The sequence below is a fragment of the Herpetosiphon sp. genome, from assembly GCF_003512625.1.
Lineage (GTDB): Bacteria > Chloroflexota > Chloroflexia > Chloroflexales > Herpetosiphonaceae > Herpetosiphon > Herpetosiphon aurantiacus.
Genome location: NZ_DOPT01000094.1, coordinates 1 through 57,671 on the forward strand (window position 1 = coordinate 1; position 57,671 = coordinate 57,671).

A 57,671-nucleotide genomic window follows, 5' to 3' on the forward strand; every position below is an offset into this window, starting at 1 on the left:
CAGTCCCAGCGATATACAATTCGCCTAATGCGCCGACTGGTAATGGCTGTTGTTGCGCATCCAACACATAGCATTGGGTATTCGCCAATGGTCGGCCAATTGGAAGCTGGGTTGAATTCAGCAGCAGTTCGGTGGTAATTTGGGCACATGTTGACCAAACACAGGTCTCGGTTGGGCCATACATATTCCAAACTTGGGCAACCCGCTCAAGTAGCGCTCCAGCCAAATCGCGTGGTAATGGCTCGCCGCCGCAGAGTGCCCGTAGATTGCTACCCTGCCAACCAGCCGCCAGCAACATCCGCCACGTCGCGGGGGTTGCCTGCATCGTGGTTATGTCATGTTGATTAATTAAGTTGATCAATTGTTCAGCATCGCCAGCAGCCTCGCGGCTAGCCAGCACAACCGTTGCCCCACAGAGCAACGGGCCATACAACTCAAGCACCGCGATATCGAACGACAAGGTAGTAACAGCCAACAACCGATCGCTGGAGGCAATCCCTGGCTTATGCTGAATTGATTGAACAAAATTGACCACTGCTTGATGCTCAAGCAACACACCCTTGGGCTTGCCAGTTGAGCCGGAGGTATAGATGGCATAGGCCAAATCGTGGGTTTGAGCGCTCGGCAACGGCGCAGTGGTTGGCATACGTGCCAAGCTATCAGCCACCTCATCGAGCGCAACCACCGCCCATGGGCCATGCTGAAGGCTTGAGGCTAGCGCTTGCGTTGAGGTCGCAGTCAGCAATACCCGAATATTGGAATCCTCGGCCATATAGCTTAGCCGCTCCAAGGGAAAACTAGGATCAAGTGGAACATAAGCTCCGCCCGCCTTGAGCACCCCCAATAAGGCCACCAACATCAAAGCCGAACGTTCGAGATGAATCCCCACCAAGCTATTTGGGCCAACTCCCAAGCCACATAAATAGTGGGCAATTTGATTCGATTGCTGCTCAAGCTCGGCATAACTCAAGCGTTGGTCAGCAGTGATAATCGCGATGTTTTGCGGTGTGCGCTGTGCTTGTTGCTGAAACAGCTCGTGCAAGCAATATGGACTAAGCGGTTGTTCGGTCGCATTCCAAGCCGCTAGCTGTTGGTGTTGCATGCCGAGGGTTGGCAATTGGGCCAAGGTTGTTTGCCGCGTGAGCGCCATTAGGGTTTGGCAAAAGCCCGTCAATACTGCTTCAATCAGGGCTGAATCAAAGCGCTCATTCGCATAACTGAGGCTACAAACCAGTTGCTCAGCCGGAGCAACCACCAGTGTCAGGGGGTAATTGGTTTGTTCAGTCGCTTGAATCTCGCTAATCTGTAAACTCGTTTGCTGATCGTCAGCCTGCTTGCTCGGGTAATTCTCAAACACCAAAATACTTTCGAATAGTGGTGTTGGCTGAGCGATAGTACTCCAGCTTTGAATATCAACAAGGCTGCTGGCGGCATATTGTTGGGCTTCAAGCTGTTGCTGTTGAAGCGTTTGGAGCCACGCGCCGACTGATTGCTCAGGATTCAGCGGCACAACGCAGGGCAAGGTATTGATAAACATTCCGACCATGTGTTCAGCCGCTGGCAAATTGGCGGGTCGGCCAGCAACCGTTAATCCAAACAACACTTGCAGTTGGCTACTATAGCGACCCAAGACATAGCCCCAAGCTGCTTGAGCCAAGGTGCTCAGGGTCACATGCTGGTCGCGGGCAAATTGGCTCAAGGCTTGGGTTTCAGCTGAAGTGAGCTGCATCTGAACTTTGGCCCAAGTTTGGCTTGCCTGATGTAAGCCAGTGTAATCGCAGGGCAAGGCAGTTGGTTGTTCTTGAGTCGCCAAATAATCGCGCCAAAATTGCTGGGCTTGACGTTGATCTTGGGCTTGCAACCAGCCAAGGTATTCGCGATAGGCTGGGGCTGGCGCTAAATTGGGTTGGCTACCAGCGATCAGGTTTTGATAGCATTCCACTACTTCACCCAATACCAGCGGCACCGACCAACCATCAAGCAACAAGTGATGATGCGTCCAAATACAGTGATAATGCTGTTCAGCCAGTTTGATCAGACTGATCCGCATTAATGGTGCTTGCTGAAGATCAAAGCCACGTTGACGGTCAGCTTGGGCAACGTCGTTAAGTTGATTTGATTCAATTTGTTCAACAGACCAATCGTGATAGCAAAGTTGAAAATTAGCCTGTGCCGCCACCACCTGACAGGGATGCTTCAGGCCATCGTTATAAAAGGCTGTCCGAAACACGGCATGGCGCTCGACGACCTGCTGCCAAGCCTGTTCAAACAAGCCTGGATCAATCGTGCCATCGAGCCGACATGCGACTTGCTCGATATAAAATTGCTGTTCGGGCGCAAGCAAGCTATGAAACAGCATGCCCTCTTGTAATGGCGTAAGCCGGTAGATATCCGCAATTGGTTGCTTAACCCGCAGAGCCAAACCATCTAATTCGCGCTGATTGAGTTGGGCATAAGGCACATCGCTCGGAGTTAAGCGTGGTTGCTGCATAGTGCGACAATGCTCAACTAAGGCTTCAAGCGTGCTGGCAAAGCTGCTGGCCCATTGTTCGAGCATCGTAGCCGCCGCCCAATCGCGGCAATATTCCCAATTCAAGGTCAGTACACCATTGTTGATATAGCCATTGATCTCGATGATACTACTGCGTGGCGTGGCGGGGTCTTGCTCGTCGCCAAGGTCAATTTCGGCAAGCCGCTTGAATGGTGCTGTGAGCGTGCCTTGATCGAGTTGCCCAAGGTAGTTGAAGGTAACAGCCAACGGTTGATTCAGCGTTAATGCTTGGCGAACCGTCGGATCGGGATGTTGATAGCGCAGCCCGCCATAGCTCAAGCCCTGATCTGGCACCGCGCGTAATTGCTCTTTCACCGCGATTATGCTTTCGGCAAGGGTTGGGTTGGCGGGCAAGCTCACATGTTGGGGATAGATGCTGGTGAGCCAGCCCACAGTGCGTGTCAAATCCAAATCAGCTTGATCGCCAAAGCGGCCATGGCTTTCGCGCTCAAGGCTTAGCCCTTGCTCGCCGCTCCATTCGCAATAGCTCAATACCAACGCCGCGAGCAATAGATCATCGATCGTCGTGCGATAGGCTTGATGCAGCTCACCGAGCAGGTTTGCGGTTAATTGTGGGCTAAGCGTATGTTGATAACGCAGGGTTTGCCCAACTACGTTATTGAGTTGTTGGTTTTGGCTAGCAACCAACGGCTTTAATTGTTGGATTGTCTGCTGCCAATAGCCAAGTTGGCTGAAAAACTGCTGACTGGTTTGCTGTTGCAGATACTCAGTCCATTCGGCGACGCTAGTGCTAGCAGGGAGAGGTTGCTGCTCATTTAATAGATAAGCGAGATCTTCAAGTAAAATTCGCCACGAAACCCCGTCGATAATCCAGTGATGAGCGATCAACAAGAGCCAAGCTTGCTCATTCTGCTGCAAATAGCTGGCATGCCACAGCGGCGCTTGGTGCAAGTGCAATTGTTGTTGGCGCTGGGCGGCGTAGGCGGTTATTTGGGCAGCAGCTGGCTGAGCAGGATCAAGCTTGAGCACATGCAAGGTTGGTTCAGCTGCATGCAGTTTTTGCTGAAACTGAGCATCACATGCGAGCCGTAAACTTGGATGCAATTGGGTTAATTGATTCAGGCTGGCTTGCAGCCGTTCAGGATCAAGCGCTGTGGTTAATTCAATCAACACACTTTGGTTGTAGTGGTGCGGATTCGGCGCTGCTAGCTCGCGAAACCAGTGTTGAACTGGCAAAAGCTGCTGTGGTGCGCGAGCTGGTTGTTGAATTGTGCTCGTCGCCTCAAGCGTGGGCAACACCTGCGCCAAAGCAGCGATTGTTTGATGTTGAAATAACAAGCGTGGCGTTAATCCCAAGCCCGCAGCGCGGCAGCGGCTGACCACTTGCATCGCCAAAATCGAATCGCCGCCCAAACCGAAGAAATTGGCATGGCGACCAACTGGCTGCCCAAGCACCTGCTGCCAAATTGCGGCCAGCGCTTGCTCAGTTGCACCTTCAGGCGCGATCTGTTCAGTTGCGCTGAGTTGGGTCGGTTTTAAGCCGAGTAAGGCCTTGCGATCAACTTTGCCATTGGGAGTTAATGGCAATTGCTCAAGCTCAACAATGCCGCTGGGCAGCATATATTCGGGGACACGAGTTTGGAGCCATTGCAGCAAGGCTGGTTGGTCAAGCGCTTGGGTGGTCACCACATAGGCGACTAACTGCGGATGGGGCGTGGTATGCACCAAAGCCACCGCATGCTGAATGCTGGAATATTGGGTTAGCGCGGTTTCAATCTCGCCTAGCTCAATCCGAAAGCCACGTAGCTTGATTTGCTGATCGCCACGCCCCAGAAATTCCAACTGACCAGTGCTCGTCCAGCGGGCGCGATCGCCAGTGCGATACATGCGTGCCCCAGCCAAACGCCCCCAAGGATCAGGGACAAAGCGCTCGCTGGTGAGGTCGGGGCGGCCAAGATAGGCGCTGGCCAAACGTTCGCCCGCCAAATACAGCTCGCCGATTGCCCCGTTTGGCACGGGCTGCAACCATTGATCAAGCACATACATCGCGGTGGCGGCAAATGGGCGGCCAATTGGCACGCTGCGCTCAGCAATCAACGGTTGATCAGCACTGAAATAGCAGCTATCAATCACCGCCTCGGTCACACCATATGAATTGATCAAGCGGGTGCTCGGCTCAAACACGGTTTGAAAACGCTGATACTCTTCGCCATACCACATATCCGAGCCAGCGATGACCAAGGGCATTGCCAGTTTTTGCTTGGTTAATGCCAAGTAATGACAAAGCTCGCGTAGCACTGCTGGCACAAATTCGCCACAATCAACCTGTTCACTGACAATCAGTTGATATAAATCGGCGGGCGAGAGCAAATAATCGCGAGGGCAAAGCACTAAGCGTCCGCCTGAACCGAGTGCCCGTACAAAATCGCCAGTGCAGACATCAAACGAAAACGCCGCCATTTGCAAATGCACCCGAATCTTGTCGCTCAACTGATAGGCCTGTTCCCAAGCGCGGTAGGTTTGAGCCAGCGGGCCGTGGGCAATCACGGTTCCTTTGGGCAAGCCAGTCGAGCCAGAGGTATAAATCACATAGGCTGGTTGTTGCGGGTGAATTGCTACGCCAAGCGCGGTCGCAGGATAATCACCCAGCGCATCGCTTAGTTGTTCCCAAATGACGAGCGGTTGCTCAAGCGGCAAACAATCGGCCAACCCAGCCTGGGTTAACACCAAACGCAGTTTGGCATCGCTGCACATAAAAGCCAAGCGCTCAAGCGGGTAACTTGGATCAAGCGGTAAATAAGCCGCGCCCGCCTTGAGCACACCCAACCAAGCAACTGGCATGGCTAGCGAGCGCTCAAAACAGAGGCCAACAAAATCGCCACAGCCAATGCCTTGCTCAATCAAATAGTGCGCCAAGCGATTGGCCGCCTGATCAAGTTGGGCATAGCTCAAATGCTGGCCTTGCCAGGTTACGGCCAAAGCATTTGGTTGAACCAGGGCATGCTGCTGAACCAAATGGTGAATCGGTTGGGCTGCGCTAATCGGCGCTTGAAAGCCCCAATCGGCCAAGCGCGAAATCGGCAGACTATACAAGGGATGCTCAGGCGCAGCACAAACATAGCTCAAGGTCTGTTCAAAATCTTCAATCCAGCGCTCGATTGTGCTTGGTGCGAACAGATCGGTGGCAAACTCGACCTGTCCAGTAAAGCCACTCGCCAAATCTTGCATCGTCCACGACAGATCAAACATCGCCGTGCCTTCGCCAAGTTCATCAAGCAAGCATGGCTCAAAACTAAGATTGGGAAGTTGCAAGCTGCTCGTTGGCGCAGTTTGCAAATCAAACATCACTTGAAAAATTGGGTTATAGCCTAAAGTGCGCTCCGGTTGCAAGGCCTCGACCACCTGAGCAAATGGTGCATCCTGATTGGCAAAGGCGGCCAAACTGACCGCTTGGGTTTGGCGTAACAGCGCTGAAAATGGCAGATTGCGATCAGGCTTGATCCGCATCACCAAACTGTTGACGAAAAACCCAATCAAATGTTCAGTTTCTAGGCGGTTGCGATTGGCAATCGGTGTGCCAATTGGCAGATCGTGGCTGCCAGTCATGCGAGCGAGCCAAAAAGCGAAACCTGCCAGCAAGGTCATATAGGGCGTGCAACCATAGCGCTGACCAACGTGGCGAATTTGCTGGCTAAGGCAAGCTGAAAGCGCAAAATGGCAGGTTTTGCCGCGCCACGATTGGCTAGAAGGGCGCGGATAATCGCTGGGTAGCTCCAACAAGGCTGGTGCGCCAAGCAAAGTATCGTGCCAAAATTGCACCTGTTTTTGCCAAAGCGGCGCTTGCGCCGGATCACGCTGCCAAGCAGCAAAATCGCCATATTGAATTGGCAGGGCTGGAAATTGCGGTCGGGTGGCTTGGGCAAAGGCTTGGTAACTGGTGGTTAATTCATGAATCAAGCAGCCCATTGACCAACCATCAGCAATTGTGTGGTGCATCACCACCAGCAGCATGGCTTGCTCAGCGCCAAGTTGCACCACCACCACGCGCAATAATGGCCCGTTGCTCAAATCGAAGCCAGCCAAAGCTTGCTCGCGTAGATACTGCAAGGCCTGTTGGCGCGGCGCGGCAGCGCTCGAATAATCGGCAATTTCTAATGGCAATTCGCTCAAGTTTGGCGTTGGATGAACCTGTTGAATTGGCTGGCCCGCAACGGTTGGAAAGCTAGTACGCAAAATTTCATGGCGTTCGAGGCTCAGCTGGAGCGCTCGCGCCAATAATTCGGGCTTGAACGCGCCCTGAATTTCAAAACAGCCCGACAAATTGTAGGCAGTGCTTTGGCCTTCGAGTTGGTCAAGAAACCACAGCCGTTCTTGGCCAAAGGAAAGCGGTAAAGGCGTAGTTCGTGGGCTTGGCTGAATCGCTGCATTCGAATTGGCCGTCGCCTGATAGTGCTCGAACCAAGCAATTAATTGCGGTTTTTGCTCACTCAGCGCAGCCCGTAATTCGGGTGTTAATGCCCCTTTAGGTGCGTTTACCCGCAGATTTGCCCCATCGAGCCACAATTTTATGTCGAGTGCATTTAATTGTTCGAGCAATGCTTGAACCGCGCTCATAACTCAATCTCCTCACGCTCGCCACCGCCAACTGCTTGGGCTTGTAACGTTTGGCTAAGCTGCTGCTGCCGAATATGCTCGGCCAAGCCTTGAAGGGTTGGCGCTTCAAAAAGCAGCTGTAGCGGTAGATCAAGTTGAAGTTGCTGACGAATTCGGCCAAGCACTTGGGTTGCTAACAACGAATGGCCGCCCAAATCGAAGAAATTATCATGAATGCTAAGTTCGTTTACGCCGAGTAAATCGTGCCAAATTGCCGCAAGTTGCTGTTCAAGTTGGCTGCGTGGAGCCTCGAAATTGGCTGAACGTGGACGATGCGTCGTGATTGGCGCAGCAACTGTCGGTTGTGGATAGAGCCAGCGCTGACGACGTGCAGCAACATCACCCACAACTACTTGCGGGTTGAGTACGCCGCGTTGTTGGACAATCGCACTTAGCGCAGCCCAGCCTTGTTCAAAGCTCAAGCGTTGAGGATCGGCTTCATCGGCGCTTTGCCAACCATCCCAGTTGATGCAATACCACGGTACAGCGCTTGATTGATTGAGTTGATGCACGATGGCATGTTGGGCAATGTTGGCGCTGGCATAGCAGGCAAAGCCCAGCCCACCCAAATCACTGGCCAACGACGACATCACCACCGCCCAATCGAGTTTCCAAGGCCGCACCATCATGGCAAGGTTTTGGGTTCCCTGGAGCTTGGCCGCCATCAGCGCATCCCAAGTTGCTTGGGTGGTGTCAGTACAAGCAATTTGGGCGGCACTGCCCGCTGCGTGAATCAGGCCATGACATTGGCCCCAATGGGTTTCGACCAGCGCCAAGGCTTCGGCTAATTGTTTAGGCTGTGCCACATCGGCCTGAATAATTAAGGCCTCACCACCACGTTCGGTAATCTGCTGTTGCAAATCATAGGCAGCGGGCGACTCAGGCACGAGCGAACGGCTCAAAATTGCGATCTTGGCCTGATATTGTTGGGCTAGTTGGAGCGCAATTTGACGACCCAGTCCGCCGTTGCCACCCGTAATCAAATAGCAACCACCAACGAGGAAGCCCTGCTGATTGGTTGGTAAGCTTGCAACCCTGGCCTGCGGCACAAACCGATTGAAACCACGCAATGCCACCACTGGCTCGCTGGCACTTTGTAGCTCTTGGGCCAACATACTCGGCCACGCTTGATGGGTAAAATCAAGGTCAAGCCAATGGCTGCTGATTTCGGGATATTCTTGGGCCAAAACCATCGCCACCCCGCGCAATGCAGCATCATGCGGGTTGAGATCTTCATGCGGAGCAATCGCCAAACTCTGGCTGCTTACAACATGCAAATGTACCTGGGCTAGCCCCAACTCGCGCACCCGCTTGGCGATCGTCAACAGATCAGCGGCGGCTGACCATGCTGAGAGGCTGCTGAAGTTGCTGAAATAGATGATTTGGCTGGTCGTAGAATTAAGTTGTTTGCTCTGTTGGGCAAACGTATCTTGATTGCAAATATAGAGCTGCTGATCGGCGGCAAATTGTTCGAGCAGCCGTTCGATAGTGCTTGGTTGGCTGCCCCACACCAGCCAGGTGCTGGCTTGGATTGGGGTGGTTGCCAAGCTTTGAGCCTGCCAGGTTGGGGTATTGATGCTTATTTGATTGCTTGCGCGGGGTGCGTGGGCCTGTTCTGCCTCAATCCAATGGCGTTGGTGATCGAACGCATAGGTTGGCAACCAAACTTTATGACATGATGTTTGATGTAGAGCCTGCCACAGCACCGTCATGCCTGCTTGCCACAATTGACCTAAACTTTGCAACATCACGGCTAAATCGGCTTGCTTAACCTGTGGATGCGGCAAACTGGTGAGAATCAACGGCGTTTGAGCAGCCTGGCTGGCACGGGCAAAGGTTGCCAGCGTATGCCCAGGCCCAAGCTCCTGCACAATCCAAGCATCATCGGCCAACAACTGGGCCAAACAAGCAGCACACTGCACTGGATTAACAATCTGTTCAAGCCAATAGTCAACACTGGTAGCTTGGACCGCCGTCAGCCATGTACCACTCACATTCGAGAGGATCGGGATGGTTGGCGCTTGAAGTTGCACATCGGCAAAGTGCTGGCGAAACGCTGCCAACATCGGCTGCATTGCTCGCGAATGAAAGGCATGCGAGGTGTGCAGTATGCGTGATTCGATGCCACGCTCGTTCAATTGCTGCTGAAAGGCTTGGATCGCCACATGCTCACCAGCGACCACCAACAGCTGATTGGTATTGATCGCCGCCAAATCAAGTTCAGCAGGCAAGATTGGCTGAATCTGATCGCGGCTGGCGTTAATGCTGAGCATCGCTCCGCTAGGCAATTGGTTCATCAACTGGCCACGCACCACCACCAAGCGCACAGCAGTCGGTAAATCCAGCACATTGGCAACACAAGCGGCCACATATTCGCCAATGCTATGGCCAAACAAGGCTTGTGGTTGAATGCCCCACGCCAACCATTGTTGCGCCAAGGCATATTCCAGCATAAACAAACATGGCTGCGCGACGTTCGTCGCCGTCAGATCGCCCGAATGATCGAACATCATTTGCCGCAGATCGTAGCCGAGTAAGGGTTGAGCATAGCGATTCACCAGATCAATTGCTTGGCGAAAAGCGGGTGCTTGCTGATAGAGTTCAGCGGCCATCCCAGCACATTGGCTGCCCTGCCCCGAAAAGAGCCAAGCAACCTTGGGCGGTTGGCTGGCAAACTCACGGATTGGGCTGGTCAACAAGGCTTGGCTGGCTTGTTCATGGCTTTTGGCAACCACAAAACTGCGTTGAGCAAAGGCTTGCCGTGCAGTTTGCAGGGTATAGGCTACATCAGCCAACGATTGCGCTGGGTTAGTTTGCAGATGCGCCGCCAGCCGCTCGGTTTGCTGCTCTAGCGACCAAACGCTGGCCGCCGAAATTGGCAGCAATTGCCATGATTCAGCCTGAGCTTGCTTGGCGATTGGTTCGGCTGCCGCCAGCACCACATGGGCATTCGTACCGCCAATGCCAAATGAACTGACTCCAGCATAAAGATTTGCATCCCAAGCGCTCGCAGTCGGGTTCAAATAAAATGGTGATTGTTGCAAATTGCTATGTGGAATGGTGGCATAGGCGGTTGGTGGTCGTTGGCGATGATGAAGGGCCAAGGCAGTTTTGATCAAGCCTGCCACCCCAGCCGCATTATCGAGATGACCAATATTAGCTTTGAGCGTGCCTAAGGCGCACCAGGCTTGTGCAGCAGTTGCCCCAAAAACCTTTTTGAGCGCTGCTAACTCGATTGGATCGCCAAGGTTGGTCGCGGTGCCATGGGTTTCAAGGTAGCCAACCATGCTCGGCTCAACTTCGGCCAAGGCCAAGGCTTCGGCCACAACCTGGGCCTGACCCTTGATGCTTGGTGCGGTAAAGCCAACTTTCTGAGCGCCATCATTATTAATTGCGCTCCCCTTGATCACTGCCCAAATTGGATCGCCATCAGCTACTGCATCAATCGCTCGTTTGAGCAACACCATGCCAGCGCCGCTACTGCCAATTGTGCCCGCCGCCTCGCTGGTAAAAGGCTTGCAATTGCCATCAGGCGAGTGGATCATGCCAGCTTGATAGAGGTGGCCTTGCATTTGGGGAATCCGCAGCGCTGCGCCACCAGCCAGCGCCATCGCACTTTCGCCATTCAGAATGCTCTGAATTGCCATATGGGTTGCCACCAACGAGGTTGAGCAGGCGGTTTGCACGCTGACGCTCGGCCCGAGCAAATTCAGCTTGAATGAAATTCGGGTTGGCGCATAATCTTTATCATTGGCGAGCATCACGGCATAATCGCCATTGCGCTCGATTGCGCTTGGATTGGCTAGCACCTGTTGCAACAAATAGTTATTTGCGCCGACTCCCACAAAAACCCCAACTTTTTGTGGCTGTTTAAGCGCATAGCCCGCCTGCTCCAAGGCTTCCCATGCACATTCCAGCAACATCCGCTGCTGTGGATCAAGCAAGGCGGCCTCATTGGGCGTAATGCCCCAAAAGTTATGATCAAAGCCAGCAATATCGTCAAGCAGCAAGGGCGCACGTTTGACGTAGGCGGGATCGTTGAGCAGGGCTTGGTCGATTCCGCTGGCCTGAAGTTGTCGCAGATCTAGATCGGTAATGCAGACAATTCCTTGGCAGATATTATGCCAAAAGGTTGTCAGATTGTTGGCCCCTGGGAAGCGTCCAGCCATCCCAATGATTGCAATATCAGTGTCGGTATAGGCGTGCATCAATTATTCCTCATCAAGATTAAGCTGGACTTGTTGGCGGCGTTGACGGCGTTGGGCTTGGCTTTGTTGGCGTTGGCTACGTTGGTGGACTTGATCTTCGATCGTTGGTGTTAACTCGCTTGGTTGTTCGCTCAGGGCTACGGCCAAGGCCGCAATCGTTGGGTGCTCAAACAACAACATCAATTCGATTGAACGATTTAAGGCTGTTTCCAAGCGGCTATGAACTTGAATCAAGGCCAAAGAATGGCCGCCAAGGTCGAAAAATGGCCGTTCAACTTGGTTAATTGGACGTTCGAGCACCACTGACCAAATTGCCGCGATGGTTTGTTCCAGTGCATTTTGCGGCTGACGTTGTGGGGTTTCTGCGCCAAGTTGCGGGGTTGGCAAGGCTTTGCGATTCAACTTGCCATTGCTGCTCAAGGGCAATTCAGCCAATTGCAGCCAATGCGCCGGAATCATGGCCTCAGGCAGTCGCGCCCGCAACCACGAGCGCAAGGCAGTTTCTTCGGGCACAGCCTGATCTGGCCGCGCAACCCAATAGGCCACCAATTGCCCAGCATGATGATGTACAACGATTTGCGCAATCGCTGGATGTTGGCTGAGTTGATGTTCAATCTCGCCCAACTCAACCCGAATACCGCGCACTTTGATTTGGAAATCGTTGCGGCCAAGGTATTCAATCGCGCCATCATCGCGCCAACGAGCCAAATCGCCAGTACGATACAAACGTGCGCCTGCTTGGCTAGCGTAGGGATGGGGAATAAAACGCTCGGCGGTCAAATCGGGGCGTTCAGCATAACCTCGCGCCAAATTCAGCCCACCAATCAGCAACTCGCCAGCAACCCCAACCGGCACTGGCTGCATTCGGGCATCGAGAATATAAAGCTGGGTGTTGGCAATCGGGCGGCCAATTGGCACGCTTGGCTCGGCGTTCGGTTGATAATGCCAGGCACTCACATCAACCGCCGCTTCAGTTGGCCCATACAAGTTATGTAAATCGGCATTCAACGTTTGGCAAAAACGAGCGCTGGTTTCGGCGCTCAAGGCCTCGCCACTGCAAAAAACTTGACGCAAGCTCGTGCAATTGGCTGCTTGTGGTTCTTCCAAAAATAAGCTGAGCATCGACGGCACAAAGTGAATTGTGGTTACCTTTTGGGCCTGAATCGTCTCAGCCAAATAGCGTCGATCAAGGTGACCCGCCGGACGAGCAACCACCAATTTAGCGCCAGTCATCAGCGGCCAGAAAAATTCCCAGACCGAAACATCAAAGCTGTAGGGCGTTTTTTGCAACACCACATCAGCCGCTGTTAATTGATAGCGCTGCTGCATCCACAACAAGCGGTTAACAATCGCCTGATGGCTGTTGATCACGCCTTTGGGCTTGCCGGTCGAGCCAGAGGTGTAAATCATATAGGCCGCGTTGAGTGGGTGGATTATTGGCGGATTAAAGCTCAGGCTGTGGTTTGGCTGCCACGCTTGATCAAACAGCAAGACCGGAATTGTGGCTTGGCCGAGTTTGGGAGTATCAGTGATCACCACCCGTGGCGCAGCATCAGCCAGCATCGCCAAGACCCGCTCGCTGGGGTAGGCTGGATCAAACGGCACATAAGCAGCGCCCGCTTTGACAATCGCCAAAAGTGCAATTACCAGTTGTGCCGAGCGCTCCATCAACACCCCAACCCGATCATCAACCTGCACGCCATGGGCTTGCAAGCTGGCGGCAAGCTGGGTTACTCGCTGATCCAGCTCGGCATAGCTGTAGTGATGATGTTCATCAGAGAGTGCCGGAGCGTTGGGCGTGCGCTGCACTTGCTGAGCCAATACATCAACCAAAAGCTCGCTTGAATCCCAAATTTGGGCGGTGTTATTCCACTCATTGAGCAATTGGGCTTGTTCGGCGGCATCGAGCACGCTTAATTCGCCAACCGTGGTGGCCAACGGCAGTTGTTGGAGCACATGGGCCAAATGGCGGGCAAGTTGAGCGATGCGAGTTGTTGAATACACCGCTTGGTCATAGCTCAACTTCAAAGTCAGCGCAGCATCAGGCAGCACCAACAAGGTCAGCGGTAAGTTGGTTTGCTCAGTAGTTTTCGCATCAACAATCGCCAAATCGCTGACTGCTTGCTCAACACTAGCGGCAATCGGGTAGTTTTCAAAAACCAGCAACGTTTCAAATAAGTGTTGGCTAGCGGGAATCTGGCTGGCCTGCTGAATTGTGGTCAATGGCGTGGCCGCAAAATCGTTGCAACGGCTTTGTTGGGCTTGCAAGGCTTGTAACCATGCCACAATCGGTTGTTGCGAATCGAGCTTGACCCGTACAGGCAAGCTATTGATACACAAGCCAACTAAATGCTCCATGCCTGCAATGTCGGTTGGTCGGCCTGCCACCGTCGCGCCAAACAGCACATCATCGAGCGCATTGTAGCGACCAAGCAGCACTGCCCAAGCGCCTTGCACCAAGGTATTCAAAGTGACATGCTGTTGGCGTGCCCACTGCTGAAGCGCTTGGGTCTGGCTTGGCGTAAGTTGCAGGCTATATTCGTGATAGCCGCTGGTTGCCTGGGGCGCTGCATGTGGCGCAGGCAACGGTGTTGGTTCAGTCAAATCGGCCAAATAGTCGCGCCAAAACTGCTGCGCCTGCTGCTGATCGTAGCTCGTGGCCCAGGCAATGTAGTCGCGATAGGCGACCGCTGGAGCTAATTGCAGTGGTTGAGCTTGATCAACATGACCATAGATGCCAAATAATTCGGCCAACACATTGGCGATCGACCAGCCATCGAGCAGCAAGTGATGATGCGTCCAGAGACAGTGATAGCGCTGTTCTGCTAGTTTGATCCACGTCCAGCGCAGCAAGGGCGCTTGGGTAAGGCTGAATGGCTGGGTGCGATCGGCTTCGCGCAAAGCCGCAAGTAATTCGGCTTGTTCATCAGGTGCAATGGCTTGCCAATCGAGTACCCGCCACGGGGTATCGACATGCTCAAGCACAATTTGCAGCGGCTGCGGCAAGCCTTCGGTACAAAATGCTGTGCGCAAAACCGCATGGCGCTGCTGAACTTGCTGCCAAGCAATTTGCAAACTGACCAAATCGAGCGGGCCATTGACCGTCCACTCAACTTGTTCGAGATAGACGCTTGATTGAGGATTGAGCAAGCTATGGTAGAGCATGCCAACTTGCAAGGGAGCTAAGGGATACACATCAACTGGCGTGAGGTTTTGGCCATGATACCGCGCCAATAATTGATCAAGCGTCGGCTGATCGAGCTTGGCTAAAGCAACATCGCTAGGGGTTAAGCTCAGGCGGAGTTGCTGGCGACAAGCGCCAATCAAGGCTTTGAGTGCAGCAACACAGGCGCTAGCCAAACGTTCAATCGTCTGTTGCTGGTGCCATGTTTGGTTGTATTCCCAGTCGAACTGCAACTGACCATCGCGAATATAGCTAGCCACATTCAACAAATGGCCGCGTGGTGTACTCGCCGCCACATCTGCGCCAGTCGATTCGGGGGCAATCCCAAGTAATGGTGGCATGCTGACGCTCTGATCGAGCTGGCCAAGATAGTTGAAAACCAAGGGAACCGCTTGGGTTGGCTGTAATTGCGGCGCAGTTGCCGAATTAAGGTAGCGCAAAATCCCAAAACTCTGACCGCCCGCTGGCACTGCCCGTAATTGCTCTTTGATCGCCTTCAAGGCCGCTAAGGGCGCTGGATCGGCAGGTAAATCAAGTGCAACCGGATACAAACTGGTAAACCAACCAACGCTGCGGCTGAGATCGTCGCTTGGCTCGGGGCTAAATCGCCCATGGCTTTCGAGATCGATCACCCAATGGCGTTGTTCGGCCCAGCCTGCTAAGGTTTGGGTCAAGGCAGTCAGCAACAGATCGTTGATATTCACCCGCACTGCTTGTTGACAATCGTGCAACAAGGCTTGGGTTGTGACTTGATCAAGTGTGGTGTGCACAAAAACTGCATCGCGGGTGAGGTTTTGCCCGCTATTGGGCACATGATCAAGTGGCACAGGGCTGATATTGGCAATTTGCTGCTGCCAAAAGCTCAAATCAGCCAAATATTGGGGATGAGTGGCTTCAGCTTGGAGCCGATTGGCCCACACACTCCAAGGCGTGGTGCTGGGAATTGCGGCTGCCCCATTCAAGGCCATAGCTAAATCTTCGAGCACAATCCGCCACGAAACTCCATCGATCACCAAGTGATGCGCCACCAAAATCAGGCGGGCTTGGGTTGGGGTACGCACCAAGGTTGCGGCAAAACTTGGGCCATGCTCCAAGTGCAAATGTTGCTGCATGCGTTGGCAAATATGCCCAAGCATCGTCGGCCAATTATTCGAATCGTCGGCGCAATGCTGAACCGCCACGTTGATCGAGCGCGAATCGCCATACCACTGGCGTTGCTGTGGCTCAAATTGCCAGCGTACTCGCAAAATTGGGTGCAAGCTGACCAAACGATCAAGCGCTGCTTGGATTGCTGCTGGCGCTAAATCGGGCGCAACCACCAACATCAAGCTTTGATTGAAATGCTGAGGATTGTTTGGCCGCAATTCGCGCAACCAATGGCCAATCGATGTCCAAGCAATCTCGCCTTCGAGTTGGTAGCTTGGTTGTTCAAGCGCAAGGCTACTGGCCTGCTGTTCAAGCATCAGCGCCAATTCAGCGATTGTTTGGTGCTGAAAAAGTTGGCGCGGGCTAAGATTAAGCCCCGCAGCGCGAGCACGACTGACCACCTGCATGGCAATAATCGAGTCGCCGCCGAGGCTGAAGAAATTGACCTCGCGGCTGGCGATAGTTTGACCAAGCGCCACGCTCCAGAGGTCGGCCAATTGTTGCTCAAGCGGCGATTGTAGCGGGGTGCTGCTGGTTGGCGTGGCTTGTTCTGCTTCAGGTGCGGGCAACGCTTGACGATCGAGCTTGCCATTGCTGGTCAAAGGAAAACTAGCTAGTTCGATCAAGGCACTTGGCCACATATACTCAGGCAAGCGTTCGCGGAGTTGCTGGTTGATCGCCGCCAGATCGAGGCTTGGGTCAGTTTGTGCGCCGACGCTGCGCATCTGCGTTTTGGCAATCAGATAGCCAACCAAACGTTTATGGCCTGGCCGATCTTCACGCACAATCACCGCCGCCGATTGCACTGCCGCATGCTGGCTCAGGGCAGCTTCAATTTCGCCCAGCTCAATTCGGAAGCCACGAATTTTGACTTGCAGATCGATTCGGCCAAGGTACTCTAGCTCACCATTTGGCCAGTAGCGCACCAAATCGCCTGAACGATACCAACGGCTGTTGCTGGGCAAATCGGGAGTTGACGCATCGGCTTGGATAAAACGCTGGGCGTTCAATTCAGGCCGTTCGAGATAGCCCTGAGCCACGCCAGCCCCACCAACATACAACTCGCCCGCCACCCCAACTCCAGCCTGACGACCCTGCGCATCAAGCACCGCTAGCGCCAAATCGGGAATCGGGCAACCAATCACGCTGCCAAGGCCTGCCTGCAAATCAGCCAAACGAATCGGTCGATAGGTCACATGCACTGTGGTTTCGGTGATGCCATACATATTTACTAGTTGCGGCTGTTGATCACCATAGCGTGCAAACCACGGCGCCAGTTGGGCTAGATCAAGCGCCTCGCCACCAAAAATCACCGTGCGCAAGGCTAAACGTTGTTCAGCCAAACTATCAGCTTGAATCAGTTGGTAAAAAGCCGAAGGCGTTTGATTGAGCACCGTTACGTGTTGTTGCCGCAGTAATTGATGGAAGGCCTCAGGATTACGGCTGACCCAGTAGGGCACAACCACCAAATGGCCGCCATACAACAACGCGCCCCACAATTCCCAAACCGAGAAATCAAAGGCATACGAATGGAATAGCGTCCAAACATCGTGCTGATTGAATTGATACCACGCATTAGTTGCCAGCATCAATCGTGCAACGTTGGCATGGCTCACCACCACACCTTTGGGGTTGCCAGTTGAGCCAGAGGTATAAATGACATAGGCTGGATTTTCTGTTGAGCAGACAACACTGGGTGGCGTTGTGGGATAAGCATCCATCGGCTGATCAAGCAAATAGCACTGTTCAGCTTGCACCACATCACGCAAATGGCGCTGCGTTACAATATGGCGAATCGCTGCATCGGCCTGCACAAAGGCTAAACGTTCGCGAGGGTAGGTCGGGTCGAGTGGCACATAGGCCGCGCCTGCCTTGAGAATCGCCAAAATACCCACGACCAATTCGAGTGAACGCTCAACACACAAGCCAACCAAATTGCCAACCGTCACACCTTGGGCGATCAAGCCATGAGCAACTTGGTTGCTGCGCTGATCAAGCTCGGCGTAGCTCAACCAAGTATCCTCAAAACTCAGCGCCTTGGCCTTGGGATGGGCTTGTACTTGTTGGGCAAACCATTCATGCAAACAGAGCGGCGGTGCATAATTGGGTGCTTGCCAGTTGCCCCATGCTTGTAAATTTGCCCGCTGGTTTGGCGTAACCAAGCTTAATTCGGCCACACTACTAGCCGTAGTCAAACTCAACAAGATTCGCTGCAATTGGGCCAGCAACAATTCAGCACTAGCTTGATCATAGCGATCGTGATCGACGCTCAAGCTCAAACGCAATTGCTCGCCAGGCACAACAATCAAGGTAACTGGATAATTGGTATGTTCGGCGAGGCTGAGTTGCTCAATCTGCAAGCCTGCTTGGCTGGCATCGGTTGCTTGCAATGGATAATTTTCGAAAACGACGATGCTCTCAAACAAGCTTGAACCATGGGCTAGCTCGCTCCAGCGTTGAATATCAACCAAAGCACTGGCGCTATGCTGTTGCAATTCGCCATAGGCAGCTTGCAGGGTTTGCAGCCATGTTTGCGGTGATTGGCTCGGCTCACATTTAGCGCGAATTGGCAGGGTATTGATGCACAAGCCAATCAATTGTTCGCTTTGGTAGATTTCGGCGGGCCGTTCAGCAAACGTCGCGCCAAACACCACATCATTGGTTTGGCTATGTTGAGCTAAAAGATAGGCCCAAGCCGCCTGCACACAGGTATTCAAGGTCACTTGGCTTTGGCGTGCCCAGCTTTGTAATTGGCTGGTTTCGGCGCTAGTTAGCTGCTGGTTATATTCAGCAAAACGCTGGCTCATGCTGCGTTGGCTTGAACGCTGCAATGGCAAAGGCGTTGGATAGCTAAAATCGGCCAAATAGCCACGCCAAAATTGCTCAGCTTGGGCTTGATCGTGCTGTTGCAGCCAATCGATATAGGCACGATAGGCTGGGGCAGGCGCTTGATTGAGGGTTGTGCCTCGCCGCAAGGCTGCATAGTGTTGCAACACTTCTTCAAACAATAAGGCCACCGACCAACCATCAAGCAAAAGGTGGTGAAACGTCCAAACCCAATGCCACTGATCATCGGCTAGTTGCACCACAACCCAACGCTGCAAGGGTGCTTGATCGAGCGCAAATGGCTGTTGGCGATCATTCTCTAGTAATATGTCAAGTTCATAGGCCTGTTGGGCAGCGCTAAGAGTGCGCCAATCGAGCACTTGAAACGGCAATTCGACCGCTTCATAGACGACTTGCAACGGTTTTTCGAGTTCTTCCCAGAAAAAACCACTGCGCAAAATCGTATGCCGAGCCACCACCATGTGCCATGCTTGGCGAAAACACGCGAGATCAAGTTGGCCACGCAAGCGCGATTGCACCTGTTCAAGGTACATTCCAGCAGTCGGGCTAGCGATGGTATGAAACAGCATGCCCTGCTGCATTGGCGATAATTCATAAATATCCTGAATATTGTCCACCGCTATTGCCCCTTTGCTTTCAAACGAGCCAACAATCGATCGAGATCGTTGGCCTTGACGCGAGCTGCTGGAAAATCCGAGGGAGCCAAGCTAGCAGTTGTGGTTGGTACTTGCAACAACTCGGCTAAGGCTATTTGATACTGCTCGGCCAAGTGTTCAACGGCTGCCCGCGCTGTCTGATGACATTCCCAATCGAACACCAAACAGCCATCAGTGCTATAACAATTAAGCTCTAAGGCATGACTGCGTTGGTTGGTGGGAGCCAAGGTTTGGCTGGCAAACTCCAAATTTAGCCCTTGGAATGGTGCTAAAGTTTGTTGGTTATCGAGCTGACCAAGGTAGTTGAAGGCAATTGCTGGGGCGTGAGTTGGCACAAGGCTCGCGCGAATCGCTGGATCAGCGTGCAAATAGCGCAACATGCCATAGCCCGCTCCGGCTTGCGGCACTGCCCGCAAGCTTTCTTTGATCTGCTTAATCCACTGGTTTGGCTCATTGGTAGTGGGGAAATCCAAGCGCACTGGGTACAAACTGGTGAACCAGCCCAAACTCCGGCTGAAATCATGCTCAGGGTCAAGCGATTCGCGACCATGGCTTTCAATATCAAGCACTAATTGTTGTAGATTTGACCAACGCTGGAAAGCTATCGCCAAGCCAGTGATCAGCAACTCGGCCACGCTGGTACGGCTGCGCTCAGGTGCGTGATGCAGCAGTTGCTCGGTCAATTCAGGATTAAGCTTGGTTTGAAAGCGCTGTGCTTCGCCAACCAACCCCGCTTGAGCTAGCTGAGGAATCGGCGTGATGGCTTCAATCGTCGAGCGCCAATAGGCGAGTTGGCTCAGCAATTGCGGGGTTTGGGCTTGCTGCACCTGATATTCGGCCCACTCACTAAATGGCGTGGTTGCCGCTGGCACAGCTTGTTGGTTGAGCAACAAAGCCAAATCTTCGAGCACAATTCGCCACGAAACCCCGTCGATAATGCTATGGTGCGCCACCAACAGCAATTGATCGTGGTCGATACCACGCCACAACGAGGCTCGTAACAACGGCACTTGAGCTAAATCGAATGAAGCTTGCAATTCGGCATCACAGACTTGTTGCTGGCTTAATGTTGGTTGCTGTAATTCGCGCAAGGGCACGCTGGCGGCTGGCTCATAGCGTTGTTGCCAAGCCGCAGTTTGGGTAAAGATCAAACGCAAACTTGGGTGCAAACGCACTAATTGATCAAGCGCTGCCTGTATTTGTTCGGTCGCTAACCCCGTTTGTAACTTGAGCACAATACTTTGGTTGACATGGGCGGGCTGGGCCAGTTGGCGCTCAAATAGCCAATGTTGCATTGGGCTAAGCGGCACAATGCCCTGCAAACTCAAGGGATCAAGCGCGGGCTTAGCTTGGGTTTGCTGGCGAATCGCTTGGGCCAAGCTGGCAATCGTTTGGTTTTGGAACAACAAGCGTGGGGTTAGAATCAGGCCATGCTGCCGTGCAATGCCGACTACCTGCATCACCAAAATCGAATCGCCACCAAGGCTAAAGAAATTGGCATGGCGATCAACGGCCTTCAGTCCTAACACTCGCTGCCAAATAGCCATCAATTGAGCTTCATACTGATCGAGTGGGGTGGTTTGGGCCGAATCAAGCGCAGTTTGGTTGATCTCAGGCGCGGGCAGCGCTTGACGATCAACTTTGCCATTGGGGGTTAATGGCAAGCTATCGAGCCAAATCACCACGCTTGGCAGCATATAGTGGGGCAACTGTTGGGCAACATGGGTCAAAACAATCGAAGTATCCTGATTGGCAGTTGGCTCAGCGACCACATAGGCAACCAGTCGCTTATGTCCAGGCCGATCTTCGCGAATCATGGCCACCGCCGCGTGCACCGTCGGATGGCTCGCCAGCGTGGCTTCGATCTCGCCAAGCTCAATTCGAAAGCCATGGAGTTTGACTTGCTGATCGATCCGCCCAAGATATTCGAGATTACCATCGGGCAGATAGCGCACCAAATCGCCTGAACGATACAAGCGTTCAAACGCTGGCTGAGGCTGTTGGCAACGGGCAAGTTCTGCCTGCACCCCAGCCAATTGTTCCAGCCGCACAAAGCGCTCGGCGGTCAATTCAGGCCGCCCATGGTAGCCGCGCCCAACACCCAAGCCAGCGATATACAACTCGCCAGGCACGCCAATCGGCACTGGCAAACCTGCCGGATCAAGCACATACAACTGGGTATTGGCAATCGGGCGGCCAATCGGCACGGCAGCCCATTCGCTTGGCGCAGCTTGGGCTTGATAGATCACACAGCCAACTACCGTCTCGGTTGGGCCATATTCATTGATCAAGCGCAGGTTGGGAGCGTTGGTTTGCCAAAAGGCCACATGTTGCTGCAACAAGGCCTCGCCGCCAATCACAAAGGCCTTGCTTGAGCCAATTTGGTCGGGCGCAACCAGCTGACTAAGCGCTTCCATATGCGCTGGGGTGATTTTGAGCACGCTATAATCTTCGCTGCTCAGGCGTTGCGCCAAGACTTCTAGCTCATCCTGCTCAGGCAGCAAATCGATGGTTTTGCCCGTACAGAGTGGCCCCCACAATGCCGTAATTGTGGCATCGAAGGCCAACGACGAGGCCAGCGGTGCACCAGCACCCTGCTCAAATGGATAATAATGAATCGCCCAGTGCAGATAATTCACCACCCCTTGATGCTGAATCAGCACACCTTTGGGCTTGCCAGTCGAGCCAGAGGTATAAATCACATAGGCCAATTGCTGCGGGTCGAAATCAACCATCGGAGCAGTGGTTGGCAAGCTAGCCAGCGTTTCAGCTTCGGCTACAACATCAAGCGTTTCAGCTGTACTAACGAGGGTTGGCAGCGCCTGATGGCTGGCTTGCACAATCAAACTCGCCGCCGAATCGGCCACCAAATAGTGCAAGCGTTCAGCAGGATAGGCCGGATCAAGCGGCAAGTAGGCAGCACCAGCCTTCAAAATCGCCAGCAAGCTGATGATCATTTCTGGGCAGCGCGTCGCATAGACTCCAACGATTGAGCCTTGGGTAACGCCACGTTGCAGCAGCAAATGGGCTAATTGGTTGGCACGTTGCTCAAGCTCTGTATAGCAGATTATTTGGTTATTCCAACGCATCGCTGGAGCATTGGGAGTACGTTGTACTTGCTGCGCGACCAAATGCTGCAAACCAAGTTGGTCGGGGAACGGCTGCTGCGTTTGGTTCCAATCGACCAAAAGCTGTTGGCATTCGGCAGCGCTCAAGATACTGATTTGGGCCAGTGGTTGGGTTGGCTGAGCCAAGGCGTGGCCTAGCAAACGCAAGAAATGGTCGCGCAAGCGCGCAATCGTGGCAGGCTCAAACAAATCACGGTTATATTCCAAGCGCCCAACTAGCCCTGCTGGAGTTTCCTCAATAAATAAAGTTAGGTCAAATTTGGCATAACCCAAATCCAGCGGCAGCTGTTTGATTGTCAAGTTGGCGATGCTCAGTTGCTGGCTCGGCACATTTTGGTAAGCTAGCATCACCTGAAAAATGGGCGTATGGCTCAGATTGCGCTCAAGCTGTAACTGCTGCACCACCTGCTCAAACGGCACATCTTGGTTGGCATAGACCGCCAAACTTTGCTCGCGTACCTGCTCAACTAGGCTCAGCAAATCGAGGTTTGGACTCAGTTGTACCTTGAAAACCACTGTATTGACGAAAAAGCCAATCAGCGGTTGGGCTTCGGCGGTAGTACGGTTGGCAATCGGCGAGCCAATCAACACCTGATCTTGGCGGCTATAACGGCTCAACAAGCTGGCAAACACCGCCAAAGCTAGCATAAACGGCGTAGTTTGGGTTTGCTGGGCCAAACTGCGCAGTTGACTAGTTTGTTGGCTTGGGATGCCAAAACTCAACGTGCTCCCCGCAAAACTCTGCTGAGCAGGCCGAGGGTGATCAGTTGCTAACTCCAAACGCTTGGGGGCATCGGCCAATTGCTGTTGCCAAAAATCCAATTGTTGCTGCTGGCGTGGGCTAGCCAGCCATTCACGCTGCCACTCGCTATAATCGGCATATTGCAAGGCCAAGGGCGCAAGTTGCGGATGAAAACCCGCGCGATAGGCCTCATAGCTGCTGACTAGTTCCTGAATGAAAAGTTCCATCGACCAGCCATCAGCAATAATGTGGTGCAGCACGACCGTCATCAAGCAATGCTCAGGCCCAAGTTGAAACAACTCAAGCCGCACCAACGGGCCTTGGCTCAAATCAAATGGCACCAAACAACTGGCTTTGGCCTGTTCAAGCGCCACAAACCAGCGTTGCTCAGGCTCAAGCGCCTGCAAATTATGGACAACCGGGGTGAGCGTCAACTCACTGCTGATCAATTGCATCGGCGTTTGATCGACCATGCCAAAGGTGGTACGCAACGTCTCGTGACGCACAACAATCTGGTTAATGCTCTGCTGCAACGCCGCCAGATCAAGCGACCCCTGAATTTCCAGCAAACTAGCGATATGATACAAGGCACTATTCGGCTGAAGTTGCTCCAAAAACCAGAGCCGTTGCTGGGCAAACGACATCGGGAAGGCAAACACTTCGCGCTCATTCATAGTCATGCTGCACCTCCGTCGTTGCTTTCAGCAATTTGGCCAAAGCCAGCCGTATTCAAATTGACCCGTTGGCGCTGACGTTTGAGCGCGGTTGGTTTAGCAATCTCGCTTGGCTCGGTTTGGGCAGCGGCAACTCGCAAGGCCAATTCGCCAACCGTTGGGGCTTCAAACAAGGTGCGCAAGGGCAAATCGGCATGGCATTCACTGCGAATCAGGCCAATCAGTTGGGTTCCAGTCAACGAATGGCCGCCCAATTCAAAGAAACTTTGATCAACGCCAACTTGGTTAAGATTGAGCACTTGCTCAAACAGGCTAGCCAGTTGTTGCTCTAGCGGGTTGCGCGGAGCCAAATAGGTCGTCGTTTGGATGGGCGCTTCGAGCGCCGCTAAGGCGCGACGATCAACCTTGCCATTGGGAGTCAAGGGCAATTGCTCCAACAACACAAAGGCTTCGGGCTGCATATAGTCGGGCAAGGCTTGGCGCAAATGCTGACGGAATTGCTGGGTCAGCGATTGGCTTTCTTGGAGTGGATTGTTGGCATAGGCCGACCATGCTTTGCGTGGGCTGGCGAGTCGTTGAATTTGCTGCGGCAAACCGCCATCTGCCAGCTTGGCAGTGGCATAGAACAACACATCATAGCAACCAAGCTCGCCGCTTTGGGCCAAGCTGACGCTAATTCGGTAGCGCCCATTCAGATGCAGGTTATACCAATCTTCAGGGTCGATGCCTTGCAAAGCCAATGGTTGCAGTGCTTGTTTCAGCTCGCCAGCAGTTGATGGTTGCTCCGCTACATGCAGTGCTTGCCACAAACCACAGGCCTCGCTTAGCCGACTATTCGGCACATTGGCGATGCCTAGCGCATCGGGCTGGCTTTGCTCAAGCACCTGGCGCACGAGACTCAAACTCAAGCCATCGGCTTGCCAATCAAACCAATGTGGTTGCAGATCAAGGCTTGGGCGTTGCACATGCAGCACCACATCGTAGCGAAAACGGGTCAGTTCGTTATGAATGCGCCCACGTTTCAGCACCAGTTCGATATGGCTGATTTGCGGGTATTGCTGTTGCAACGCATAGAAAAAGCTTGGGTCGATTACCAACTCTTGATCGCGCAAATGTTGCTGCTGCGCCAATTGGGCAATTTGCTCAACCGCCAATTCGTTAGGTGCTTGGAACAACTGAATTGAGGCATGCAGCAATGGGTTGAGGCTCAAGTTGCGAATATCACCAAGATAGATTCGCCCACCCGCCACCAAGGCCTCAAGCCCAGCCGCCAACACTTGCACCAAATAGTCGATACTTGGGAAATATTGAGCCACCGAGTTGATCACAATCGTATCAACGCTGTGGGGTGCAATATTGCTAAAATCGTGGGCCGGAAACTGCGCCAAGCTCACATGCGGCCAATCATGAATTTGTTGATCAAGCCGTTGTTGAACGTAAGCCAACACCTCGGCGGCAATATCATGGCCGCGATAACTCAAGCAATAGGGAGCCAACGGCAACAGCAACATACCAGTGCCACAACCAAGCTCCAAAATGCGGCTCGGCTGTTGGGCCAAAATATTGCGTACCGTGACCCAACTCCATTCGTGCATGGCCTCTGCCGAGAAGGGCTGGCGGGTGTAGCTATCGTTCCAGCCAATCGTGTTGATCGTGCCATGATCACCAGCACTCAGTTGATCATAGGTATCAGCCCAAACGCTATCCCATTGCTCCAACCGAGCGCTGGTTGCTTGTTCCGCAGGCTGATCAGCGGCCTTCGAGACGACATAGGCAATCAGGCGCAATTGACCTTGAGCATTCGGAGTTGCCGTCACAATACTTTGATGCACCGCTTGATGTTGAGCCAAAGCTGCTTCAATTTCGCCCAGCTCAATGCGGAAGCCCCGCACTTTGACTTGATGATCGATTCGACCTAAGTATTCAATCGTGCCATCGCTGCGGTAGCGAGCCAAATCACCAGTGCGATACCAACGCCCGCCAGCCATAAATGGGTCAGCTGCAAACACCGCTTGAGTTCGTTCAGGATCATTCAGGTAGCCACGACCAACGCCCACGCCACCAACGTAGAGTTCACCAATCACCCCAATCGGCACTGGTTGCAACAACCCATCAAGAATATACAAGCGTGTGTTGATCACTGGACGGCCAATCGGCATATGCACCACATGCGCTGCTGGAGCCTCACGCACCACATAATGGGTCACATCATCGGAGCATTCGGTTGGGCCATAGGCATTCATCAAGGGAATCGTAGGATACCAGGTGAACCAATCACGGCAGGCGGCGGGTGGCAAGGCCTCGCCCGTCAGCAAGAGCCAACGCAATTGCGCAAAACTGGGCAAATCGTTGGCCCGATTGGGAAAAATTGTGAGCCATGCGCCCAACAACGAGGGCACAATTTCCAAAATTGTGGTTGCTTGCTGCTCGGCATAGCTCAACAATACCTCAGGATCACGGGCGATACTATCAGGGTAGATTTGGGTTTCCGCGCCAACCAACAGCGCTACCAGCATCTGCCAAACTGAAATATCAAAGCTTTGGCGGGCATTTTGCGCCACCCGATCAGCCGCTGTCAGTTGTAAATCGATAATCTTGGCATATAGATGATTGACCATGCCCCGTTGTTCGATCATGGCTCCTTTGGGCAAGCCAGTTGAGCCCGAGGTATAAATCACATAGGCTAAATCGCTGGCTTGGGATTGAATCGTCGGTGCTTCGCTTGATAATTCAGGGTTGAAGGCTTGCTCCAACAGCACGATGATTGGGCGTTGGTCGCTGGGCAAAATGCTGAGCGCTGCGGCCAAGGTTGCTTGCCAAGCCTCACCAACCAGCACCAAACGACTTTGGCTTTGTTGCAACACCTGGGCCAAACGCCGTGGTGGGTGCTCCAAATCGAGCGGGAGATAGGCAGCGCCAGCCTTGAACACGCCCAAAACTGCACTCACAAAATCACACGAACGATCTGCCAAAATTGCCACAACTTGGTTTGTACTAATTGCTAAACTTTGCAAATAGTTGGCCAAGCGATTGGCCCGTTGATCAAGCGCTTGGTAGCTGTAGTTGGTGTGTTGGTCGCTAATCGCAATTGCGGAGGGCGTGCGCTGAACTTGATCAGTAAACAATTGGCTATAGGTCTGCTCGAATGGAACTTGTTTCGCTGTCGCATTCCAAGTTTCTAGCAGTACGTTTGTTTCGCTGGGGTTCAACAAGGCTAAGCGTTCGGCAGGGCTGGTTGGTTGCTGGGCAGCACTCAACAACAGTGTTTGATAATGGCCCAGCCAACGCTCAATCGTGGCCTGCTCAAATAAATCGCTGTTGTAATCGCAATAAACCACCAGCTGTTGATTCAACTCAATTACGTTGACACTGAGATCAAGCGCGGTTGCGCTAATTGATTGAGGCACAAAGCTGGTTTCCAGCCCACCAAAGTTGGGAGCAGGTGTCGGCGGCTCAAAGTTGAACAAGGTTTCAACAATCGCCGAGCGGCTGGCATCACGCATTGGGTTCAAGACCGCCAACAGTTGCGCCAAGGAGTAATCTTCGTTCTCGTAGGCATCGAATAGTTGCTGGCGAGTCAGATGCAGATAATCGCTAAAGCTCTGTTCAGCTTGCAAGCGACTGCGCAGGGGCAGCAAATTGCCACAATAACCAACAATCGTTTCGCTGCCCTCAAACGAACGCGCCGCCGCCGGAATGCCCACCACCAGATCGTTTTGGCCCGTCAGGCGATGCAATAACAATTGGTAGCCCGCCAACAACACCATAAACAAGGTCGCCCCTGATTGGCGGCTGAGTTGTTTCAAGGCTTGATAACTGGCTGGCTCCAATACTTGCATCACCCGTTGGCCAACATAGCTTTTGAGCGCTGGGCGCGGGTAATCGGTTGGCAACGCTAAAGGTGCTGGCAACTCGGCAAACAGCGCTTGCCAGAAATTGGCTTGGGTGGTCAGATCACGCCCAGCTTTCCAGGCCAGATAATCGCGAAACTGCAAAGGCTGAGCCAATTGCGGGGTTTGGCCGTCGCTCAAAACTTGATACATTTGGGCAACTTCTTGCAAAATCACGCCAACCGACCAACCATCAACCAACAAGTGATGCACCACAAGGCTCAGGGCATAGCGATCTGGCCCTAGCTGCGCCACGTTACAGCGCAATGGGTTGGTTTGGCTCAAATCAAATACTTGTTGATTATGTTGAGTAAACCATTGATCAAGCGCCTGTTGCTGATTGGCTGCACTTGAAAAATCACTGAAATTAATCGTGATTGGCTGCTGGGGCTGAACAATTTGCTGCGTGCCATCGCTGGCAATGATTGTGCGCAAGCTCTCATGGCGTTGCACCACCAGATTGAAGGCCTGCTCCAAGCGGACTAAATCCAGCTGGCCGCGAATTTCCAAGCCAGTTGGCAGATTGTAGGCAATCGCCTCGTGCTGCCCAAGTTGGCCCAGCACCCACAGATGATATTGATCTTCGCTTAGGGCAAAGCTGTGGGGTTGGTTCAATTGACGTTGTGGCTTGGGCAAAAATCCGCCGTCTTGCAATGCCTCGACCGCGTTGCGAATCGCCCGTTTGAGCCATTCCACGTCGGCGGTGCTGTGGGCGGTTGAGAAGAAACAATTACGGCCTTCCCAAATGTAAATGCCCTGCAACAACAAATGGTAAAAGAACAAATCAAGGTTTTGCTTGAAGCTAAAGCGAAAGAGCGAGCCAAAATGCACCACACTAATTGGCGCTTCGGCTTGGGCAAAATAGGCGTTCATTTCAGCCGCAAAACTGGCAGTTTGTTGATTCAGCTGGTCATATAGCCCTTGGCCAGCGTGCTCAATCGCTGTCAGCACGGCTTTAGCACTCGCCAGAGCCAAGGGATGTTTGCAGAAGGTGCCAGCGACAAAGGTAGTTTCAGCTTGAGGAAAGGAATCGTCACCATATTGCCAAAAGCCGCCATCAAGCGCATCGAGGGTCGCGCCCCGCCCAGCCACCACGCCGATCGGCATCCCGCCACCAACGATCTTGCCATAGGTTGCAAGATCGGCTTCGATGCCGAACCAAGCCTGTGCCCCGCCCGCTGCAATCCGAAAGCCCGTAATCATCTCATCAAAAATTAACAAGCTGCCGTGAGTCTTGGTTAATTCGCGCACAGCTTGCAAAAATGCCTGCGGCTGCAAATCAGGGCGGCGGCTTTGAACTGGCTCGACCAGTACAGCTGCTAATTCGGGCAGCAATTGCTCAAGCGTGACCAAACTCTCAGGCGTGACATAATCCAACACCACAATATCATCGACCATCCCTTGAGGAATGCCAGGCGCTAGCGGAACCGAACGGGTGGCGGCTCCAGCTTGGGCAGTCGCCAAGGTTGCATCATAAAACCCATGATACGAGCCAGCAAACAGCGCTATTTTTTTGCGGCCAGTCACCGTGCGAGCAGCGCGAATTGCCGTGAGCACTGCCTCAGTGCCCGAATTGCAAAACGCCACCCGCTCCATACCCGTAATTCGGCAAATTAATTGGGCAACTTCGCCTGCCAAGCGGGTTTGTGGGCCAAGCTGATAGCCTTGAGCAAGTTGGTTCGCCAAAGCTTGGGTGGTTATTTCAGGTCGATGGCCGAATAAATTAACTCCAAAACCCATGGTCAAATCAAGATATTGATTATTGTCAACATCCCAAATTTTGCTACCTTCCGAACGTTCGCAAATCAAGGTATACAACATCTCTTTGATCGAGAAGCGAAAACCCGCTGATTCGCGATTATCGGCTAGTTGCGCACGATAGGCTTGGGTCAGCTGCTTGGAAGTCGCAGTCCGCGTGGTGTAATCCTTAATCAATTGTTGCAAATGGGCTTGTTGTTGGCTGCTCAGATCGTTGGCCGTGATTGAGCCGGGCCGAACTGGTTGATAGGGCACATAGGCTTTGGGGGCAGCCGCAGCGGGAGTTGAGGCTGGCTTAATCACTGGGGTCGCAGGGGTTGCACTAGCTGGAGTTACTGGCTGAATCGGGGTTACTGCCGCTGGTTGGCCTGCCAACAAGGCCAATTGCTGTTGCATGAGTGCTAATTGTTGCTGTACCACGGCCTCTAAGCCAGCCGCTGCCACTGGAGTAACCGCTGCTGGAGCAACAGGTTGCGCTTGGGCGACAATCGGAACCACGCTTGGCTCACTTGGGGCTGGCTCAGCTTCAAACGTGCCATGCGCATCAAGAAAACGCGCCAAAGCATCAAGGCTAGCCAAATCTTCAAACAATTGGCGCATCGTAATATGCACGTTATAGCGTGATTCAATCGCCCGACCAGCGTCGATCATCACCAACGAATCTGCGCCCATTTCAACAAATGAACTGTGGATATTGATCTGCTCGGGCTTGACGTGGAGTAAATTGGCAGTCAGGCTGCGAAGTTCAGCCAAAATCGTGCTATGGCGGCTTGAGGCGCTAGCAGGCGTTGGTTGAGCGCTAGCTTGGTTCATACCAGTTCCTTCCGTAAACCAATAACGTTGGCGATCAAAAGCATAGGTTGGCAGTAATACCGCCTGTGGTTGATAATCGGGATTCATGGCGGCCCAATTCAGCTGGCAACCATGAGCCAACAACGTTGCCGCCGCGTGGTAGAGCGTTTCCCAATCGGCTTGTTGGCGGCGCAAACTCGCCAGCCAAGTCAGATTGGGTAGCCCAGCTTGGCGACCTAGATCGATCAATGTGCTATGGCCACCAAGTTCGAGCATATGGCTCACGCCGCTAGCAACCAAGCTTTGCAAACCGCGATAAAACTGCACTGGCTGGCGGGTGTGCTCGACCCAATATTCAGCACTAGGAGCTTGTTCGTGCCACGAGCCATCGAGGTTGGCAATTAGACGAATCTGAGGAGCCATGGCGGGATATGCACTCAGCACCTGTTGGAAATCGGCCAACATCGGCTGCATCAAACGTGAGTGGAAGCCATGTGAGACATCAAGCAATTTATTTGTTATGTTAAGTTGATTCAATTCAACAGCACATTGGCTGATGGCTGCCACGCTGCCCGCGACAACTACGGCATTTGGCCCGTTTATCGCCGCCAAATCAAGCTGATGCTGTGCGAGCAATGGCTCAATGCTTTCGAGCGGGGAGCGAATCGCTAGCATTGCGCCATGTTCGGGCAAGCCATGCATCAATTGAGCACGTTGGGCGACCAAGCGCAAACCCTGCTCAAAGCTCCAAACTCCAGCCAACACTGCCGCGCTATATTCGCCAATGCTATGGCCAAGCAAAGCGACAGGCTCAATCCCCCACGACCGCCAAAGTTGGCCAAGGGCATAGCTCACTACAAAAATGGCGGGCTGGGTGTAACGGGTATCGCGCAGCAACGCACCATGGTCCGGCTGATACAACACATCAAGCAGTGGAATCGCCAAATACTCATTGAGAATGCTGTTCGCTTGATCGAGAATTTGGCGCACAAGCGGCTGGGTTTGATAAAGCGTTTGCGCCATACCAACGTATTGGCTACCTTGGCCAGAGCAAACAAAGGCAATGCGGGGAGCGGGCTGGGGTTGCTCAGCATAAATGCTACCTGTGGCTTGAGCTTGCCAAGCGTGCTGCAAGCGTTCGAGCATTTGTATTTTGTCTGTAGCAGAGACTATTAGGCGATGGCGCATCGTGGCCCGTTGGTGGTAAGCGCTCCAGCAAATATCGGCCAAGTTTACCTCAGTTTGCGCCAAATAAGCCTGATAACGCTCAGTAAGTTGGCGTAATGCAGTTTCGCTATTGGCTTGCAAAGCCAACAACTGGATTGGAGCTGGGCTTGGTTGCGGCAATCGCTTGGGTTGAATCGGCGCAGCACCGAGAATCACATGGGCATTAGTTCCGCCAAAGCCAAAACTGCTAATGCCCGCATAACTGCCAAAGCTATACCAAGGCTGGGGGGTTGTAGCGATTTCTAAGGCTGAGCCAAGTTCGATTTGGGGGTTGCGTTGCTTAAAATTGGCTTGGGCGGGAATTATTTGCTGCTGAAACGCCAAAACCAGCTTGATCAAGCCTGCAATCCCAGCGGCAGCCTCAAGATGCCCAAGATTAGATTTGAGCGAGCCAAGCAAACAGGGTTGTTGGCGTTCGCCCAGCACTGCCTGCAAGGCCGCAACTTCAATTGGGTCGCCCAAGGGTGTGCCCGTGCCATGGGCCTCGATATAACTTAATTGATCAGGCTGAATCTGGGCTTTGGCCAGCGCTTGGCGAATAACCGCCTGCTGAGCCTGACCATTCGGCGCAGTCAACCCATTGCTGCGCCCATCCTGATTTACCGCTGAGCCATGAATGACGGCCAAAATTGGGTCGCCCGCCGCTTCGGCAACATCGAGTCGCTTCAGCAGCACCATGCCACAGCCTTCGCTGCGCACATAGCCATCGGCAGCAGCATCGAAGGTGTGGCATTCGCCCGTGCCAGAAAGCATTTGGGCTTGAGCAAAAGTGACGCTTAACTCAGGATTGAGAATCAGATTGACCCCGCCAGCCAGCGCTTGCTCACATTCGCCCGCCAGCAAACTTTGACTAGCCAAGTGCACAGCGACCAACGACGATGAACAAGCGGTATCAAGCGCCATGCTTGGGCCTTGCAAACCAAACACATACGACAAACGATTGGCAGCAATGCTATGGGCATTGCCAGTGCCAGCATACGCATCAAGCTGATCAAGCTGGGCAAATTGCAAACGCGCATAATCATTGCTACTAATGCCTAGGAAAACCCCGGTTGCGCTACCCACTAATTGATCAGGCGCAATGCCTGCTCGCTCAAAGGTTTCCCAAGCAACCTCCAAAGCTAGGCGCTGTTGAGGATCGATGCGGCTAGCCTCGCGCCCTGAAATGCCAAACACCTGTGGATCGAATTGATCGACCTGATCGAGAAAACCACCCCAACGCGTGTTGATTTTGCCAGGAGTGCGGGCTTCAGGGCTATACAAGGCCTGAGCATCCCAGCGATCGGCAGGTACAAACCCAATTGCGCTACGACCTTCGAGCAACAATTGCCACAACGCTTCAGGCGAATCGGCTCCAGGCAAGCGGCAACTCATCGCCACAATCGCAATTGCCGAGCTGGAAGTGGCGCTTGCTTGGCTGGGCTTGGGCTTTGGCAAAGGCAATTGTTGCGCTTGATCGTGCGCCAAAAAATCGCTCAAGGCCTGAATGGTTGAATACTCCCAGAGCACAGTTGGAGCGACTTTGCGCCCCAGCCATGCCTGTAAATCGCCACTCAAACCAACCGCTTCACGCGACGAAAGCCCAAGATCAGCAAACGGAGCCGTCAGTGCTACCAGTTCGGGCGAGCGTTTCAAACGTTCAGCAATCTGCGTTTGCAGCCAACCTGCAATTTGCGCAGCGCTATAGTTGGAACTCATTCCTCGCCCTCCAAGCTATTGAGGGTTTGGCTCAAATAGCGTTGGCGGCATTCGCGGCGGCGCACCTTGCCGCTTGAGGTTTTGGGCACTTGACCAGGCCGTACCCACATCAAATCGGCAATTGCTAAATCGTATTGTTGCTGGAGGGCCAAGCGCACAGCCTGAGCCGCTTCTTCGGCTTGATTGGGGCGGCGAATTTCGGCCACAATCACAATTTGCTCACCATCAGCGCCATCGACGGCAAAAGCGGCACAACCACCTTGGCGGATTGCCGGATGCGCCAATTCAACGCTCAATTCCAAGTCTTGGGGGTAATGATTGCGCCCATCAATAATAATCAGGTCTTTGAGCCGCCCAGTAATATACAACTGCCCTTCGTGGATAAAACCAAGGTCGCCCGTGCGCAGGAAGGGGCCGCTGCCATCAGGCAAGATCAATTGAAAAGTAGCCTCGCTAGCGGCGGAGTTATCCCAATAGCCATGGGCAATGCTACGCCCGTGAATGCAGACCTCGCCAACCCAACCATCGGCACAAACCTGGCCCTGCTCAGGATCGACAATCGCCACAATTTGCGGCGCGGCCACCATGCCCGAACTTACCAACAATGTCCCACGCTCACTTGGCAGCGCTTGATGTTGGCTCAAGGCTTGAGCATCGACCGTGAGTGTGGTTGGTTCGGCAGCATGCGGCGCACCACTGACAAAGAGCGTGGCTTCGGCTAAGCCATAACACGGCAAGAAGGCCTGAGGTTTGAAGCCTAACGGGGCAAAAGTGCGGCTAAATCGCTCAAGGGTTGCTGCACGAATTGGCTCAGCGCCATTAAATGCCACCCGCAAACGGCTTAGATCAACGCCTGCCAAGGCTTCGGGCTTGGCTTTGGCAACGCATAAATCGTAGGCAAAATTTGGCCCGCCAGTGACCGTCACCCCTAAATCGCTGATCATGCGGAGCCAAATCAGCGGTTGTTGCAAAAAGGTTAGGGGATCGATCAAACTTAATTCACAGCCAGTAAACAACGGCTGCATAATCCCACCGATCAAGCCCATATCGTGGTAAGGCGGCAACCAAATAAACACATGATCATCAGCCGTGATGCCAAAACTTTGGGCAATCAAGCCCGAGTTATAGACCAGATTTTCGTGGCTGACCATTACACCGCGTGGTTGCGAAGTTGAGCCAGAGGTATATTGCAAAAAGGCCAAATCATGGGTATTGATGCTGGGAGCTTGCCACATACTGGCCAATTGGCTATTGACCAGATCACTAGCGATCCATTGCAATTGAGCAAGGCCAGGATATTGTTGCGATAAAGCGCGTTGCTGAGCCACGACCTCGCTGGCTGCCAGCATCACCCGTGCTTGAGCATTACTAATAATTGCTTCCAAACGTTGATCGCGGCGATTGGGTCGCGGCGGATAAGCAGGAACGGCAATCACGCCAGCGAATAAACAGCCAAAAAATGCTTCCACATAACCCAAGCCAGGCGGGTATAATAGCAAAGCGCGATCGCCTGGTTTGGTCACCCGTTGCAAAACGGCAGCAATTGCTTGGCAACGCTGCGCCAATAAGCCATATGATAGGCTGGTACGATAGCCATCAGCTGTATAAAAATTAAGCGCAATCGCTTCAGGAGTGGTTTTGGCCCGCTGAAGAATAATTTCAACAAAACTTGCAGGGTTGGATTGAATCGTCGCAGAACTGCCACCCGCCTCCAACATCAGATCATGATCAAGCATAACAACCTCACACTGTTCAACTGCAAGGCATTACACCACACCCAGCATGGCAACAACAGCTATTAACCTGATATTGATAGGCGCTTAAAGTGATCGTTTTAGGGTATCGCTTAACGTATCGCTGGTGATCTTGTTTTGGAACACTGATCTGAACGATGATTACAGACGGTAGTAAACAATGATTAAACGATGGGTGAGTGTGTGTTGATTAACTGTGCAACCCAGTAGGCCATTCGTAATTGGTAGTTCCCACCAATGGCCGATTACTGGATTTCTTCCAAGGCACAGCGTTGATGGGTAGAATGCAGAATTCACTCAGGAGGCAGAAATGCGATGAAGCAGCGCCAAGCGTTTGCTGCATGGCTCCGTCATGTACGCCATGAATTACAATATAGTCAAGACCAATTTGCCGAACAACTTAACTATGCCACGGTGACCTACCGCAAGGTTGAGCGTGGTTTAGCACCATCGGCAGCATTTTTAGAGCGGTTGGCCATGGTGCTTGAGTTACCAGCCAGCGATATGCGGATCTTGCACGACTTCGCCAACTCCGACACCGCGCTGCAAGCACTCTCGTTGCCAGATCATCTGGAGCATCTTCAGCCGCAGGTAGCCCAGGCCAAGCCAGCAATTGCCGCTACGCCGCATACCTTGCCAATGTTGCCCTACCCGTTAATTGGCCGTGAACGCGAGGTTGAAACGCTTACCAAGTTGTTACAGCACCCGCAACATCGCTTGATTACCGTGATCGGCCCGCCTGGGGTTGGCAAAACGCGGGTCGCTCAGGCCGTTGGTTGGGCCAGCCTCGGCCATTTTTGCGATGGAATTTGGTATGTTGAAGGCATTCAATGCACCACAATTGCCGATTTTTGGGTCGATATTGCCAATATGCTCGGGCGTTCGGCCAATAGCTCCATGACCTTAATCGAGCAAATTAGTGCATTAATCGGCCAAAAAAATAGCTTGCTGATTTTAGATAATTGCGAGCATTTGAGCGAAATTAATCTTGGTTTAGCCCAGTTATTGGCGCAATGCAGCGGCTTGAAAATCTTGGTAACCTCACGGACAAGCCTAAAACTCCGGATCGAACATCTTTTTTGGCTGCATCCTTTTCCTACGCCCGACCCGCAAAGCAGCAATCTGAGTGCGATTTGGCAGAACCCAGCGGTACAACTTTTTTGCCAGCGTGCCCAAGCTAGTAACCATGAGTGGCAAATCAACGATAGCCAAGCAGCAACCATCGCCCAAATTTGCCAACATCTTGATGGCTTGCCCTTGGTGATCGAATTGGCGGCAGTACGCACCCAATTTGTTACGCCAACCACGCTACTGGCACGGTTAAGCAATCGATTAGGCATCTTAACCAACACCATGCGCGATGCTCCGGCGCATCAAAGCACCCTGCGACGCACACTTGAATGGAGCTATCAACTGCTTGATAGCAACGAACAACAGATCTTTGCGCGGCTCAGTGTTTTTGCAACCGATAGCGATTTCGAGGCGATTGTGGCGGTTTGCGCCGATTTGGCACCATCGAACGATGATATTTTTGATTGTATGGCCAGCCTCGTTGCCAAAAGTCTGGTTATTCATCGACCCGACCCTCAAGGCAATTCACGCTTTGGCATGTTGGCGACAATTCGTGAGTTTGCGGCGAGTTTGTTAGCTGAGCAACAACAAACGCATCATTATACCCAACGCTATATTAATTATTACATTGAACTCGCCGAAAAAATTGATCGCGAACTGCGCGGCAAAGAGCAAATTCAGCTGCTCGAGCAGCTTGAGTCGGAGTTTCATCATTGGCAAGCGGTTTTACGTTTATGCCTCAATCAACAACAGTATCATGGCTTTTTACGGCTGTTTGCAGCACTGAGCCAATTTTGGTATGGTCATGGCCATTTTATGGAGGCTTGGCAATGGCTCAGCGCAGTCGATCAAGCGTTAAATCACGTCGATTCGCCCATTATTCAAGCGCGGGCGGCTCTAGGCGCAGGCATTGTAACCAATATTCATCATTGCCTTGATCTCCCGTTGGGCTATCTCGAACGCGCCCTCGATTTATGTCAACAATTGAATGATCAACAGGGGATTGCCACATGTTACTTGTTGCTTGGGTTGATTATGATGCGCAAACATCAATATGTGCAAGCAACCCGCTGGCTCAACCAAAGCCTTAATTATTTTGAGTCGAGCGTTGAGTATTGGCTTTTGAGCATTAATCATTTGCTGCTGGCTCAATTAAATATCTATCTCAACGATCTTGATCAAGCTAGCCGCTACCTTGATTTGGTGGGGCATTCGCCACAACTCCGGCTTGATCCCTTCCGATCATCGTGGTATCAATCATTACAAGGCCATGTTGCCTTCTACAAACGCTGCTACACCGAAGCACTGACGTGGCATCAACAGAGTTTGGTCGAGCGCCAGCAGCTCGGCATCAAAGGTGATATTGCGGTTTCTTGGCTGCGGATTGCTCAAACCGAGCGAGCTTTAGGCCACTATCAACCAACCCGCAACGCCCTCGAACAAAGCCTCAAGCTCTGGCAAATGCACGACAATCAAGAAAACGTCTTGCATTGTTTAGAAGAATTTGCCGCGCTACTGGCCTATGATCAACAGCATCAGACCGCCACCTATCTGCTGAGCTATGCATGGTTTCAACGTGAACAACGTCAATTGCCCCATCCACCAATCGATCAGGCGCGATCGCAGCAATTTGGCATGTGGCTGCAAAACCAACAACCAAGCAATGTCTGGCGCGAAGCTTGGAGTTACGGCCAAACACTCAAACTTGATCAAGTGATTGGCTTTGTGCTCGCGGGGTAGAAACGAACCCAGCCCACATTTATTGGTTTCGTTCTATTGATTCCGCCACGTCGAATTTGCTAAAGTTCCGCCGATCAGCGTTTCCAGGGTTGCAAAGGGGCGTTGATCGGCGGGCACACGCACACTGAAATCTTTAAAATGAACCTCGGCTTGTTGCTGACCACCTGCGATAATCCCAAGATCGATCCGGCTGGCAGGCAGGCGTGGCATCTCCCAGCTTGCTTGATGGTAGTCGTTAATAAATATTGAATGCTGTTGATGCTCCACCAATAGAGCGATTTTATTAAATTGACCAATACGATAGCCATGCATCGGGCGGCGCTGCAAGTAAATTTTCCAAAAATCGCCGCCATGAAACCCTTGAATCACTGAAAACTCGCCACTTCGATCGCGAATGCGAATTAATCCATGACAGGCATCACTGATCTCCTCAAATATAAGAGCCAAGCCATCATCAGGTCCAGCCTCGCTAACAAAGCGCCCATAAACCGAGCAATAATAGCGATCGGGCGTGAAGCATTGCGAATCGGCTCCGATAAACATTTCGCTAACAAAGCGATTGCTTAGCCGCAGTTCAAGGCATTGATTGCTGATCGAACGTTCGACGCGGCCTGAATCATCATCTTTACTGCCAAGCCCCCAGTGATGCGCATTCGATTCAAAGCTATCGCGAAACAAGATCGGCCAAGTGCTTTCGATTTGGCTTGGGCTTGGCAGATCGTTGGTGCTGATGCTTGGATCAGGCAAGCGTTGTTCAACCCGCCGAATGACCTCAGCCGTTTGCAGTTGATCGGCTGGGGTGTTATAGCGTGACCAACGTGGGTTGATCGCATACAACATCAGATCGATTTGAAAGCCAGTTAGCCCCAACATATCGCCGAGCCGTTCAACAGGCTCTGGAGTACGGGGAGCGTAATCGCCAGCAAACCAATGAGCTAATGAACGGCGCGAAATTCCAGTTGCTTGAGCCAAATCATCGTAGGTGCGAATCCGATCAGGGTTGGGGCGTAAGGCAAAAAAGATGTGTAACAAGTCGGCAAAGGTATAGTTTGGGCTATGCATTGGTCGAATTTCCTCAAACGTTAGGCTGAGTTGCACAAACATGCAACTCGGCCCGATCAGCTTTGCTAGTCTGCTTGGTATGGAATAGCAACGGCAAGGAGGAACACCAATGTCAGACTTAACTCCACTGGAATTAAGGATCGTATGCTTGATTGCTGATGGTAAAACTGACCGCCAGATTGCTGGATTGTTGAATTTGAAAGAAAACACTGTCGGATGTTATCTGCGCGAAATTTACAGCAAGCTCGATGTGCGCAGTCGCACTCAATTGATTAAACGCGTTTTTGACCTCAAGCTGAAGCCCGAATTTGGCGGGGCTTACTAACATTTTAACACGTTCGTGTATTCCTCAATCCTCACATATGGATGTATTGTTATGAGTAAATCAATATTCGAAATCTATTTGGAGGTGGGTTCAATTGGCATGGAGTAGTTGATCAGGCTGGACGAATTATAAAGTTGTGAGGTGGATATGAATACGAAGCGAATCATAGCTTGTTGGTTGGTCGCAATTATTGTCAGTATTGGTTTTGGCTCTCCTCAATCAAGTCAAGCGCAGAACGCTCAAGCGCAGCCTGCCCAGATTACTATCGATGGCTTAGCCGTGAAACTGCCATTTCAGCCAGGCGCAGAATGGCGAGTCACAGCAGGCTGGGAGGCGGCAAATCATCAACAAGCTTGGAATTATTATGCAGTTGATGTCGTACCAGTGAATCAAGCGTGCTTAGGCCGACCGATTTTAGCGATGGCACATGGCTTTATTGAATCGAATAATGGTCACGAACTTCAGATTGATCATCGCGTGAATAATTACCGTTCATTATATTCACACTTAGATACCGTAAGTCCTGGTTTAGCGGTTGGAACGGAAGTGTTTCAAGGTCAACAAATTGGCACCTGTGGTGGATATCCAAATTTTGCGCCACACCTACACTTTCAAATCTTTCAAGGGGCACGGATGGCGAGTAGTGGCGTGATTCCGATACCGATTGATGGGATCACTGATGCTAATCGGCTGCGTTCAGGCCAACGTGGCTTGTATTCAACTAATCAATCCCAACCACAATTGCCGACTGCTAATTATCGACCATTAAGGCTATTTTGGCATGGCGAACGTGGAGATAACTTTACAACTGCCTCAACACAAGCAGAAATCTCTGCGGCGGCAAATGCATACACTTCAATTCGAACCGAAGGGTTTGTATTTAGTCATGCAGGATCAGGTAGAGTACCACTCCAACAGTATTGGCATAGTGGTAGGGGTGACAATATCTTAGTCGCCACTAATGCAGGAATCAATGATGCACGTAATGCTGGCTATAGTTTTGTGCGAACCGAAGGCTATATTTACGCTACACAGCAACAACATACTGTACCATTGAAACTATTTTGGAGTGATACACGACAGGATAATTTTACAACCTCGACTGCAGAAGGCGAACAATCTGCATTAGCAGCTGGGTATAGTTTTGTGCGAATCGAAGGTTATGTTTTTGTTGCACGCCCCCTACAGCTCTACTGGCATTCCGATCGTGGTGATAATTTTCCAACTGCAACATCTGAGGGCATTGCTTCTGCTCATATATCAGCCTATGGGTTTATTCGAACTGAGGGCTATGTTTTTGCTGATCATTTGCCTGATACAGTTCCATTAAAATTATTTTGGAGTGATGCCCGACAAGATAACTACATTACCGCAACAGCTGAAGGCGAACAATCTGCACTAATGGCTGGATATGGCTTTGTGCGAATTGAAGGTTATGTTTTACCAACCAATGGTGCGGATCTACGACCTTTAGAGCTATTTTATCATGATGGACGTGGAGATAATTTTACAACTGGTACAGTAGCAGGAGCTACCGATGCGATTAACCATAACTACCAGTTGATTCGGCATGAAGGTTATATTTATGGCACTTTGCCTGCTGGATATTAGATAATAACTCAGTTTTCAAATCGATGCCCTAGACTACTAAACAGAATCCTCATGGAAGTCAATTATATCTGCCATGAGGATTCTTTATTTACCTTATTAAGTTATCTTAAATAATCGGCCCAACGAACACAGTGTGGCCATTGGCTTGGCTGCGATCGGCGGCGGTTGCTACAATCGCGCTGGCAAATTCTTCAATCGTGGGAATTGGCTCAGGGCTGTGTTCTTTGCGGGCGGCCAAAAAGCCAGGCTGGGCACGATCAAGCAATTTGGGCGTGATCGTGCCTTCGATCATATCGCCGCTGACCACATAAAAATGAATTCCGCGCTGGGTAAATTGATCAATCCGTTCGCGCAGCGCCATTTCGCCAGCTTTTTTGCTGCTAGCAACTGGCTCGTAGCCAGCGATAATTGGTCGTTCGCCATAGAAATGCGCCCAGTGGCTGGTGACGAAAACAATGCAACTGCCAGCTTGCATCAATGGCAACATGGTTTCGACGGTTTGCACTTGAGCAGTGAGATTGAGATCCATGGCGTAGCTAGCGGGTTTATCTTTTTCAAGGCCACCGCTGGCATTGAGTACCAACAAATCGAGTTTGCCAAAGGCTTGTTGAATTTGGGTTTGGGTGGTAATCAAATCATTAATTTGGGTTAAATCGGCCTGAGCCAGGAGTGCAGTCCGGCCAAGCGCAGTTATTTCGCTGGCAACAGCTTCGGCTCGCGAGGCTTTGCTGCGATAATTAATCACGATATCGGCTCCACGTTGCGCCAGCTGGCGACTAATTTCGGCTCCAATGCCGCGCGAAGCTCCAGTTACTAAGGCAACTTGCCCACTAAAATCCTGTGGCACACACGATCCTTTCACGTAGCTCGGTTGGTTTCCCCAAACTGGAGAAAGCTAGCACGATTATACAATAGTGGGCTAGAGGTTCGTCGTCAGATTGTAGAGGCTAGCAGATGAAGGTTTTCATCGCTTTCTGTGATTGTGCAATCATTAAAAACCTACCCGTGAAAAGTAGATGATGAGTTTTAATGTCGTGGCTTAAACCTTTAATAATAAACCCCTCTTCTGTGTTACAGAAAAGGGGTTCCAATCAGCTAGGCGATTGCTGGTTGCTCAACAATCAGTGCATCGTTGCCGAATGAACGAATCTGTTCAATGGGCAGCATGGTTCTTCCTCGAAGGTCTTGCAACAAACCCTGTTTGAGTTCATAGCCAAGAATTTGGCCACGCTCATCAATCGTAATATCGGCAATCGTTCCAAGCTGGGTTCCATCCACGGTAATAACGGTCGTGCCAGTAATCTGGTGGGCTTGCTTGATCAGCGCTGTAAGCTCAGGATCTTCATTAACCGAGGTTGGAGTCGTCTCGCCGCCAACGACCACAACATCACCAATACTGATCACTTGCTCCCAACGGATGCTATGCGCCGAACGAAGTAGCCCACCGCGATCGGTAAGCAAGGCAACGACGCGGGTTGGCGGCAGATCCAGCACGACATCCTGCACCGTAGCCACTCGCTCACCGGTCGATTGGGCAATAATTGGTTTACCAAAAAGACTATTAATCGTGGTCATGAAACAAACTCCTTGTGCTAATGTTCGTCTTTGCTAATCCAAGCCTAAAGCACATCTTGTTCCATGAGCAACAAGAACAATCCACTGCAAGTGGCACATCCGCCATCCTGTAATTAACCAGCGAATAGCGCATCAAAGTTACCAAACAAACAAAATCAGGTATTGTACTCACAATGGATCAATCTAGCGCAACCAATTGGTATAAGATAGATTATAATCAGGTTATTATCCAAACGATATTCTATTAATAAACTCTTGCCTACCGTAGCACCTTCATCCCAAAAGAGTTTAGGAGGATGGCTCAATGCTAGGTAGCAGCAAACGCATCGGTTGTGGATTAATTGTGATTGGATTATTAGGTCTAACACAAAGCCAATCGCGATTAATGCACGCCCAAACCCCCACTCCACCCAATCCAGGCTACACGTCGCGGACTGTTGGCACAATGGGCGGCCATGACGCTTACGCACGGGATATTAACGATTTTGGGCGGATTGCTGGCGGATCTGAAACCGAATTATCCGATACCCGAGCCTTTGTTTGGCGACGAGGAACATTCACCGAGATTCCACCATTAGGCGGTGGCGACAAAAGCTATGGTCATGGTATCAACGATAGTGGGTTCGTTGTTGGCGAAAGTAATACCTATACCCATGAACAACGCGCATTTTATTGGACTGGCGGCGATCCGATCGATCTCGGCACGCTGGGAGGGCCAAGCAGTATTGCTTTTGATGTGAGTAATGGCGAGCGAATCGTGGGCAGGAGTAGCACCAGCACTGGGGAAACCCATGCATTTATGTGGTATCGCAATACCATAACCGATTTAGGAACCCTAGGCGGCACCTACAGTACTGCACGCGAGATCAATGATCACAAGGTCATTGTGGGGAGTAGTACCAACGCCAGCGGCGTAAACCGTGCATGTATCTGGAAAAATGGGCAAATAATCGACCTTAACATCCCAGCAGTCCAAAGTTATGGGGTTGCGATTAATAATAGCGAACAAGTTGTCGGCACGATGGTCATGACCAATGGCATCTCGCGGGCCTTTATATGGGACGATGGCATTACGACGATATTAAGCACAACAACACCCTACAGCACCTTCGCCAACGACATTAATAATTTAGGCGTGATCGTTGGCACAACCTATGACACTGATGGGTATTCCAAGGCTACGGTTTGGCGAAATGGCACAGTGCTGTATATGTGGCCCGAGGACACTGGCCTGACTGAACATCAAACCAGTGCCGCCTCGATTAATGATGCAAATCAAATTACTGGCAGCGATAGAATCAGTGATTGGGATTATTTCTCGACAGATATTATGCTTTGGCAGCTCACAGATTAATCTAGACGCTGTATGCCCATGCAGCATCGTTCCTTATAGGCTTAGATTAATCACGCATCCTGCATATTTGGGAATAAGCCAAGGAGATGTGACCAAGGATCTTGTTATCAAATTCACAATAATCGTAGCGAGGCTGCAACCGTGCAAAGTGGATGGCTCGGCTATGCTAAGATGGCATCGAGAGAAACAGCCTGATCGGCTGTACGCTGCGAAAGGAACATTATGTTGGACTTGCTAGCGTCGAATCCACTATTGCTGCTGTTTGTAGTTGCAGCAATCGGCTATCCTTTAGGGCAATTGAATCTCGGCGGTGTACGCCTCGGCGTTGCCGCCGTTTTGTTTGTGGGCTTGGCAATTGGCTCGCTCGACGAGCGCCTAAAACTGCCCGAAGTGCTGTATCAATTTGGCTTGGTGATGTTTGTTTACACCGTCGGGTTGAGCAGCGGCCATCAGTTTTTTCGCTCGTGGAAGAGCAAAGGCTTACGCGATAATCTCTTTATTGGTGGGATGATCGTCGTTGCCTATCTGTTTGCAATTCTGGCCCATTCTTTCTTTAGCATCAAACCAACCTTGACCGTTGGCCTGTTTACCGGCACAATCACTAACACGCCAGCGCTGGCTGCGGCCATCGAATATTTGAAATCGGTCTTGCCCGAGCAAGAATTAGCCGCTGTGGTCAATGATCCAGTTGTCGGTTATTCGATTGCCTACCCCATGGGTGTGGTGGCGATGATGTTGGCAATTGTTTTTGTCCAACGGTTGTGGCGCATCGATTATGTCAAAGAATTAGCCTCACGCCATGATTTAGCTGGTAATCATCACGATATTACCAGCCGCACGGTTGAAATTACCAATCCTGAAGTCACTAATCTATCAGTTCAGGCCTTGATTGCCAAATATCATTGGCCCATGGTTTTTGGGCGCTATCGCCGCGATGGCCATGTAGCGGTCACCACTGGCGCAACCCAATTTATGCTCGGCGATCATGTGAGCATTGTTGGGGCCAGCGAGGTGCTCGAAAAAGCCCTAGCCGTGCTTGGCAAAGAAACCGACGATATTTCCAACGACCGCCGCGATCTTGATTATCGCCGCATGTTCGTCTCTAACCCCAAAATTGTTGGAATTCGGCTGGAGCAGCTCAATTTGCCCCAAGTCTTGGGGGCAACCATTACCCGGGTGCGTCGTGGCGATGTGGAAATGTTGCCAACCGCCGATACCCGCTTGGAGCTTGGCGATCGGGTGCGGGTGATTGCGCGGCGTGCTGATATTCCTCAAGTGAGCCGCTTTTTTGGCGATTCGTATCGCGCCTTGAGCGAAGTTGATATTTTGACCTTCACTTTGGGCTTAGTCTTAGGCTTGGTTGTGGGTTCGTTGGTGTTGCCATTACCAGGTGGCGTGAGCATCAAACTTGGCTTTGCTGGTGGTCCATTGGTAGTTTCGTTGATTTTGGGCGCACTCGACCGCACTGGCCCATTGGTTTGGAACATGCCCTATAGCACCAACTTAACCCTGCGCCAAATTGGGATTGTGATGTTCTTGGCGGGGGTTGGCACCCGCGCAGGCTACGATTTCGTCAAATTCTTATTCAGCAGTAATGGCTTGCTCTTGTTTGGAGTTGGCGCAGCAATTACCTTTAGCCTCGCCATGTTGATTTTGACGATTGGCTACAAAGTGCTGAAAATCCCAATGGGCATTTTGACGGGGATGTTGGCGGGCTTTCAAACCCAGCCAGCCTTGCTCAGTTTTGCGCTGCAACAAAGCAACAATGAGCTGCCAAATCAGGGCTATGCTGCGGTTTATCCATTAGCATTAATTATCAAAATCATTCTGGCCCAATTATTACTGATTCAACTTCTATGACATTGGTTGTCACAAACCAACGTATGCTTATGGCAGGCCGATTGAGGTCTGCCATTACTATTTGGGGTTTGTATGATCTTTTCATGGATGAACCACTACGATGAATTGGCGGTAAACGAGACCTCTGGATGGGATCACTTTAGGCCAGACGATTATCTTATGCGCTTTTATGTCGAAGATGATGACCCAGATCCATGGAATGTTTTTTTCAATGATTGGCTAACAGGTGAAGATCCAGCCTACACCACGGGCATCGTGCTTGATCGTTGGTGGCATTGGGATGATCCAGCTGAGCGAGTGAGTGCCGACTATGTTTTAGCCCATATTGCGAACGCGCGGGAACACTTGCCATTACTGAGAGCGCTCTTTATTGGCAATGTTACTGATAAAAAATGGGATATTTCCTGGATTAGGCAAGGCAATTATGCGCCAATTTTGGCGGCCTACCCCCAGCTTGAATCGTTGGTTATTCGCGGTGGCGCTGGTTTAAGCTTTGGTGCAGTTCAACATCAGCAGCTCAAAACCTTGGTTGTGCAAACCGCTGGCTTACCAGCCCAAGCCGTGCGCGAGCTTGCTGCCGCCAATTTGCCAGCGCTTGAACATTTGGAGCTATGGTTGGGCTGCGACTACCATGGTGGCGATTCGACGGTAGCCGATTTGCAGCCAATTTTGAATGGCACAGGCTTGCCAAATTTAACAACCTTGGCCTTACGTAATTGTGAATACGCCGATGATCTTGCCCAAGCCCTGGTTCAGGCCCCAATCCTTGAGCGGATCAAAATCCTCGATCTTTCGTTGGGCAATTTGAGCGATGTTGGAGCCGAAGCCTTATTTGCCAGCCCAGCAATTCGCAAACTCAGCATGCTCGTGCTGCATTACCACTATCTGAGTGATGCCATGCTTGATTGCTGGTCGGCAATTGAGCTTGCAGTTGAGGTTAGCTGTCAACAAGCTGTTGAAGACTCCGAAGATGGTGAAGACGAAGAACCACGCGAGATCGCGATTCGTGAATACTTAGCCTAGTTTGTATATCAGTGGTTGTTGCCCAAAGAAAGAGGTAAGGTATGGTGTTTGATTGGATCGGCTATTTCGGTGACTCAACGATCGCAAACTGGGATGGGCAGGAACAATTTGAATCAATTGGACATCCGGTGCGGCTGCATTTGGAATACGATTATGAAGCCAAATCAGCACCTCAACCATGGGCAGAGTATTTTAATGCGTGGCTCGCCACTGATGAACCAGCCCAAACCACGGGCTTGGTGATTGGCCGCTGGTGGCACGAGCAGGTTGATCCTGGCAATATTGATGCAGTTCTAGCCAGTATCAGCGCTGCCCGCGAACAGTTGCCCTTGCTCAAAGCCTTATTCGTCGGCGACTTTACCTACGAAGAATGGGAAATTTCATGGATTACCCAAGGCAATTATGCTCCAGTTTTAGCCGCATTTCCGCAGCTTGAATATTTGGTGATTCGCGGTGGCTCGGAGTTAAGTTTTGGCGCGGTTCAGCATCAACAGCTCAAGGCCTTGATCATTCAGACTGGCGGTTTGGCAGCACAAGTTGTGCGTGATGTTGTTGCCGCCGATTTTCCAGCGCTTGAGCATTTGGAGCTATGGCTGGGCTGCGATTTCTATGGTGGCGATTCGACGCTTGCTGATTTACAGCCAATTTTGAAGGCTGAATGTTTTCCAAATTTAGCAGTTTTGGGTTTGCGCGATTGTGAATATGCCGATGATCTGGCTCAAGCACTGGTCGATGCCCCGATTCTTGAGCAGATCAGCTATCTCGATCTTTCGCTGGGCAACTTGAGCGACGTGGGAGCTGAAGTCTTATTCGCCAGCGAAGCCATTCGCAGCCTTGATTTTCTTGATTTGCATCATCACTATATGAGCAACGAGCTGCTTGATTGTTGGGCGACAATTGGGTTAAATGTTGATGTCAGCGAGCAACAAATTCCCCAAGAACATGAGGGTGAGCAACATCGCTATGCTGCCGTTACTGAATAAACTCAATCTATGTGACATTGTTTGTCACAAAATAGGCTATGCTATAGCTAGGCCGCAATCGGCCTGCAATTGCTATTTGTGAGGTATCCATGATTTTTGCGTGGATGGGACATTTTGGTGAATCAAGCTTGACCAACTGGGATGGCCGCTTAAAACTCGACCCAATTGGGCATCCGGTGCGCTTACACTTGGAATACAATTATCGCTCCAAAGCACCTGCCCAAACTTGGCAGGATTATTTTAGTGCTTGGCTTGCCACCGATGAGCCAGCCCAAACCACGGGCTTGGTAATTGGCCGCTGGTGGCACGATTCAACCAATGATGGCGATATTGAGCGCGTTTTAGAAAGCCTCGTTAATGCCCGCGAACGCTTGCCTTTGCTCAAAGCCTTGTTCGTCGGCGATTTTACCTCTGATGAATGGGAAATTTCGTGGATTTTGCAAGGCGATTATGCCGCAGTTTTAGCTGCCTACCCGCAGCTTGAATATTTGGCGATTCGCGGTGGCTCAAACCTTAGTTTTGGCGCAATTCAGCATCAACAGCTCAAGGCCTTGATCATTCAGACTGGTGGTTTAGCAGCGCAAGTTGTGCGTGATGTTGCCGCCGCCAATTTGCCAGCACTTAAGCATTTGGAGCTGTGGTTGGGCAGCGATGAGTATGGCGGTAATTCAACGATCGACGATTTAAAACCAATTTTGCAGGGTGAGCGCTTTCCCAATTTAGTAACCTTGGCCTTGCGTGATTGTGAATATGCTGATGTGCTGGCTCAAGCAGTTGCCAACGCCCCGATGCTTGAGCGAATCAAAATTCTCGATCTTTCGTTGGGCAATCTGAGCGATGCTGGAGCCGAGGCCTTGTTCACTAGCCCAGCGATTCGTAAGCTCGAATTTCTCGATTTGCATCACCACTATATGAGCGATGGCATGCGCGATTGCTGGCCAACGATCGAGGTTAATTGCGATGTCAGCGATCAACAAATTGCCGATGAAGATGGCGACGAAGAATATCGCTATATCGCGGTCAGCGAATAAGGAGCACAATAATGGCTCAATTGCCATGGATGTCGGAGCTGGCTCCATCGAATATTGCCGATTGGGATCACCCCAGTGTTTTGCAATCGACTGGCGTGGTACATCGCGTCGGGCTGGGCTACGAAGATGATTATGACACCAAGACGGCTTGGATTGATCGCTTTGCTGATTTTTTGGCCTTGCCCAAGGTTGAAAAAACCACAGGTTTAGTGATTGGTCCATGGTGGGAACTTGATGATGGCAATGGCCCGGTTGATCAAGTTATTGAAACCTTGGTCAGTGCCGCTGCTCAATTACCCAATTTACGCGCTTTATTTATCGGCGATATCACCAGCGAAGAATCGGAAATTTCGTGGATCGAGCAGGATGATCTTTCGCCCTTGCTCTCGGCATTTCCCAATTTGCAGCATTTTGCAATTCGCGGAGCCAATGGCTTGAGCCTTGGTTCATGCCAGCATGCCCAACTCAAAACCTTGGTGATTCAAAGTGGTGGCTTGCCCAATCGGGTGGTGCAGGAGATTTTGCAAGGCAAATTACCAGCGCTAGAACATCTCGAATTATGGCTTGGCTCCGAGTGGTATGGCGGCGATGTCACCCTGACCGATCTCGAACCATTGCTCAATGGCGAGTTATTTCCCAATCTCAAGGTATTGGCCTTGCGCGATTGCTCGTTTGCTGATGATTTAGCGGTTGCAATTAGCCAATCCAAGATTATCAACCGCATCGAAGTGCTTGATCTTTCGTTGGGCAACCTTGGCGACGATGGCGCGAAGGCACTTTTGGCCTGCCCAGCGATTAAACAACTCAAACTGCTTGATGTGCACTATCACTATATCGAGCATGCAATCGCCCAGCAATTCAAACAATTGGGGATTGAAGTCGATATTTCCGAGCCACAAGACCCCCATCGCTACGATCGACGCTATATCGCGGTGAGTGAGTGATCGTTATTGGTAATCCACATGATCGGCGAGTTGCACTGTGGCAGGCGGCCTTGGCCCGTCAAGGCCAGCCGCCAGCTTGCGTCATTAGCTATTACGATCTGTTGGCAGGCCAACACGATTTGGCTGAGTTGATCAAATCTAGTGAGCTAGTGCGGATTGAATCGCCTGGCAAGGATGAGCAACTGTATCGTGAACTGGTACGGTTCGCTGCTGAACTAACGCCTGAACCAGAGTTTGAGCATTGGCCGATCGATGCAAATTTGCCGCAAGAGCGCGGGCGCTTGTGGGGTAGTCGCCAATGGTATCGCGGCTACACCCGCTTACTAAGCCAACTTGGGCAACAATTAGCTAGCTTAAATGTACGCTTGTTGCAGCACCCTGCCGATATCAGCGTGATGTTCGATAAAGTGGCCTGCCATGCGCGATTGGCGCAAGCCGATGTGCTTGTGCCACGCAGTTTGCCAGCGATTGGCTCGTTTGAACAATTGCAAACAGCACTACAAACTCATGGCTGGCAACGGGTTTTTATCAAACTGGCGCATGGCTCAAGCGCGGCGGGCGTGGTGGCGTATCGCACTAATGGCCGCCAAATGCAGGCAATTACCACGGTTGAGTTGGTCGAAACCAGCGCTGGCTTGCAATTGTACAACTCACGCAATTTGCGCACCTACACCCATCTGCGCGAAATTCAACCATTAATTGATGCCTTGGCCCAACAACGAGTCCATGTTGAAGAATGGGTTCCCAAGGCGCGGCTGGCGGGCAAGGTCTACGATTTGCGCATGTTGGTGATTGCGGGCAAAGCGCAACATACGGTTGTGCGCACCAGCACTTCGCCAATCACCAACCTGCATCTATTGAATCCACGCGGCGATTTGGCGGCAGTTCAAGCCCAGTTAGGAGCCGAATTTTGGCAGATTGTGCGGCAACAGGCCGAAGCGGCTAGCGCCTGTTTTGAGCGCTCGCTTTACGCTGGGGTTGATTTGCTGATCGCCAATAGCCTGCAACATTGTTTGGTTGGCGAAGTTAATGCCTTTGGCGATTTGCTACCAAATGTCTTGGTCGATGGACTCGATAGTTATGAGGCTGAAATAGTGGGGGCTGGTAGTTGGTGGTCGGGGATCAGGTAAGTCTCTTGCCTAGCATATTCCCGATCCTCAACCACCGATCCCCAACCACCAGAGATTCTAATGAAACAATACATTCCAACTCACGATATTGTACTGATAACCTTAGATACTCTGCGCTACGACGTGGCGGTAGCTGAGTGGACGAATGGCGGCACGCCCAATTTGCGGGCACTGTTGCCGCATGGCTGGCAAGAACGCCATAGCCCAGGCTCCTTCACCTATGCTGCCCATCAAGCGATGTTTGCTGGTTTTATGCCTACGCCTGCCACACCTGGCCCGCATGGCCGCTTGTTTGCAGCCCGTTTTGCTGGCAGCGAAACCACGACCGAGCAAACGTTTACCTTTGATGCTCCAGAAATTGTTACGGGCTTGGCGCAGGTCGGCTATCGCACCATTTGTATAGGCGGCGTGGGCTTTTTCAATCGCCAAACTGCATTAAGCTGTGTGCTGCCTGATTTATTCCATGAATCCTATTGGGAGCCACGTTTGGGCGTGACCGAGCCGCGTTCGACCGAATTTCAAGTGGCTTTGGCAGTCGAACGTTTGCAGGCAATTCCAGCCGAGCAACGAATCTTCTTGTTTATCAATATTTCAGCCTTGCATCAACCCAATTGCCACTATTTGGCTGGCGCGACAGGCGATAGTTTAGCCAGCCATGCGGCGGCTTTACGCTATGTTGATCGTCAGTTACCAGCCTTATTTGCTGCGTTACGGCAGCGCAACCCAAGCTTTTTAATGATCTGTTCCGATCATGGCACAGCCTATGGCGAAGATGGTTTTTCGGGGCATCGCCTAGCTCATCCCACGGTTTGGACTGTGCCCTATGCTGATTGCAGTTTGGAGGAAGCCCATGCATCTGCGTGAATATGCCAATGCTACGCCTTACATGGGCTATAGCTATAGTTACCCACATAAATCGGCCTATCGCCAGCTTGAGCCACGTTCATTACGCGAGGTTTGGGCCGACGAAGCCCATGATCAATTATTTTTATATCTGCACATTCCCTTTTGCGAAATGCGCTGTGGCTTTTGCAATTTGTTCACAACCACCAACCCCAACGAATCGGTGGTGCAACGCTATTTGGCCACTTTAGAGCTTCAGATGCAAGCATTGCACAACGAACTTGGGGCTGTGCAGTTTAGTCGCATGGCGATTGGCGGCGGCACACCAACCTATTTAAGTGCCAGCGAATTGGAGCAGCTTTTTAGCATGAGCCAGCGCTGGCTCGGCGTTAATTCACGAGCAATTCCCTTATCGGTTGAAACGTCGCCGCACACTGCGACCGCCGACCGCATGGCAATATTAGCTCAAGCAGGAGTTGATCGGGTGAGCATTGGGGTGCAGAGCTTCCTTGATCATGAGGCGCATGCTGCTGGCCGTGCCCAACGCCGACCTGAGGTGGAGCAGGCGCTAGCCACAGTTCGCGCAGCTCAAATTCCTACATTGAATATTGATTTAATTTATGGCTTGCCCAACCAAAGCGTGGCAACATGGCTTGAATCGCTGGAAATTGGCTTGCAGTGGCGGCCTGAAGAATTATATTTGTATCCGTTGTATGTACGACCGTTGACTGGCTTGGATCGGCGGGGCACAGGTTGGGAGCATGATTTACGCTTGGAATGCTATCGGGCTGGCCGCGAACGCTTGTTGGCAGCAGGCTATCAACAAATTTCAATGCGCATGTTTCGCGCCGCCCATGCCCCAGATGACAGCCAAGCACCAAGATATTGCTGCCAAACTGATGGGATGCTGGGCTTGGGCGCTGGTGCGCGTTCGTACACTCGCAAGCTGCATTACTCCAGTGATTACGCGGTTGGGGCTAGTTCTGTTCGCCAAATTATCCAAAATTACAATCAGCGCAGTTTGCTTGATTTGAGTCAGGTGGATTATGGCTGTGTTGTTTCGAGCACCGAGCAACGCCGCCGCTTTGTTATTCAATCGCTGTTGCAGGTCAGTGGGCTAGATACGCAAGCCTATCGGGCGCAATTCGGTAGCGATGTTTTAGCTGATTTAAGCCAAATCAACGAACTAATTGAAATTGGTTGGGCTGAATATCAGCATGGCATCTATCAATTAACTCCAGCAGGTTTAGAACGCTCAGATCTAATTGGCCCTTGGTTGTATTCGCCGCAGATTCGTCAGCTTAGCGCGGAGTTTATCCTACGATGAAACTAGCAATTTTGTATCGTGGCCCGTTGTCGAGCTGCAATTATGGCTGTAGCTATTGCCCATTTGCCAAGCATCAAGAAACTGCTGCCGAACATGCCCACGATGAAGCAGCCTTGCAACGCTTTGTGGCTTGGGTCGCCCAACAAATCCAGCTTGAATTAAGCATATTCTTTACGCCGTGGGGCGAGGCCTTGATTCGGCGGCGCTATCAACGGGCAATTGTCGAGTTGGCTAATTTGCCACATGTCCAAAAAGTCGCCATCCAGACCAACCTTTCGGCGCGGCTGGATTGGGCCGAGGATTGCCCCAAACAACGGCTTGGTTTGTGGGCTACCTATCATCCAACTCAAACGCCGCGCGAACGTTTTTTGGCGCGTTGCCATGAAGCGATCACACGTGGCATCCCGATCAGCGTGGGAGTTGTCGGCATGCACGAACATCAAGCTGAAATTGCGGCATTGCGTAAAGCCTTACCCAAGCAAATTTATCTATGGATCAATGCCTACAAGCGCGAAGTTGGCTATTACAGCCCTGAGGAAATTACCCAACTGACCGCGATTGATCCGCTGTTTCCCATTAATAACACTCGGCATCCTTCTGAGGGGCGGGCTTGTGCAACTGGTGAAAGCGTGATTTCGGTCGATGGCGATGGCACGATGCGGCGCTGCCATTTTGTACGCGAGCCGATTGGTAATATTTACAATGTTGATTGGCAAACCGCCTTGCAACCACGGGTTTGTGCCAATGCCACCTGTGGTTGTCATATTGGCTACATTCATATGCCACATTTGGGCTTGCAGCAGGTATTTGGCCAAGGCATGCTCGAACGAATTCCGCAAATTCCGCTTGAGGCGTTGGGGTAAGTTTAACCACGAAGGACACGAAGGACACAAATGTTGGTTTGGTTGTTCGACGGCATGTATTTGGTATTTCAGACAGCTAGATTTTTAACCACGAAGGACACGAAGGGCACGAATGTTGGTTTGGTTGTTCGACGGCATGTATTGGCATAAGAATCGAACCTTGGCATTCTTCGTGGTTTACCTAATCCCCGACCCCTAACAACCGATCCCCAACCCCCAACTAACGAGTTTGCATTCAGCCGTCGCTATGTGGTAGCATAGCAAACACAGTCGAGGCCGACCATGCAAGCAAAGGCACGGGCGGCTTTCTTATCGCACTTCAGCGAAAAGCAGCATAATGAATGAACAACCGTTAAGGATTCTATATTTCGCCTCCGAGGTCGAGCCATTTGCCCGAACTGGTGGTTTAGCTGAGGTTGCCGCCTCGCTACCCCGCGCCCTCCAAGCCTTGGGCCATGAAGTGATTGTGGCCATGCCGCGTTATGGGCATATCGAGCCAAGCCGCTGGCAACTTGAACCAAGCCAAATCACCCTAACAATTCCTTTGGCTGATACCGCCGAACCTGCTACTTGGTACACCACAGCCTTGCCCGATAGCGATGTGAAGGTGTGGATGGTCGAAAACCAGCGTTTGTTTGGTCAGCCTGAGGTTTACCTTGGCGATGGCGATGCTGAGCGCTTTGTATTTTGGGCTAAGGCCACGCTGGAAATTGCCCGTGACCAAGGCTGGCAACCCGATGTGGTGCATTTAAACGATTGGCATGCAGCAATTGTGGCCAACTGGCTGCGCACCTCATATCGCGACGATCAATTTTTTGCTAACACCGCCTCGCTTTATACCATCCATACCTTGGCCTATCGCGGCGTGTTTGGTCAGCGGGTGCTGGAGATGGCGGGCATCGCTGAATATGGCTATATTGCTCATTCGGATATGCCAAGTTTGCATCGGGTGGTCGATTTGATGAGTCGTGGCATCTATTATGCCGATATGATCAATACGGTCAGCCCAACCCATGCCCGCGAGATCTTAACGCCTGCATTCGGCGAAGGCCTCGACCCATTGTTGCGCGATCGGCGTGATCGGCTGTTTGGGGTCTTGAATGGCATTGACAATCGGCGCTATAATCCTGCTACTGATTCGTACCTAGCCCAGCCATTTAGCTACGACGATTTAACGGGAAAACAAGCTTGCAAAATCGCCTTACAACAGCAATTGGGCTGGGAAGCTGATCCAAGCAAGCCATTGTTTTGTTTCATCGGACGACTGAATGATCAAAAGGGCTTGGGACTTCTGGCTGAGACGATCGAAAATGTTTTAAGCCATCATCAATTCCAATGTGTGGTAATGGGGACTGGTGAAGCCCGCTATCATGAATGGCTCAGTGATTTGCAGCAACGACATCCACAGCAAGTTGCCGTAGCCTTGACCTTCAATGAAGCCCTAGCACATCAGTGTTATGCAGGAAGTGATGTCTTATTAATGCCATCGTTGGTCGAGCCAGGCGGCACGAATCAGTTAATTGCTCAGCGCTATGGCTGTTTACCGTTAGTTTGCGCGGTTGGTGGGCTAGCCGATACCGTTGAGAATATTAATACCTATGCCGGGACAGGCAACGGGTTTGGATTTACCCAGCCAGAGAGTCAATCGCTGTATGGCACAATGATGCGTGCTCTAGAGTTGTATCGACACCCAGAACTCTGGCAAGCCGCAGTTAAGCGGGCGATGCACTGTGATTGGTCGTGGGCACGATCAGCCCAACGCTACGATGAACTCTATCGACGTGCCCTCGTCAGTCGTGCAGCGCGTCGGCCACGCGCTAGCTATGGAGACGCGAATGAGCGTTCGTGAGTCGCTGTGGACGATGGATTCGTTTGAAGAAGCCTTATTTAGCATTAACCACGGAGGAGCCGTGATCACTCATCTGCCGCGTTTGGTGGCGGGCTTGCCGCCCTCGGTTGCCGCTTTGTGGCGACAGCTGTTCCGCGTTGATGTGAGCCATGGCACAATTCATCCACCAGACCGCATGCATGGCTGGATTGAACGCGCTTTTGGCAGTGTCGAAGCTGTGTTGCACCAAGAAATTATTCGGGTTACCAATCAATGGACGCTCGAAGGTGCAATTTTCAACCGCATTCGCGGGCTACGACCACAGCAAGGCCGTTATCAATCGGATATTGATCAAATTATCGCTGCCAGTGCTGGCCCACAGGATGAAGCGGGCTTTTGTACTCCCGAAAGTGGCACACCCGAAGATCGTTTTGGCCGAGTGCGCGGACGTTACTGTCTGAGCGCTTCCAATGTTGCCAAATTCGATGGCTGGCATGGCGTGCTGATCTTCGATCAACATAATCCTTTAAATTTCAACCTCGAACGGGTCGAGGATTATATTCAGACTGCTGGGCGTTGGTTCGATGCGGTACATACCGCCGATCCGCAGGCGATCTATCCATTTTTTATTTGGAATTGCCTCTGGCGTTCGGGGGCATCGGTCATTCATGGCCATGCTCAAATGTCGGTTTCCCATGGCATGGCTTACCCCAAGGTTGAGTTGTTGCGACGCACTGCTGAGCAATATCACAACCAACATAACGCTAATTATTTCCAAGATCTTTGGCGCGTGCATCGGGCCTTGGGTTTGGGCTTGAATATTCATAGCGACAATACCCATGGCTATGTCTCGCTCACGCCCATCAAGGAAAAAGAGGTCGTGCTGTTTGGCAACGATGTGCAAGAGTTAGCCCAATATCTCTACCATGTGCTCGATTGTTTTGTCACTGAATTGGGTGTGCAAAGCTTTAATGTGAGCATCACCATGCCGCCGCTCAGCGCTACGCCTGAATCGTGGGCCAATGTGCCAACGATTGTACGGATCGTTGATCGCGGCGACCCCAACAGCCGTGGCTCGGATATTGGGGCGATGGAATTGTATGCCGCCACGGTGGTTGCCAGTGATCCATTTAATATTGCCAATGCATTGGCAGGCCGATTTCCCTAATTCTTACAATTAAACGTAAACGTGAGTACGCCCTGCATCATTATAATAACTGAGCAGGGCGTACTTATTTTAGGAATTATTCAGCAAACCACTCACGCAATTCTTGGGGATGGGCGGCTGCACCCAAGGCAACCATCAATTTGATGCGTGCTTTGACTGGCGAAAGCTGCTGAGCAAACATCACACCAAGCCGTTTGAGATCATGATATTCGCCAACATAGCCATATTCATCGTAGCAAATGCCCTTCAAGCAGCGCGTCGTCACCACCACCGGAATCCGTTTGTTGAGCGCTTCTTGGATGGTTGGCAACCACCACGGCGGCACGCGCCCACCACCAAACGCCGCAATCACGATGCCTTGTGAATTGGTATCAATCGCCGCCCGCAGTTGACGATCATCGGCTCCTTGAGTGGCATAAATTAAATCAACTCGCTCAGCAAGCCGCGAACATGGGATATATTGGCGACCGCTGGGCTGATGATGAATCCGCACGGTTGCGCCTGTCAAACTGCCAACGGGGCCAAAACCAGGCGCATCGAAGGCATCAGCAGTTTGTGAATCGATTTTTTGCACCGTCGAAGCTGAAAACAAACGATCATTGAAAGCGACCATCACGCCAAGCCCACGGCTTTGCGGAGCAGCGGCGGCGCGAATCGCCCCAGTTAAATTGGTCACGCCATCATAACCCACATCGGTAGCAATCCGCATCGAGCCAGTAAACACCACCGGTTTATTCGAATCGATCAACAAATCGCATAAAAAGGCGCTTTCTTCCAAGGTATCGGTGCCATGGGTCACCACCACCCCATCAGCCTCGCCTAGCAACAAACTATTGACCCGTTGCGCTAAATCGAGGGCCATGGTTGGGGTAATATGGCTACTTGGCAAATTGGTAAAATCTTGAAAGCTAACATTAAACTCGCCGCGTGGGAGCATCGCCGAAAAATCATCGCCTTTGAGCATTGGAACTGCGCCGCTCCATTGCGGTGTGCGTTTGGTCGAAATCGTGCCGCCCGTTGTAATAACCACAACGTTGTGCATATAGTCTCCCTGCCCGAAGGCT

25 protein-coding genes are annotated in these 57,671 nt (G+C 51.8%); 15 read left to right on the plus strand and 10 right to left on the minus strand.

Features of this window, described 5'->3' with window-relative positions; translation table 11 throughout:
* The 6 genes from DEF47_RS20385 to DEF47_RS20410 all read right to left on the minus strand — a co-directional run.
* Positions 1-7,126: non-ribosomal peptide synthetase (locus DEF47_RS20385; protein WP_287045321.1), on the minus strand; the 7,126-nt coding region annotated here is incomplete at its 3' end.
* On the minus strand, positions 7,123-11,373 hold the full coding sequence (locus DEF47_RS20390; protein ID WP_012189408.1) for a type I polyketide synthase: 4,251 nt from the start codon (positions 11,371-11,373) through the stop codon (positions 7,123-7,125). The genes DEF47_RS20385 and DEF47_RS20390, both read right to left, overlap by 4 nt.
* A 3-nt stretch (positions 11,374-11,376) precedes the next feature.
* The gene (locus DEF47_RS20395; protein WP_012189407.1) at positions 11,377-19,167 is read right to left on the minus strand and encodes a non-ribosomal peptide synthetase; all 7,791 of its coding nucleotides are present in this window, start codon (positions 19,165-19,167) and stop codon (positions 11,377-11,379) included.
* A gap of 2 nt (positions 19,168-19,169) precedes the next feature.
* Positions 19,170-23,756 carry a non-ribosomal peptide synthetase gene (locus DEF47_RS20400; RefSeq protein ID WP_012189406.1) on the minus strand — a complete coding sequence of 1,529 codons (4,587 nt, stop codon included), beginning with the start codon at positions 23,754-23,756 and terminating at the stop codon, positions 19,170-19,172.
* Positions 23,753-33,115 carry a non-ribosomal peptide synthetase/type I polyketide synthase gene (locus DEF47_RS20405; RefSeq protein WP_287045322.1) on the minus strand — a complete coding sequence of 3,121 codons (9,363 nt, stop codon included), beginning with the start codon at positions 33,113-33,115 and terminating at the stop codon, positions 23,753-23,755. Before DEF47_RS20405 ends, DEF47_RS20400 begins: the two co-directional genes overlap by 4 nt.
* Entirely contained in the window at positions 33,112-34,851 is a 1,740-nt protein-coding gene (locus DEF47_RS20410; RefSeq protein WP_012189404.1) for a fatty acyl-AMP ligase, read from the minus strand. Before DEF47_RS20410 ends, DEF47_RS20405 begins: the two co-directional genes overlap by 4 nt.
* Before the next feature lie 333 nt (positions 34,852-35,184).
* On the opposite strand from DEF47_RS20410, the gene DEF47_RS20415 reads away from it, so the two are divergent.
* Positions 35,185-37,680 (plus strand): ATP-binding protein, encoded by a 2,496-nt coding sequence (locus DEF47_RS20415; protein WP_012189403.1) that lies wholly within the window; start codon positions 35,185-35,187, stop codon positions 37,678-37,680.
* Between the two features lie 33 nt (positions 37,681-37,713).
* On the opposite strand, the gene DEF47_RS20420 is transcribed toward DEF47_RS20415, so the two are convergent.
* Positions 37,714-38,742 carry a helix-turn-helix domain-containing protein gene (locus DEF47_RS20420; RefSeq protein WP_012189402.1) on the minus strand — a complete coding sequence of 343 codons (1,029 nt, stop codon included), beginning with the start codon at positions 38,740-38,742 and terminating at the stop codon, positions 37,714-37,716.
* A 109-nt stretch (positions 38,743-38,851) separates the two neighbouring features.
* Here DEF47_RS20420 and DEF47_RS20425 point away from each other — a divergent pair, with 109 nt between their 5' ends.
* Positions 38,852-39,067, plus strand: coding sequence for a helix-turn-helix domain-containing protein (locus tag DEF47_RS20425; RefSeq protein WP_012189401.1), 216 nt, complete (start codon positions 38,852-38,854; stop codon positions 39,065-39,067).
* 147 nt (positions 39,068-39,214) lie between these two features.
* Positions 39,215-40,678, plus strand: a complete 1,464-nt coding sequence (locus DEF47_RS20430) for a M23 family metallopeptidase (RefSeq protein ID WP_012189400.1) — start codon at positions 39,215-39,217, stop codon at positions 40,676-40,678.
* Between the two features lie 106 nt (positions 40,679-40,784).
* On the opposite strand, the gene DEF47_RS20435 is transcribed toward DEF47_RS20430, so the two are convergent.
* Entirely contained in the window at positions 40,785-41,525 is a 741-nt protein-coding gene (locus DEF47_RS20435; protein ID WP_012189399.1) for an SDR family oxidoreductase, read from the minus strand.
* Between the two features lie 248 nt (positions 41,526-41,773).
* Positions 41,774-42,253 (minus strand): PRC-barrel domain-containing protein, encoded by a 480-nt coding sequence (locus tag DEF47_RS20440; RefSeq protein WP_012189398.1) that lies wholly within the window; start codon positions 42,251-42,253, stop codon positions 41,774-41,776.
* Between the two features lie 304 nt (positions 42,254-42,557).
* Between DEF47_RS20440 and DEF47_RS20445 the strand changes: the two genes are divergently transcribed.
* From DEF47_RS20445 to DEF47_RS20500, 12 genes are all read left to right on the plus strand, one after another.
* On the plus strand, positions 42,558-43,607 hold the full coding sequence (locus DEF47_RS20445) for an HAF repeat-containing protein (RefSeq protein WP_012189397.1): 1,050 nt from the start codon (positions 42,558-42,560) through the stop codon (positions 43,605-43,607).
* A 222-nt stretch (positions 43,608-43,829) separates the two neighbouring features.
* Positions 43,830-45,467 carry an aspartate:alanine exchanger family transporter gene (locus DEF47_RS20450; RefSeq protein ID WP_012189396.1) on the plus strand — a complete coding sequence of 546 codons (1,638 nt, stop codon included), beginning with the start codon at positions 43,830-43,832 and terminating at the stop codon, positions 45,465-45,467.
* Positions 45,468-45,539: 72 nt separating this feature from the next.
* Positions 45,540-46,490, plus strand: a complete 951-nt coding sequence (locus DEF47_RS20455; protein WP_012189395.1) for an STM4015 family protein — start codon at positions 45,540-45,542, stop codon at positions 46,488-46,490.
* Between the two features lie 41 nt (positions 46,491-46,531).
* The gene (locus tag DEF47_RS20460; RefSeq protein ID WP_012189394.1) at positions 46,532-47,473 is read left to right on the plus strand and encodes an STM4015 family protein; all 942 of its coding nucleotides are present in this window, start codon (positions 46,532-46,534) and stop codon (positions 47,471-47,473) included.
* An 89-nt stretch (positions 47,474-47,562) separates the two neighbouring features.
* Entirely contained in the window at positions 47,563-48,504 is a 942-nt protein-coding gene (locus DEF47_RS20465; protein WP_012189393.1) for an STM4015 family protein, read from the plus strand.
* An 11-nt stretch (positions 48,505-48,515) separates the two neighbouring features.
* A complete protein-coding gene (locus DEF47_RS20470; protein ID WP_012189392.1) occupies positions 48,516-49,448 on the plus strand; it encodes an STM4015 family protein in 933 nt (310 codons plus the stop codon).
* Positions 49,445-50,578 (plus strand): STM4014 family protein, encoded by a 1,134-nt coding sequence (locus DEF47_RS20475; RefSeq protein ID WP_012189391.1) that lies wholly within the window; start codon positions 49,445-49,447, stop codon positions 50,576-50,578. Before DEF47_RS20470 ends, DEF47_RS20475 begins: the two co-directional genes overlap by 4 nt.
* A gap of 60 nt (positions 50,579-50,638) precedes the next feature.
* Positions 50,639-51,442 (plus strand): STM4013/SEN3800 family hydrolase, encoded by an 804-nt coding sequence (locus tag DEF47_RS20480; protein WP_012189390.1) that lies wholly within the window; start codon positions 50,639-50,641, stop codon positions 51,440-51,442.
* Entirely contained in the window at positions 51,429-52,748 is a 1,320-nt protein-coding gene (locus tag DEF47_RS20485) for an STM4012 family radical SAM protein (protein ID WP_012189389.1), read from the plus strand. Before DEF47_RS20480 ends, DEF47_RS20485 begins: the two co-directional genes overlap by 14 nt.
* On the plus strand, positions 52,745-53,611 hold the full coding sequence (locus tag DEF47_RS20490) for an STM4011 family radical SAM protein (protein WP_012189388.1): 867 nt from the start codon (positions 52,745-52,747) through the stop codon (positions 53,609-53,611). Before DEF47_RS20485 ends, DEF47_RS20490 begins: the two co-directional genes overlap by 4 nt.
* Positions 53,612-53,948: 337 nt before the next feature.
* Positions 53,949-55,460 carry a glycogen synthase gene (locus DEF47_RS20495; RefSeq protein WP_012189387.1) on the plus strand — a complete coding sequence of 504 codons (1,512 nt, stop codon included), beginning with the start codon at positions 53,949-53,951 and terminating at the stop codon, positions 55,458-55,460.
* Entirely contained in the window at positions 55,447-56,607 is a 1,161-nt protein-coding gene (locus DEF47_RS20500; RefSeq protein WP_012189386.1) for a hypothetical protein, read from the plus strand. The genes DEF47_RS20495 and DEF47_RS20500 overlap by 14 nt, the downstream gene beginning before the upstream one ends.
* Before the next feature lie 76 nt (positions 56,608-56,683).
* Here the strand turns inward: DEF47_RS20500 and DEF47_RS20505 are convergent, their stop codons facing one another.
* Positions 56,684-57,649 carry an asparaginase gene (locus DEF47_RS20505; protein WP_012189385.1) on the minus strand — a complete coding sequence of 322 codons (966 nt, stop codon included), beginning with the start codon at positions 57,647-57,649 and terminating at the stop codon, positions 56,684-56,686.
* Positions 57,650-57,671 lie beyond the last annotated feature (22 nt).

Coding starts and splice junctions, on each gene's coding strand:
- DEF47_RS20390 (WP_012189408.1), bottom strand. CDS start 11,373: ATGCACGCCTATACCGACACTGATATTGCAATCATTGGGATGGCTGGA.
- DEF47_RS20400 (WP_012189406.1), bottom strand. CDS start 23,756: ATGACTATGAATGAGCGCGAAGTGTTTGCCTTCCCGATGTCGTTTGCC.
- DEF47_RS20405 (WP_287045322.1), bottom strand. CDS start 33,115: ATGAGTTCCAACTATAGCGCTGCGCAAATTGCAGGTTGGCTGCAAACG.
- DEF47_RS20410 (WP_012189404.1), bottom strand. CDS start 34,851: ATGCTTGATCATGATCTGATGTTGGAGGCGGGTGGCAGTTCTGCGACG.
- DEF47_RS20415 (WP_012189403.1), top strand. CDS start 35,185: ATGAAGCAGCGCCAAGCGTTTGCTGCATGGCTCCGTCATGTACGCCAT.
- DEF47_RS20420 (WP_012189402.1), bottom strand. CDS start 38,742: ATGCATAGCCCAAACTATACCTTTGCCGACTTGTTACACATCTTTTTT.
- DEF47_RS20425 (WP_012189401.1), top strand. CDS start 38,852: ATGTCAGACTTAACTCCACTGGAATTAAGGATCGTATGCTTGATTGCT.
- DEF47_RS20430 (WP_012189400.1), top strand. CDS start 39,215: ATGAATACGAAGCGAATCATAGCTTGTTGGTTGGTCGCAATTATTGTC.
- DEF47_RS20440 (WP_012189398.1), bottom strand. CDS start 42,253: ATGACCACGATTAATAGTCTTTTTGGTAAACCAATTATTGCCCAATCG.
- DEF47_RS20445 (WP_012189397.1), top strand. CDS start 42,558: ATGCTAGGTAGCAGCAAACGCATCGGTTGTGGATTAATTGTGATTGGA.
- DEF47_RS20450 (WP_012189396.1), top strand. CDS start 43,830: ATGTTGGACTTGCTAGCGTCGAATCCACTATTGCTGCTGTTTGTAGTT.
- DEF47_RS20455 (WP_012189395.1), top strand. CDS start 45,540: ATGATCTTTTCATGGATGAACCACTACGATGAATTGGCGGTAAACGAG.
- DEF47_RS20460 (WP_012189394.1), top strand. CDS start 46,532: ATGGTGTTTGATTGGATCGGCTATTTCGGTGACTCAACGATCGCAAAC.
- DEF47_RS20465 (WP_012189393.1), top strand. CDS start 47,563: ATGATTTTTGCGTGGATGGGACATTTTGGTGAATCAAGCTTGACCAAC.
- DEF47_RS20470 (WP_012189392.1), top strand. CDS start 48,516: ATGGCTCAATTGCCATGGATGTCGGAGCTGGCTCCATCGAATATTGCC.
- DEF47_RS20480 (WP_012189390.1), top strand. CDS start 50,639: ATGAAACAATACATTCCAACTCACGATATTGTACTGATAACCTTAGAT.
- DEF47_RS20485 (WP_012189389.1), top strand. CDS start 51,429: ATGCATCTGCGTGAATATGCCAATGCTACGCCTTACATGGGCTATAGC.
- DEF47_RS20490 (WP_012189388.1), top strand. CDS start 52,745: ATGAAACTAGCAATTTTGTATCGTGGCCCGTTGTCGAGCTGCAATTAT.
- DEF47_RS20495 (WP_012189387.1), top strand. CDS start 53,949: ATGAATGAACAACCGTTAAGGATTCTATATTTCGCCTCCGAGGTCGAG.
- DEF47_RS20500 (WP_012189386.1), top strand. CDS start 55,447: ATGAGCGTTCGTGAGTCGCTGTGGACGATGGATTCGTTTGAAGAAGCC.
- DEF47_RS20505 (WP_012189385.1), bottom strand. CDS start 57,649: ATGCACAACGTTGTGGTTATTACAACGGGCGGCACGATTTCGACCAAA.